This window comes from Paenibacillus sp. GYB006, from assembly GCF_036577645.1.
Classification (GTDB): Bacteria; Bacillota; Bacilli; order Paenibacillales; family Paenibacillaceae; genus Paenibacillus.
This window is the reverse complement of sequence record NZ_JARBDA010000024.1, coordinates 1-43,726: the sequence shown is the minus strand read 5'-3', so window position 1 is coordinate 43,726 and position 43,726 is coordinate 1. Positions and strand designations below refer to the sequence as shown.

41 protein-coding genes and 3 pseudogenes are annotated in these 43,726 nt (G+C 41.2%); 12 read left to right on the top strand and 32 right to left on the bottom strand.

Annotation, left to right across the window (positions count from 1 at the left end):
* Positions 1-456: 456 nt before the first annotated feature.
* From PV403_RS23665 to PV403_RS23610, 12 genes and pseudogenes are all read right to left on the bottom strand, one after another.
* Positions 457-1,143, bottom strand: a complete 687-nt coding sequence (locus tag PV403_RS23665; protein ID WP_332086166.1) for an MBL fold metallo-hydrolase — start codon at positions 1,141-1,143, stop codon at positions 457-459.
* Positions 1,140-1,781 (bottom strand): TetR/AcrR family transcriptional regulator, encoded by a 642-nt coding sequence (locus tag PV403_RS23660; RefSeq protein WP_332086165.1) that lies wholly within the window; start codon positions 1,779-1,781, stop codon positions 1,140-1,142. The genes PV403_RS23665 and PV403_RS23660 overlap by 4 nt, the downstream gene beginning before the upstream one ends.
* A 314-nt stretch (positions 1,782-2,095) precedes the next feature.
* On the bottom strand, positions 2,096-3,028 hold the full coding sequence (locus tag PV403_RS23655) for a hypothetical protein (protein WP_213535660.1): 933 nt from the start codon (positions 3,026-3,028) through the stop codon (positions 2,096-2,098).
* Positions 3,029-3,265: 237 nt separating this feature from the next.
* A pseudogene (locus tag PV403_RS23650) lies at positions 3,266-5,344 on the bottom strand (alpha-amylase family glycosyl hydrolase); the annotation flags it as partial.
* A gap of 211 nt (positions 5,345-5,555) precedes the next feature.
* A complete protein-coding gene (locus PV403_RS23645) occupies positions 5,556-5,912 on the bottom strand; it encodes a prenylated flavin chaperone LpdD (protein ID WP_332086164.1) in 357 nt (118 codons plus the stop codon).
* A 190-nt stretch (positions 5,913-6,102) separates the two neighbouring features.
* A complete protein-coding gene (locus tag PV403_RS23640; protein WP_332086163.1) occupies positions 6,103-6,759 on the bottom strand; it encodes a nitroreductase family protein in 657 nt (218 codons plus the stop codon).
* Between the two features lie 53 nt (positions 6,760-6,812).
* Complete coding sequence (locus PV403_RS23635) at positions 6,813-7,172, bottom strand: ferredoxin family protein (RefSeq protein WP_332086162.1); 360 nt, start codon at positions 7,170-7,172, stop codon at positions 6,813-6,815.
* A pseudogene (locus PV403_RS23630) lies at positions 7,169-8,706 on the bottom strand (FAD-binding protein). The gene PV403_RS23635 and the pseudogene PV403_RS23630 overlap by 4 nt, the downstream one beginning before the upstream one ends.
* Before the next feature lie 50 nt (positions 8,707-8,756).
* Positions 8,757-9,812, bottom strand: coding sequence for an ABC transporter substrate-binding protein (locus PV403_RS23625; RefSeq protein WP_332086161.1), 1,056 nt, complete (start codon positions 9,810-9,812; stop codon positions 8,757-8,759).
* A 99-nt stretch (positions 9,813-9,911) separates the two neighbouring features.
* Positions 9,912-10,796, bottom strand: coding sequence for an ABC transporter permease (locus tag PV403_RS23620; protein ID WP_332086160.1), 885 nt, complete (start codon positions 10,794-10,796; stop codon positions 9,912-9,914).
* Between the two features lie 23 nt (positions 10,797-10,819).
* Entirely contained in the window at positions 10,820-11,620 is an 801-nt protein-coding gene (locus PV403_RS23615; protein ID WP_332086159.1) for an ABC transporter permease, read from the bottom strand.
* Between the two features lie 302 nt (positions 11,621-11,922).
* Positions 11,923-12,513, bottom strand: a complete 591-nt coding sequence (locus tag PV403_RS23610; protein ID WP_332086158.1) for a DJ-1/PfpI family protein — start codon at positions 12,511-12,513, stop codon at positions 11,923-11,925.
* 182 nt (positions 12,514-12,695) lie between these two features.
* Between PV403_RS23610 and PV403_RS23605 the strand changes: the two are divergent.
* The 3 genes and pseudogenes from PV403_RS23605 to PV403_RS23595 all read left to right on the top strand — a co-directional run bounded on the left by PV403_RS23605 (position 12,696) and on the right by PV403_RS23595 (position 15,035).
* Positions 12,696-13,602: pseudogene (locus tag PV403_RS23605) on the top strand (NAD(P)-dependent oxidoreductase).
* Positions 13,603-13,771: 169 nt separating this feature from the next.
* Positions 13,772-14,398 carry a uridine kinase gene (gene udk, locus PV403_RS23600; protein ID WP_332086157.1) on the top strand — a complete coding sequence of 209 codons (627 nt, stop codon included), beginning with the start codon at positions 13,772-13,774 and terminating at the stop codon, positions 14,396-14,398.
* A gap of 172 nt (positions 14,399-14,570) precedes the next feature.
* Positions 14,571-15,035: a hypothetical protein gene (locus PV403_RS23595; RefSeq protein WP_332086156.1), complete on the top strand. Its 465-nt coding sequence runs from the start codon at positions 14,571-14,573 to the stop codon at positions 15,033-15,035.
* A 94-nt stretch (positions 15,036-15,129) separates the two neighbouring features.
* Here the strand turns inward: PV403_RS23595 and PV403_RS23590 are convergent, their stop codons facing one another.
* From PV403_RS23590 to PV403_RS23580, 3 genes are all read right to left on the bottom strand, one after another.
* On the bottom strand, positions 15,130-16,386 hold the full coding sequence (locus PV403_RS23590; RefSeq protein ID WP_332086155.1) for an L-lactate MFS transporter: 1,257 nt from the start codon (positions 16,384-16,386) through the stop codon (positions 15,130-15,132).
* Positions 16,387-16,516: 130 nt separating this feature from the next.
* Positions 16,517-17,245: a LytR/AlgR family response regulator transcription factor gene (locus tag PV403_RS23585; RefSeq protein WP_332086154.1), complete on the bottom strand. Its 729-nt coding sequence runs from the start codon at positions 17,243-17,245 to the stop codon at positions 16,517-16,519.
* The gene (locus PV403_RS23580) at positions 17,246-18,910 is read right to left on the bottom strand and encodes a sensor histidine kinase (RefSeq protein ID WP_332086153.1); all 1,665 of its coding nucleotides are present in this window, start codon (positions 18,908-18,910) and stop codon (positions 17,246-17,248) included.
* 214 nt (positions 18,911-19,124) lie between these two features.
* On the opposite strand from PV403_RS23580, the gene PV403_RS23575 reads away from it, so the two are divergent.
* Complete coding sequence (locus tag PV403_RS23575) at positions 19,125-19,376, top strand: GlsB/YeaQ/YmgE family stress response membrane protein (protein WP_191804307.1); 252 nt, start codon at positions 19,125-19,127, stop codon at positions 19,374-19,376.
* 179 nt (positions 19,377-19,555) lie between these two features.
* On the opposite strand, the gene PV403_RS23570 is transcribed toward PV403_RS23575, so the two are convergent.
* The 3 genes from PV403_RS23570 to PV403_RS23560 form a co-directional block, all read right to left on the bottom strand.
* Positions 19,556-20,281: an ABC transporter permease gene (locus PV403_RS23570; RefSeq protein ID WP_332086152.1), complete on the bottom strand. Its 726-nt coding sequence runs from the start codon at positions 20,279-20,281 to the stop codon at positions 19,556-19,558.
* On the bottom strand, positions 20,278-21,126 hold the full coding sequence (locus PV403_RS23565) for an ABC transporter ATP-binding protein (RefSeq protein WP_332086151.1): 849 nt from the start codon (positions 21,124-21,126) through the stop codon (positions 20,278-20,280). The genes PV403_RS23570 and PV403_RS23565 overlap by 4 nt, the downstream gene beginning before the upstream one ends.
* A 160-nt stretch (positions 21,127-21,286) precedes the next feature.
* On the bottom strand, positions 21,287-22,450 hold the full coding sequence (locus tag PV403_RS23560; protein WP_332086150.1) for a LytTR family transcriptional regulator DNA-binding domain-containing protein: 1,164 nt from the start codon (positions 22,448-22,450) through the stop codon (positions 21,287-21,289).
* A 207-nt stretch (positions 22,451-22,657) separates the two neighbouring features.
* On the opposite strand from PV403_RS23560, the gene PV403_RS23555 reads away from it, so the two are divergent.
* Positions 22,658-22,978: a thioredoxin family protein gene (locus PV403_RS23555; RefSeq protein ID WP_332086149.1), complete on the top strand. Its 321-nt coding sequence runs from the start codon at positions 22,658-22,660 to the stop codon at positions 22,976-22,978.
* Positions 22,979-23,141: 163 nt separating this feature from the next.
* Here the strand turns inward: PV403_RS23555 and PV403_RS23550 are convergent, their stop codons facing one another.
* Positions 23,142-23,462 carry a winged helix-turn-helix transcriptional regulator gene (locus tag PV403_RS23550; protein WP_332086148.1) on the bottom strand — a complete coding sequence of 107 codons (321 nt, stop codon included), beginning with the start codon at positions 23,460-23,462 and terminating at the stop codon, positions 23,142-23,144.
* A gap of 680 nt (positions 23,463-24,142) precedes the next feature.
* Here PV403_RS23550 and PV403_RS23545 point away from each other — a divergent pair.
* A complete protein-coding gene (locus PV403_RS23545) occupies positions 24,143-25,405 on the top strand; it encodes an MFS transporter (RefSeq protein WP_332086147.1) in 1,263 nt (420 codons plus the stop codon).
* 72 nt (positions 25,406-25,477) lie between these two features.
* Here the strand turns inward: PV403_RS23545 and PV403_RS23540 are convergent, their stop codons facing one another.
* From PV403_RS23540 to PV403_RS23500, 9 genes are all read right to left on the bottom strand, one after another.
* Positions 25,478-26,698: an amidohydrolase gene (locus tag PV403_RS23540; protein ID WP_332086168.1), complete on the bottom strand. Its 1,221-nt coding sequence runs from the start codon at positions 26,696-26,698 to the stop codon at positions 25,478-25,480.
* Positions 26,699-26,877: 179 nt separating this feature from the next.
* Positions 26,878-27,876, bottom strand: a complete 999-nt coding sequence (locus PV403_RS23535; protein WP_332086146.1) for an SPFH domain-containing protein — start codon at positions 27,874-27,876, stop codon at positions 26,878-26,880.
* A gap of 19 nt (positions 27,877-27,895) precedes the next feature.
* Positions 27,896-28,690, bottom strand: coding sequence for a TPM domain-containing protein (locus PV403_RS23530; protein WP_332086145.1), 795 nt, complete (start codon positions 28,688-28,690; stop codon positions 27,896-27,898).
* Positions 28,687-29,718: a TFIIB-type zinc ribbon-containing protein gene (locus tag PV403_RS23525; RefSeq protein ID WP_332086144.1), complete on the bottom strand. Its 1,032-nt coding sequence runs from the start codon at positions 29,716-29,718 to the stop codon at positions 28,687-28,689. The genes PV403_RS23530 and PV403_RS23525 overlap by 4 nt, the downstream gene beginning before the upstream one ends.
* A 28-nt stretch (positions 29,719-29,746) precedes the next feature.
* Positions 29,747-30,436 carry a PspA/IM30 family protein gene (locus tag PV403_RS23520; protein ID WP_332086167.1) on the bottom strand — a complete coding sequence of 230 codons (690 nt, stop codon included), beginning with the start codon at positions 30,434-30,436 and terminating at the stop codon, positions 29,747-29,749.
* A gap of 157 nt (positions 30,437-30,593) precedes the next feature.
* Entirely contained in the window at positions 30,594-30,818 is a 225-nt protein-coding gene (locus tag PV403_RS23515; protein ID WP_160036795.1) for a DNA-binding protein, read from the bottom strand.
* A gap of 105 nt (positions 30,819-30,923) precedes the next feature.
* Positions 30,924-31,136 carry a cold-shock protein gene (locus PV403_RS23510; protein ID WP_213535632.1) on the bottom strand — a complete coding sequence of 71 codons (213 nt, stop codon included), beginning with the start codon at positions 31,134-31,136 and terminating at the stop codon, positions 30,924-30,926.
* A gap of 81 nt (positions 31,137-31,217) precedes the next feature.
* Positions 31,218-31,418: a cold-shock protein gene (locus tag PV403_RS23505; RefSeq protein WP_285745519.1), complete on the bottom strand. Its 201-nt coding sequence runs from the start codon at positions 31,416-31,418 to the stop codon at positions 31,218-31,220.
* 308 nt (positions 31,419-31,726) lie between these two features.
* Positions 31,727-34,513: a glycoside hydrolase family 3 protein gene (locus tag PV403_RS23500; protein ID WP_332086143.1), complete on the bottom strand. Its 2,787-nt coding sequence runs from the start codon at positions 34,511-34,513 to the stop codon at positions 31,727-31,729.
* A gap of 609 nt (positions 34,514-35,122) precedes the next feature.
* On the opposite strand from PV403_RS23500, the gene PV403_RS23495 reads away from it, so the two are divergent.
* The 4 genes from PV403_RS23495 to PV403_RS23480 all read left to right on the top strand — a co-directional run bounded on the left by PV403_RS23495 (position 35,123) and on the right by PV403_RS23480 (position 39,708).
* A complete protein-coding gene (locus PV403_RS23495) occupies positions 35,123-36,298 on the top strand; it encodes a M20 metallopeptidase family protein (RefSeq protein ID WP_332086142.1) in 1,176 nt (391 codons plus the stop codon).
* Positions 36,299-36,331: 33 nt separating this feature from the next.
* Positions 36,332-37,570, top strand: coding sequence for an MFS transporter (locus PV403_RS23490; protein ID WP_213535630.1), 1,239 nt, complete (start codon positions 36,332-36,334; stop codon positions 37,568-37,570).
* A gap of 205 nt (positions 37,571-37,775) precedes the next feature.
* Complete coding sequence (locus PV403_RS23485) at positions 37,776-38,987, top strand: MFS transporter (RefSeq protein ID WP_332086141.1); 1,212 nt, start codon at positions 37,776-37,778, stop codon at positions 38,985-38,987.
* Positions 38,988-39,108: 121 nt separating this feature from the next.
* Complete coding sequence (locus PV403_RS23480; RefSeq protein ID WP_213535628.1) at positions 39,109-39,708, top strand: TetR/AcrR family transcriptional regulator; 600 nt, start codon at positions 39,109-39,111, stop codon at positions 39,706-39,708.
* 183 nt (positions 39,709-39,891) lie between these two features.
* Here the strand turns inward: PV403_RS23480 and PV403_RS23475 are convergent, their stop codons facing one another.
* The 3 genes from PV403_RS23475 to PV403_RS23465 form a co-directional block, all read right to left on the bottom strand.
* Entirely contained in the window at positions 39,892-40,092 is a 201-nt protein-coding gene (locus tag PV403_RS23475; protein WP_160036793.1) for a cold-shock protein, read from the bottom strand.
* A gap of 291 nt (positions 40,093-40,383) precedes the next feature.
* The gene (locus PV403_RS23470) at positions 40,384-41,058 is read right to left on the bottom strand and encodes a YdeI/OmpD-associated family protein (protein WP_332086140.1); all 675 of its coding nucleotides are present in this window, start codon (positions 41,056-41,058) and stop codon (positions 40,384-40,386) included.
* 240 nt (positions 41,059-41,298) lie between these two features.
* Positions 41,299-41,499, bottom strand: a complete 201-nt coding sequence (locus tag PV403_RS23465) for a cold-shock protein (protein WP_213535621.1) — start codon at positions 41,497-41,499, stop codon at positions 41,299-41,301.
* Between the two features lie 418 nt (positions 41,500-41,917).
* Between PV403_RS23465 and PV403_RS23460 the strand changes: the two genes are divergently transcribed.
* Complete coding sequence (locus PV403_RS23460; RefSeq protein WP_332086139.1) at positions 41,918-42,556, top strand: nitroreductase family protein; 639 nt, start codon at positions 41,918-41,920, stop codon at positions 42,554-42,556.
* A 279-nt stretch (positions 42,557-42,835) separates the two neighbouring features.
* Here PV403_RS23460 and PV403_RS23455 read toward each other — a convergent pair whose 3' ends face one another.
* Complete coding sequence (locus PV403_RS23455) at positions 42,836-43,036, bottom strand: cold-shock protein (protein ID WP_213535621.1); 201 nt, start codon at positions 43,034-43,036, stop codon at positions 42,836-42,838.
* A 313-nt stretch (positions 43,037-43,349) separates the two neighbouring features.
* Here PV403_RS23455 and PV403_RS23450 point away from each other — a divergent pair, with 313 nt between their 5' ends.
* The gene (locus tag PV403_RS23450) at positions 43,350-43,514 is read left to right on the top strand and encodes a hypothetical protein (RefSeq protein WP_213535620.1); all 165 of its coding nucleotides are present in this window, start codon (positions 43,350-43,352) and stop codon (positions 43,512-43,514) included.
* The last annotated feature ends 212 nt before the right edge of the window (positions 43,515-43,726 follow it).

The window sequence follows — 43,726 nt, the reverse complement described above, 5'->3', positions numbered from 1 at the left end:
CCAATAAAGTTATTGAAAAGAGCGATAAGCTCATTTAGAAAATGCTGACGAGAACTTAAAAGTTCTCTATTTCATTTGTTATGACCAACAAATGAAACTTGTATTAATTCACTCACGAGTTTTACTTACGTAAAACTCCTCGTTGTTCAGTTTTCAAAGATCAATCTCGCTAACAACTTTCGTCGTCAGCAACTTTTATATAATATCATGTCCGGTTCAGAGTGTCAAGCTTTTTTTTCAGAAGTTTTTAACTTCGTTAAGTTGCTTGGTTATTCAGTGTGTTGCTTACTGGCTAACTTCTTGGCCGGAATTAGAATATACCATGCTGATATTAATTATGCAAGTCTTTTTTAATAAAAAGTTAATACCCATTTTTTGACAATTGTTTGCAGTATACAAGGCATCTATTACATTCTATTTCTTCTATAGTAGATTCTTTATAAGAATCCGCTAGATTCAGTTTTTCTGAAGACTAGACCATTCCTCTATATAGGAAGCAATCTGTTTCGCAGGATCAAAGACGGGACCACTGTGACATACTTCTAATCTAACCGGCTTTAACTCTTCAACGATACGACTGCTTTGAACTGCTTCATGCATATCGCCCGTAAATATCTTCATTGGTCTTGTTAGTTTCCCCTTTTTGGATGTAAATAAATCACCTGCGAGTAGGACCTGGTCCTGTTCATGAAAATATACAACATGCCCTGGAGAATGACCCGGCGCTAAGTAAGTTTGCAGCGCTCCAAAAGAAGGAAGCTGACCATCTTCTTCTATATAAAAGGGACGGACTACATCTTTAGGCAAAGTCTGCTCTATCTTTTTTCTTCTTGGGTAGGGCAGATCGCCTTCCAGGTAAGGAATTTCTATTGGGTGACCATATACAGGTGCCTTCGTGTTCTCCACTATTTTCAAGACAGATCCAACATGATCCGAATGACCATGCGTTAAAAGAATTTGCTGTATAGGGCCTTTATCCAGTTTCTCTACAAAAGCTAGTATGTCTTTAGCCATCCTGTCTATACCCGCATCCACTAAAGTAACGCCATTCCCATCTTGATTTGCAACGATCCATACGCGAAACTCAAAGAACATCCAGCTCTTTAATGTCCAAATATGATCTGAGATTTGTTCTATCTTCATGATCCACTCTTCCCTTCTTTTATTTTCTCATCAAACCCGAGTAACAGCGTCTCAAACGCTAAGTTAAATGTCCTTTCTAGACGCTCATATAACTCTTCCATACTTTCTTTAGAGTAAACATAGGTCCCTACAATTCCATGGAGCATATAATAGTATATTCGGGTGAAGGTAAGGATTCTTTCGTCTCCATTGTTTAAAGAGAAGTTTTGCTGAATTGCCGTTTCGAGCATTCGGAAAAGATGATTGCGAAGTTCTGTGAGTGGGATCGCTGACTCAATAAGGTCCACCCTCTCTGCATTAGCACCAAAAAAGAGAGCGTGCATGTTCCGATGCTGTAAGCAAAAAGTGATAAATAAAGTGCTCAACTGAATGACTCGTTCCTTCGGCAGAATATCTTGATCATCGAGTACATCCTGCATCTTCTCGCTCAATACGGAAAGTGGTGGTATAGATAACGCATGGAGCAATGTTTCTTTGTCATTAAAATAGATATAGATCGTAGTGTGAGAACATCCTGCCGTTTTTGCGATTTCACGCATCGTTACAGAATCATATCCTCTTTCTGAAAACAAGGTAGCTGCTGCCGCTAAAATAGCCTGTTTTGTTTCCTCTGATCGTTGGGCTTGACTCCTTGCCATGAAGATGAATCCTCCTCTTTTTATAACCATAGGTTAGTAACCAGTGGTTATATTGTAATATATTGGATAGTTGGTTGTATATAGAAAAATAAAAAAAAACAAGCAAATCGAGTATTACACCCCCTGCTTGTTCTCGTAATTCACGATCTGTAATTCACTATCTGTAATTCACGATCGCCTTTTAGATAAGCTATTGCTTTCCAAGATGGACAGACCCGTAGAAGTGATCCGTTCATTTGGTTCGTTTGGTTCGTTTGAATCGTTTAGTTTGTTTGGTTCATTTGCATTAGCAACCATGCTTATTTAGGTAATATTTATTCCTCTTCAATGATGTGATCTCCCCCAACGATAACAAACGTTGTCAACTCTTCTTTCTCAATCGGCCTAAACGGCTCCATCTGATCTCTTAATCGCACAGCCTCATCATCAAACCCATGATTATCCAAAAAACGTTCTACAATGAGCAGTGACGGATGATCCGCTTGAGCTCCTACATCACGTGCAATCGCAAGGGCAGATGGAAGGCTGGCTTTCTCTAAAAATGCTTGAACAGAAGATTCATCTCTACTCTCGATCTGTTCTAACCATTGCTTCTCATCGTCTGACGCTGTACCGAACTTATCAGGCAAAACAACATGGAGGGATTCCCTAGTTAGAATACAAGCCTGTTTTCTCCGTTCTTCTTGTATAGCACGTATATATTCATAAGGGTGGTCAATAACAGGAAGTTCAAAGGTAGTACGCAGCATTTCTTTTACTTCTTCTGCATACTGTTTCTCTTCCGGTGTATCACCATAAGGACTCTCTTCTTCTTCACACTTCCATTCAGCAACTCGCTTCAGATAAGCAGCTTCAGTCTCGAAATCGTTATAAAATAATTCACTGTTATCCAAATGGATACTAAGAAAGTCACGAAAATTACGAGCGATGAGCTTATTCGTATGTCCAAAAGACATGGGGCTGATGCAAACAATGGGGGCCTCGTCCAAAGTGTCTACCGTACCGAAATCAGTGAGAAACCCGTAATGAATTCCATCACAGCCATTTGATCCAAACACAACCACATCACACGGAGTACAGTAGTAACGAAACCCTTCAACTTCTAGCATTAAACCAATTGTTGAATCTAAAACCTTCATATTCCCCTTTATTTCATGCCAATGATCCAGCTCCATTAGACGTTTTAGATCACTCGGAATCTCATATTTACCAAAGTTCATTCTAATCGCTTCATCTTGTTCCTTCATAATTATGGCACCCTCCATTAAGACTGTTGTATCTAACAATACGGGAAGAGTGCCATGTTATCCTGCATTACCCATAATCTCAAAAAGATGATATAACCTAATCAATGGCTATATAACTGAACCAATTTCATATAACCCTTAGTTGATTTTATTAAGAGTTATGGATCAAAATAGGCTTATTTTTTTCTATATAGTTACGTACGAATTTATCATTCTATTGAGTTATAAAATTATTCCCTACCTGCGCTCTCTAAGAACAATCGCGGTTAGAGGTTCAAGAATGATCCCTTTATCTATCCATTGCAAGTCTTTTGGATCCTTCAAATTATGAATGCCTGCTCTTGTCTGATCGACAATAACATCAAATTCGGAATAATCTTTCGTTAGTCTAAGCCTTCTTGGCTTATCATCCGCATTGACAAAAACATGATACAACTCACTAAGGTCGCTGGAAGCACAGGTGTATGCAATCACTACATCTTCCTTAGCAATATCAAGAGAAGTAATGAGGGTTACATTTTGATCAATAAGAGAATGATCTCCTAATCGAAATGCATCAGATGACTTACGCAGCTGAATAAGGCCCTTCATATGCTCACGGGTTATATGATTTACTGGGTAGCTTGTACGATCCGTCGCTTTTGCCCAGTCAAACCGGTTAATCGCATCAGATGAATCACAGGAATCATGAATAAAATAACCCACTACCTCGCCTTTGCTATCAGTAAGTTCGTTATACTTATCCTCTGGCTGACCTGCCGCTTCCCATTGCTTCGTCCGCCCATATTCCTGACCACCATGTATAAATACGGTCCCTTGTGAGGTCAACAGCAACACGTTTCCGATTCGAATACGCCGGTGAATTTCTGCATCGTGTTCAGCTATCTTTGGATCTTTATGAATGGAAATAGCAATAACATCATAAAGGGTTAGATTGTCATGAGCTTCGATATACTGCACGACATCTCCCGGGCTGTCAGCCGGAAAATTAGATGGCTGTGCCTTTATATTTTGGAAGATCAACTCTATATTCCTAGCTCCACCTGTCAAAAAATGCGGCTCTCCCTCAGATCCAAAACCTGACTTGAGTTCATTACGCATCTCATCGGAGAACACACCTACATTATCGGTTTTATCCATCCAGTCTTGATCTGCTGCCATTCCTTTTAGAGACACATCATGCTTGTCCCCTGCAAAAGTCCGCCACCCTTCACCAATAAACAGCGGGCTTGGATGGATACGAGCAGCTTCATTGTACGCCTTTTGTACGGCAGGATAAGTTGCATCCCCCATCATATCCCAGCGCATTCCATCAATTTTATACTCGCTAAACCAGTATTTGACCGAATCAACGAGCAGTTTCTCTGCCATAGCGCGGTCTGTAGCAAGATTGTTACCAAAAGCTCCAATAAATTCTCCATCTGCATCTTGCCAAGCATAATACCCCGGTACGATATTATTCAGGAAGTCCACAATGGCCATATGCGTATAAACCACATCTAAAATCACACCCATTCCTGCCTGATGAATCGCATGAATCAGTGATTTCAGCTCTTTGATGCGAAGAATCGGATCTGCTGGATTTTCGGAATAAGCTCCAGTGGGTGAAAAATAATGTTGAGGATCATAGCCCCAATTGTACTCATTGTTTATAGCAGAATGATGGAGTTCCCTCTCCCCCATTTTGGTCTCGTCACCATAATACCAAGCCATCACGGGCAGCAATTGTACATGTGTCACTCCAAGAGATCGAATATAATCAAGCTTATCTACGAAAGCTCTATATGTACCCCATCTTGCTGAAAGTTCACCTTCTATGGCTGGATCAGAGGTGAAATCTCGTACATGAATTTCCCATATTATCGCGTCTTCCCTTTTCTTATATCCTTCTATATGTGCAAAATCAAAGTGATCAGGAGCCGTATCTACGAGATTTACGATCGCTGCTTTTCCTATTTTGTCGCCATCACTTCCTGCATCTCCTGTAGTATTAACCCTTGATGGAGCCATAGATTTGGCATAAGGGTCCAGCACTTTTCGAGCAATCCCTTCATTTGTTACTTCGTACTGATAAAAATACCCGCATAGATCATCTGTACTGAGCTGGGAAGGCAATAGATGAATAGCCCACACCCCGCGATCTTCTCTAACTAGAGGAAACTGACCTACAAGCCGGGTATCATCATTTTTATCGTATAAGAAAACTGTAACTGCTTCTGCAAGCGGGGCCCATAGTTTTAACGTGACACTACCTGAATGGTAAGTCGCCCCTAAATCTTCCCCGCGATATGCGTACATCTGATCGAACACTTTCCACTCACTTGGTTTACGTACTACGTCTGCTTTCGCATCTTGATACAACAGATCTTTTTTCCCCATGTGTTTTAATTCCTCCGCTGGATAACTTGTGAACTAGCCCTATTTATTTAATTCATTATTCCCTAAAATCAACTTACTAGAATCGAAATTGATTCACTAAGAACTATTAAGTCAAAAGTGGAGAGTAAAAACATACGGAATTAGGAATTCATACTTTTTTATAGTGTGTACTTAGTTTCTGTATCAATTCATCTCCTAACTGAACCGCCAGTTCTGTTAAAAGCGGGATCTCTTCTTTTGTAATCTGGTCGAGATGGGCACCGCAGCAAATCGCAAAGTTACCACGAAACGATTTTCGCAGCCGTACAGCAACTTCTTCTGTAATATAAAATTCCTTATGCGTCTGTAGTTGAATCGTTTGAAGAGGTTCTAGACGAGCTCCCGCTGTAATGGTACCCAGGTGCGGACGATCTCCGCCCGTAATAAGTACGACTACATCCTCACCCATAAAAAGTGCCCGTAACTGTAAATGAATTCGTCCTGATTTTTTTTCGAGTACAATCATTAATAACTCACTCCTATATCTCTCATCTTATCTATCTAAAATGAGCCTACCTGGATCAAGATATGTATTCTGCTATAGAAATCACAAAAAAGCAGCACTCTAGGAAACAGAGCACTGCCTTACACCTGATATCTGATATCTAATCTCTAATACCTAATCACCTATTCAACTATCAAAAGAAATCTCTCTCCTATTGTTTTCTAATCTCCAGAATACTTTCATCTAGAGTGCGGCGGCCCGTTGGTTTCTCCTTATCGTGAAACTTTTCATCAAGCTGATCGATAGTCCCTTTATAACCCAGTGCAACAACTGCATGCGGTTCAATATATTCAGGGAGTCCAAGAACTTCACTTGCTTTTACACGATTAAATCCACCAATAGCTCTTGTAGAAAGGCCTAGGAGATTCGCTTGTATGGATAAATAACCCCAGGCTGTTCCTGCATCAAACTTATGGGCACTATTGATTTCTCCGCTTTCATCTCGCCTTTTATCCGACGCAATCAAGATAAGTACAGGTGCTTTATCCGTCCAAAGACGGTTCCCTGGCAGTATAAATTGCTGAAATAAGTTATGCTCTTCCTCCGTTTGTGCCAGAACAAAACGCCATGGCTGAAGATTACTGGATGAAGGCGCCCATCTAGCAGCCTCCAATACGGTGTATAGAGTCTCGCTTGATACGGGTTTATCTGCAAAAGATCGGGAAGACCAGCGTTCGATAAACAGAGGATCTACTGGGTGTTCTGCATTTCGATACACCGAGATGTCTTCCGAGACTCGTTTCGTAAGTACTTCCCTTTGTTCCTTATCCCCCTGATTTGTCTGCAGTCCCGTTTCCTTTGTGCTCACTATAACCAACTCCTTAGATTAGATAAGATGATATAAAATGATTTCTGTTATTATTATTGTTTTGTTCCGGGTAGGATGCGATATTTCTCCGTAAAAACTTCAAAAAAAGGAGTCGTGTCCCTTTCCGCCATTGTAGAAAGAGCACCTTTGTTCCAGCCAATCTCCGATCTCCAGCTGCCTAGGAGTCCTGAACTGCGAAGCTCCTCCTCATCTACTGCTACCGACATTTCCGCTTGAGCTGCCACATACAATGCATCTGCGGGACAGTAGGCTTCACATATAAAACAGGTTTGGCAATCTTCCTGTCTTGCAATAAAAGCAAGTGAATCATTCATTTCAAATACATTCGTCGGGCATACTTTAACGCACATTTTGCAGCCTATGCAGCGATCTGCACTCACAAGTTCTATCACGAGCTCTGCCCCTCCTTTGCGGGCAACATTTCATGAGCATGAGGAGCATGCTCCACACTTTGGCGGATATCGTCAATGCCAGATAGAATGATGCGGTGGGTTTGAAGCGGGTCGATTTCGGGATATTCTTTCAGCGCTTGGAGTCCTCTTGTTTCTTTGCGGACGAGCGCCGCAGTATACATCCATCTCGCAGCGGCTAGCATGCCAGCCGACTCTCTTGATTTCACTCTTTCTTGAACCGTGGAAGTCGTTAGACCGTTGAGTGAAGGGAAAAGAGAATGTAATCGAGCTAACGATTCCCTAATGACGGGTTCGCTTCGGAAGAAGTTAATTTCTAGCGGCAAAACTTCTTTTTGTATAGATGAGATCATTTGCTTTATGGACAGCTCACTCTTCTGCTCACTCTGTGTACTTGTTAGTCCGTATCTGCCAGCGGGAAGAAGGGAGCGGGTGTCTGCTTTTCTAGAATTCGCAAGGGCATACGCGGCCGCTCCTTCACCTGCCCAAGTTCCGCTGCATATGGCCCATGATGCGTTATATGATCCGCCTCCGGAAACAGCACCCATCACTTTTTCACGAGAAGCTGCATCTCCTACTGCATATAATCCAGGAACCGTTGTAACACAATTACCCGTTGTTATACGAATTCCTCCCGTGCCTCTCATGGTCCCTTCATAACGCAGTGTCAAAGGAAACTTATCGCGAAACGGATCAATGCCGGCTCGTTCCAAAGGCATGAAGAAAATGGGGTGTGCACTACGTAAGAACTGACGTTTCTCTTCTGTATCAGCTAGATCTAGCGAAGCATATACCGGACCTTCAATAAGCAGCTTTTGCATACTGCCAGGAGTTCGTTCACCCGATCGAATACGCTCACCATTCTTATCATACAGGCTAGACCAAGCGAGCATTCGCCCTCTCGTTACACTTCCGTCAGCAAAGCTTGGCGCATATTGTCTGCTAAATTCCATCCCAGATAGGTCAGCACCCGTCTCGGCTGCCATTAACAACCCTTCACCAGTCAGCACATTGCAGCCAAGTCCTTTACTAAGAAACGTACACCCACCTGTCGCAATAATGACAGCATTCGCTCGAACTTCGTAGTCAGCACCGGTTATTCGGTTAACCCCCCTTGCTCCTCCGACACCATGTTCATCGACGAGTAACTCTAGGGCAGGGGACTGATCCAGAATCGTAACCCCAGCTTTGCGGACCACTTTTCTCATGAGTTTCATATATTCAGGGCCATGCAGATGAGTTCGAAGTGTCGTTCCATCTAAATCTTTCGGGAAAGGGTACCCCCATTCCTCAGCCGAGTCTGTACTGCCTCTTCCCTAAGTTCAGATACTGCTGGTATAACAAGAAGCGTTGTTCCTCCTGGAGCCGTCGCCCCACTCGAACCGAGATAACCTTTATCAGCCAGAACGACCTTTGCTCCTTGAGAAGCCGCACTCCATGCAGCCCAGGCTCCCGCTGGACCTCCACCTAATACAAGTACATCTGCGGTCAACTTCACATCTTGGTGATTCGACATCTTCGTTCCCCTCCTTTCCTTTCGCTTATAGAGTGATTCTTTGTCTTTCCTTATCTGAGTACCCAATCGTTAATTTCAAAATTCTTTTTCGCCAGTTTCTCATCAACGAGGAAGTCTTTTGTTCCTTCCAGCAGTTTCAGCCCTTCCTCTGTAAACGGTTCTTCCTTAATCGCACTTATTGGATTCGTCTGCTTCACGATCTCCACGGATTGACCTTGCAACTGAGCTATGAACTCGTAGTACTCTTCTTCATGCTGCTTCAGGTCAGCCAGTGCCTTTTTACGGGCATCATTCCATACTTTTGGAAAATCAGAGAAAGAAGCAAGATACTCATCCGAGGCTACTGTAGTTCCGCTTCCTTTCAAATGTGGATGTTTTGTGGCATCATCGAGATGAGTAAATCCTGCCTCGATCTGTTCTAAAGCTCCCTGAGTAGTATTGTTCGTCATGGCATCTACATCGCCCCTTGCAAGTGCTGCCTTAGCGTCGGGAATCAGCATATGCACGAGTTTATAATCCGTTATACCGGCATCTTTCAGTAATCCAACCACATATCGATGCATAAAAGAGCCTTTTTGAATGGCAATCGTTTTCCCCTTCAGCTCCGAAAGAGTCTTTGGTCCATCCTTTTTTCCTAATAGATAGCCGATAGAATTAGTTGATCCCTGTGTAATAAGCCGGATTTTTGCTCCGGATGCATAGGCAATAATGGAAGGTGTATCTCCCATGCTCCCAAGATCAAGACGACCACTGATAAGAGACTCTGTTAAATCGGGTCCGTTAGGAAAACCCGTCCATTTCACTTCAGTAATACCGTGTTTCTTTAGCTCCTCCTGGATAATCCCCTTATGGAGCCCCCACCCTTCAGGTCCCCCAGGCAAATTAAGATCATTTGTCCCAATAAACCCGTAGTTCAGTACTGGTTTTACGTTCCCCTTGGCTTCTACAGCGTTAGCTTTCGTAGTTGTTGTCTGAGCACCTGTGCTTTCTCCTCCTGTATTACTGCAAGCTTGGAGTAATAATAAACTTAGGAACAATCCCGCTATAAATAACCTTCGGGATAGCAAATTGCTTCTTTTTTTCGATTTTTCCAGGTTAATTGACATGTCTAATAGCTCCTCTTCATTTCGTTTAGCGTAAGCTGTTAAATGAAACAATGATCACATTATCGATGCTTTTCTTCATTATTTTTTTGTATCTTCGTATCAGCCCTGATAACTATCCCGATAATGAAGCAGCTTTTTTTCTAAAATCCGCATCATAGTGTCAATCAGCTTACCTACTACAGCAAAAATGATAATGCCTACAAAAATAACCTCTGTGTCCGAATTCTGCTTGGCCTGATTAATAAGGAAGCCTACCCCTGACTGCGATCCAATCAGCTCGGCTACAACAAGTCCAATCCAGGAGACAGCCAGCGACAAACGGATCCCAAGTAAAATACTCGGTAAGGCTGCAGGAAGAATGAGTCTCATCAGTTTTCGCTTCAAGCTGAATTCAAGTACCTCTCCTACTTCATAAAGTTTGTTATCAACATTTCGGATCCCCGTATAGGTATGGATATAGAGTGGGAAAAAAGCTCCGCTTGTAATGATGACTACTTTGGATACCTCTCCAAATCCGAACCAAAGAATAATGAGCGGGGCAATGGCAAGATGCGGAACAAGCCGCAGGACTTGGATACTTGGATCCATAAGATATGATGCTATTCGCGAGAAACCTGTGAACGTGCCAAGCGCTAATCCTAGAAAAGACCCCGCAAGAAACCCAATAAACGCACGATACATACTGATACCTAAGTGATGAAAGAGTTCTCCTGTAGCGATAAGACGAAAAAATTGCTCTGCAATGGAGAGCGGAGTCGGTAAAAAAAGAGCAGAGATATAACCCTCACCCGCTGCATATTGCCATATCGCAATGATAAAGAGCGGAATAAGCATTGCAGCGGCTACATCAGCTCCTTTTTTCCTCTTCCGCTTCCGGATATTCCTCGGTCGATACTCCTTGTGATGGTTTGCTGTGACTGTGCCTTGAATCTTACTTGACCTATTCGCTTTATGCTGCAGTATCGGATCTGCTCGCTCGTTCATCTCAATCCTCCCTTTCTATTTTTTTAGCCGCCGTATGTATCTTTCCAGCGCAGCATACGAGCCTCAACCAGCCTTACGAGTCCATCTGTAGCCAAACCTGCACAAGCGAAAATAATGATGCCGACAAAAACAACCGGGGTGTCAGCAAATTGTCTAGCGTCAGACATCATATATCCAATCCCTGATGTAGAAGCAATCAGCTCGGCTACGACTAGTCCAAGCCAGGAAAGGCCAATCGATAACCTTATACCGAGCAAAATGTTTGGCAGGGCACCTGGAATCACAAGTCTTACGATTTGCTTCCATTTGTTGAAACCTAGAACCTTGGCTACCTCAAATAACTTATTATCTCCCCCGCGGATTCCCATAAAAGTATTGATGTAGAGGGGGAAAAATGCACTTTTTGCGATAAGTAATACCTTAGATTCTTCTCCGATTCCAAACCAGAGAATAAAAAGAGGTACCACAGCAAGGCTTGGGATCATTCTTATCATCTGAATTGACGGATCAAGAAACTTTTCTGATGTTTTAAAAAGACCTACCAAGAGTCCAAAAATAAAGCCCAAACTTCCGCCAAGCAGAAAACCAGCGAACGCTCGTATGATACTCACTTTAAAATGTCCCCATAAATCCCCAGACAAGGTTAGCTGGATCAGTGCTTTTCCAATGGCAATCGGGGTTGGAAATAATAATTCAGAGATCACACCGTAAAATCCAAGAAGCTGCCATACTAGAAGCACAGATACAGGAATAATAAGACCAAGTCCCAAGAGACTCCACCTTCCTGGACTCTGCTTTGAAGTCGTCACTGTAATACTGCTCAATTTGATTTCCCCTTTCCAACCTAAAATAGCGAAAATATCTTGCCACCTTATGCAGGCTAGCAGGATATCTCCGCAGGTACGGTCGATATGGTATGACATCTGTATAATGATACAAAAAAGAGGTATCGCAGCGCGGTTGTACGCGTGCAATACCTCTGTATGAACAGTCGGTTTATGCATTTCATATTAATCCAATGGGTATTAAGTAAATTAAAAATATCACCTTTCCCATTCATTGTCAATGAAAATCAGGTCAGTTATTTTACATCGCATCAGGCAACAATTTGGCTATACCTTTGCTGCTATGAAATAAAGCCCATCAGTCGTTTTACTTCCTTTGTATTCGCCTTAGAAGTTAACTTCTCGAGCAGAAGGAACGCTACATCAAAACCCAATGATGGACTTGATGAAGTGATTAGATTATCGTCAATAACAATCGGCTGGTCAGGAATGACCTTAGCACCCATCTCAGCAAGCTGGGCCTGTCTTTTCCCATTACTTAGATTGTATGTGGTGGCGTTTCTTCCTTCGAGAACCCCGCTTTTTCCAAGGATCAGCGCTGCTAAACAGATCGTCGCAATGATCTTTCCTTGACGATTAAATTCGCGCACCAGTTCAAGCACATCTTCCCTGAAAGCATCCTCAAAATAACCCGCTTCTTCAAATCCGCCGGGTATCGCTAATACATCGAAATCATTTGCACTAACATTGTTAATTAGCAGTTCCGGTGTCACCTTGAAATTCCATGTACACGCTAGTGTATCCCTCGTTCCTACGGTTATGAGCTCCGTAGTTCCATCACCCTCCAGCTTATTCCAACCCAGCACATCGGTAAATACACTGGCTTCTATTGCTTCAAATCCATTAGGCAACAACAAACAAATCCGCTTCATAAGTATCGTCTCCCTTTCTGCTTTCTCAATCAATCTGGCTAGTAGATAAAAAGTATTCGATATCTTAAAGATTATTGTCAGGTACTGTCAACCGCTTCATAGAACCTTAGTAAAAAAAGGGATATAATACGAAAAATAAAGGATAGATCAAATCAAAACCAATTCACCCAGGAGGTAAATAAATGATCGTATCACCAGAGCAAACAACTGTAGGATTTATCGGTACTGGCGTAATGGGCAAAAGTATGGCAGGGCATCTGCAAAAAGCCGGCTATGCTCTTCATGTCTACACAAGAACCGCCGCCAAAGCAGAAGAATTGATCAAGCAAGGTATTGATCAAGCAAGGTGCAACTTGGCATGAATCACCGGCAAGCCTTGCTGCAGCATGCAGTGTGATCATTACTATGGTAGGGTACCCCAAAGACGTAGAAGAAATTTATCTTGGAGAAAATGGAATCATAGCAAACGCTCCTTCCGGAGCTTATCTAATTGATATGACGACCTCTAGTCCACAGCTGGCTGCGCGGATCCACGAGAAAGCTTTGAAATCGGGATTACACGCTCTTGATGCGCCTGTATCTGGCGGAGATACAGGTGCAAAGAATGCCACACTATCCATCATGGTCGGCGGAAAGAAAGCGGATTATGAAGCAGTTAGACCCATCTTTGAACTGATGGGTAAAAATATTGTACACCAAGGACCTGCAGGAGCTGGTCAACATACAAAAATGTGCAACCAGATCGCGATTGCTTCCAATATGATGGGGGTCTGTGAAGCACTCGCTTATGCGAAAACTTCAGGGCTGGATCCTGAAAACGTATTGAAGAGCATTGAGACAGGCGCAGCAGGAAGCTGGTCGCTCAGTAACCTGGGTCCGCGAATGATTGCAGGTGATCATGAACCTGGATTTTTCGTCAAACATTTTATTAAAGATATGGGTATAGCTCTATCCTCGGCAGAAGAGATGGGGCTGCAGACACCTGGACTTGCTCTGGCCAAGTCTTTGTATGAAGAGTTATCAGAACTTGGATACGATGATAAAGGAACGCAAATCTTATATCAGTACTATATGAAATTCAGCAACTAAATCGATCTTTGAATGAGGGACATAATTCCGATATCATCGGGCAAAGATATAAGGGCATAAGAACTGCCTAATCTTCCCTTTATGCGCCTTGTAGATGAAAAAAAGGACCTTCTATGCTACAATACTGAAATTGCTCTGGCAATTATTCTAGGGAGGTTTATGGTATCGCATGCTGATTATTGGTATTGCCGGGGGAACCGGTTCAGGTAAAACAACAGTAGCTCGTTCCGTTATTGAACGTCTAGGTTCGAGTAAAGTGACTTTTATATCTCAGGACAACTACTATAAAGATCAGGCTCATCTTAGTCTGGCTGAGCGTGAGCTCACCAACTATGACCATCCGTTTGCGTTTGATAATGAGCTGTTAATTCAACATTTAAATGCTCTTAAAGATGGACAAACTGCCTTTGCTCCTGTTTATGATTTTACAATACATGCACGTTCTGCATCAGAGACAGTCCAGCTAAAACCAAACAATATCATCATTATCGAAGGATTACATGTTCTTTCAGATGAAAACTTGCGCGCGATGCTGGACATTAAGGTATTCGTAGACTCTGATCCCGATGTACGGATTCTGCGCCGTGTTGTGCGTGATATTGAGGAGCGTGGACGGACAATCCAGTCCATTCATCAGCAGTACCTCGCAACGGTAAAACCGATGCATGAAGCATTTATCGAGCCTTCTAAAAAGTATGCTGACATTATTATCCCTGAGGGTGGACATAACCAGGTTGGCATTCAGCTTCTGACTGTCCTTACAGAGAAATATCTGTCTGGCGAAAAAAATTGGTAACAGCCCCATTCATCAATGGGTTTGTGTAAAACAAATCAAAGGAGAGACTTCTTGCCTGAAAAAGGCTGAAGCCTCTCCTTTTTCATATCTAATGCAACTTCCTGCCCATTACTGTTGTTTATAAGTTAAGTGTAGAAGTAAATATAAGTGACTAATAAGGGTGGGAATTACGATGAAAATGAGTCCCTCAGAACGATGGGCTATGTATCCTATGCATCTCATGTTTATGTTTATGATCCATTTCTGCTTTGGAGGGATGAATATTCTCTGGTCCATTTCTTACGGGGAAAACAGTGCTGGAATCTATGTCTTTACAGCTCTCTTCTTGCTTACCTGGCTGCTCTATTCGATATCGATGAGAAATCGTCGGATCGATTTCATGATTATAACTTCCATCTACTGGCTTGGCGGACTGGCATTTTTTTTGTTGCTTTACACCTATAATCAAGACTCCACTACCACTTTTATTCTGTTATTCCCCTTCTATGGCACCATTGTTGGATTTAGCCGATTATTTATAAATACATCTTATGAAACCGCCGGAATGATCAGCTTTCATCTACTTTACTATGCAATCATTCTACTCTTCACCCTATTGGCAGAGAGGCGTTCGAAGCGAATGAACAAGACTATGTAACCCTTCTGTAACAGCACTAAAAATGGTGCGAAAACAAATAAACATCCCCCAGCGTTGTTACCATCGGGGGATGTTTATTTGTTATCATAGGTTTTTAAGCGGTACGTTTGTAAGCTTTGAATGCTGCCTCTTTCTCTGCTTTTTTGCTAAGTGGAGGATTCATCGTCATAGCAATCAGGACCGAGATTACACATAGTCCGCCAATAACGATAAAGGTTAACTTAAATCCGCCCATCATGGCAGCGATAAACGAACCGGACAGTGCACCAATACCGAAACCTTGATAGATAATGCCATAGTTTTTGGTTTGATTTTTCAGTCCAAAGAAGTCACTCACTATCGCTGGAAATACGGTAATATTACCTCCAAAACAGAATGCAATCGCTGCTACGCAAGCGAAGAACAGTCCAAAGTTTAATGGAACTACGCTAAGTACGACCGCGGATGCTGCCGTTACAGCCAGTGTGCAGCCCACAAGTTTTAAGCGGCTAACTTTATCAGACAACGCCCCGAGAATAAGTCGTCCTGCTGTATTAAAGATAGCAACAAGAGCTACAGCATTAGCCGCCGTCGCTGCATCAAGATGGGCTAGCTGAACACCGATATCTTTTACAATACCGATTAAATACAATCCGCTCATACATGCGGTGAAGAAGATAACAAACAACAGATATGCTTGTTTCGTGCGAAGCATCTCTCCTACCGTATAATTCACCTGCACAGGAACTGCTGCATTCGAGGTAGTTGTCTGCGTTTTAGAGCCAGCCTTAGCTTCTTCGGATTCTACCGATGCTTCTCTTACCAGCATCGAACCCACCAAGATCATAGCCATGACAATGAGTCCCCAATACAGGAATGCTTGAGAAACACCAACGGAATGAATCAAACCACCATTAACATATTTAAAGATAAGACTTCCTGTACCATATGCCCCAACGGAGATACCAGAGATAAGCCCTTTTCGATCAGGAAACCATTTCATAAGATTTGATAAAGAAGTTATATACGCCGTACCGTCGGCGAATCCAACAATAACACCAGCTAGAATATACAGAGAAGCCAGTGAACTTGCTTGCGAACTAAGGATTAACCCAATGCCAAGTAGAATACCAGCAGCAGCTGTCAATTTACGAAGGCCGATTTTCTCTTGTATTTTCCCTGCAAAAAGAGTTGAAAAGGCGAGCGCAAAGCTGGTTATTGAAAAGGTAATGGAGACTGAACTAAGCTCCCATCCAAATTTGTCAACAAGCGGTGAATTAAATAAACTCCATGTATAGATGGTTCCAAGACCCATCTGCATAATAACGGTACCAAGAACAATAAGAAGGCGATTTACAGGTTTTCCATTCATGTTGTTTTCCTTCTTTCTTTTGTCTAATGTAAGTGTACTTGAGCTCTTAACACACTCTCATTGTAGCGCTTACATTTAAGGAAAAAGCGAAAACAGGAATGAAATAACCTGAATTCGGAATGAAATGCCTCTATAATCGCATAAGTTGCCTGAACTCTTTAGCTTTACTGCGGCTGACGGGGATTTCAGCATCAATCTCACTTAACCGAAGTAAATATGTATTATTAAACCATGGGACAATCTCCTTAATTTTCTCTGTGTTCACAAGATAAGAACGATGACAGCGGAAAAAGACCTCTTTAGGAAGGCGCTCATAAAATTCGCTGATACTTAGCTGCATCGTGTATTTCTCGTTCTTCGTCACTACCTCTGTTGTCTTCTCCTGGGCAACGGCATAATAGATATCATCTGCATCAACCACGATTATTTTTTCATTCTTATATAAATTCACCTTTGTAATGGAAGGCAAATGTTGCTCCGGGATGGCTCTGCGCTGCCCTATATATGCCGTTTCCAATTTTGCCAGCATAGATGTAATGCGGGACTCACTGTAGGGTTTGAGAATATAGTCAAAGGCCTCTACTTCAAATGCCTCCACGGCGTGTTCCTTATATGCCGTGATAAACACAATGTAAGGTTTAACAGAAAATTTGCTGATATTATGGGCAAGTAATACCCCGTCAATAGAAGGAATATTGATATCTAAGAACAAGACGTCAACCTCTTGACTCTGCAAAAATTTCAGAGCATCCAGACCATCTTCAAACTCGGCCTCTACCTTGATCTTGCTATGTGTTTCTATTAAATAACGCAGCTCTTGCCTCGCTAACACTTCATCTTCCACGATGATCGCTCTCATCTACTGAACACCTCTTTTTGTCACATCAAAATCAATACTTGTCCCCTGCTCCAACTGGCGGATACGAAGACCTTCTCCATAGATCAGCTTCACGCGCTGATGAACATTATATAGTCCAATTTTGTTATCAGGCATATTATCACTATACACATTTCGGATAATCTCCGGTGCTATTCCCGCTCCTGTGTCCGTGATGCTAATCCTTACGTTTTCTCCGAGATCCTTGACCGAGATCGTCACTTTACCCGGCCCCTTAACCTTCAGAATACCATGGATGATTGCGTTCTCAACAAGCGGCTGAATAATAAGGCTCGGGATGCACACTTCTACTTCGTCAATATCATATTCCACTTCAAGCCGATTACCGAATCTAGCTTTCTCAATCTCTACGTAATGGTTAACTTGCTGGAGTTCTTTGCGGATATCAATCATTTCATCACTAAGCTCCAGGTTAAAACGCATATAACCAGACAGGTTTACAATCAATTCTCTCGCTTTATCAGGATCAGTCCGGATAGAAGAAGCGATGGCATTGAGCGCATTAAATAGAAAATGAGGATTAATCTTCGTCTGTAGAGCCTTCAGCTCTGCTTTATTTGCCATTGCTTTAATTCCCTCTACTCTCGACACTTCCATGAGTGTAGAAATCATCTGCGACAATCCTACTGCCAGCGCTTGTAGGGAATCCGTAATTTTATGTGCCTTCGCATAATAAATCTTGAGGGCTCCGGTTACTTCGCCCTTTTCTTTCAGCGGAATAATAATCAGGGATTTAATAAAAGGGTTCGTATGCTCTGCATCATTGTTACGAATCATGATTTCACCGCTTTTCAGCGTGTTTTTCGTCTCCTCGCTAATAATGGCATGCTGCTCCTTATAGTGCTCCTCACCCACGCCAATATAAGCCAGAATCTGCTTCGTATCAGTGATCGACACCGCATCTGCGCCAATCTCATCCTTAATAATATGGCAAATGGTATGAAGCGAATCCGGAGTGATGCTTCGAAAATAAGGCAGTGTTTTGTTCGCAATATCGAGAGACAATTTTGCCTGCTTGGCTGCGACTAGCTCCTTCTCCCCTTCAACACTCTGTACGAGCATGACAATAAGACCCACGCTCACTTGGCTGATAATCATGGGAAGGCCAATTCGAGAAACGATAACCACACCAAGCGAAGTAGGCTCAGCCAATACGATAATTAAAATCATCGTTAACGCTTCACATGCCATACCGGCGATGATCCCCATCTTCCATCTGCGTTCCCGGGATGTAATTCGGTATATTTGTCCCGACACGAATCCGGCTGTAATACTCGTAATCAGGCAAGGCAAGGAAGTAACGCCCCCGATATCAATCAAAAAACGATGAATTCCGGAGATAATCCCTGTTGCAAGACCGACCCAAGGTCCAAATAGGATCCCGCCCGATAAGATGGCAATAATTCGCACATTCACAAGCGAACCTTCTACATTAATACCACTATAGGTACCAAATAAGGCAAACCCGCTGAAAATGATGGTTGCTAGAATAAGTTCATATCCTGTTTTTTCCCTTTGCTCAAAGAAAGCTTTAAATCCTGGTATTCGTGTCAGCACAAATAAACACATCAGCAAAAGGGCTGCGCGTTCTAACAGCTGAAGCAACATTAACAAAGACTCCTGCATGACGTTCCATCACTCTCCAAATACAATATAGCAATCCGTTCCATACCCTCACAGTTTGTTATTGTACCACAGAAAAACGATCATTTAATGCCATTGAACCCTTACTAAGACACCGCCCAAAATTTAAAATATTTCTCTGTTTATGATTAGAACTTCGATTATGCGGTTATAAAATCAACAGCAAACGAAAAACAATGGAAAGGTGATGTTAAATATGGGTTGGTTATGGGCATTAATTATTGGTGGTATTATTGGTTGGTTAGCAGGTCTAATCGTCGGCAAGGATATTCCATTCGGTATTGTTGGTAATATTATCGCTGGTTTCGTAGGGGCTTGGCTTGGTGGTCTTCTACTCGGAGAATGGGGACCTGAAACAGGTGGATTTTATATCTTCCCTGCACTGATTGGTGCGATCGTTCTTGTTGCTATTCTTAGTCTTATTCTTCGTAAGACAAGAAGAGCATAACGAGAAACATCGTAAGATCTTTATTCATTAGAATACGGATATTATAATGAACGATAATACCAGAGAGAGTTCAGACTCTCTAAATAAACCCGAAGTCTCTAAGAGACCTCGGGTTTGTTTTTTTGGTAACGAATATAATGCTTCCTTGTTTTAAGAAGATGCTGTATGGCTCCCCAGATCTAGTTATCGAAACGTCTGCGTCTATAAATGGCCGCGGCGGCGACAATAGAAGCAATCATCCAAAGGATCGAAATTATCAGGTCTCCCCCTATTCCTTGAAAGCCTTGGCCCGTCGCCACACTGTTCATCATATCCATAAACTTTTGTGTAGGGAGTATACTTACTACTTGTATTAATAGCTCATTATTTAACATGGGAGCAAACATTGGTGCCATGACAAAGATAAGCAGCACGGGTAAACCAATAATAGAAGATTCTTGTACCGTGCGAGAAAGCAGGCCGATCATGAGGCCGATGGCCATAAACATAATAAGATTAATGAGTATAAACAGGGCTAGGATACCTGCAGGCACACCTGGGACTTCACTCGCCATAATCGAGAACAAAATGGCAACCACCGTAAGCACCGCTGTCAAAAGGCTTTTTCCAAGCAATATTTCGAGTGTACTGGCCGGAGACAACATGAGCGCCCGCAAGGTATGCTTTTCTTTTTCCTCAGCAATCATCATCGCAAGTACGAAAGAACCCGTCATAGATAATGCCATAAGGATCGGGAAACTTACCATGAGGATATCTTCACTAACCGTACGGTCTGTGCCCATGCGTGCAAATAAGAAGGCAAATATGATCGGAAAAGCGGTCATCGTTAGCACCTGCGGATTTCGAATGCTATCTTTCCATTCCTTTTGAACAATCGCTTGAAATCTCTTCATCGAGAATGTCATTGTAGTTCCCTCCCAGTCATTTGTACGAAAATATCACCTAACGTCGGTTCATTGGAATGAATCGACAATAGTTTACCCGCTTGCATCCAACCTGCGATCCGTCCTGCAGACTCTTCATTCTGCTGAAGTACCATTCGGCCCTCTTCTTTAACAGTTACGGTTAAGGAATCATCTGAATGTTGCAGGCGCAGCTCTTGGGGTGTACCCATGGCCTTAATGACACCTTCGTGAATAAATGCGACCCGACTACACAAACTCTCTGCTTCGGACATGTTATGTGTCGTAAGGAAGATTGTCGTTCCCTCCCTGTTCAGCTTGCGTAATCCTTCATGGATATGAAGGGTGTTCACCGGATCAAGTGCGGATGTCGGCTCATCCAGAAATAGCAGGTCGGGTTTATGTAACATGGCTCTTGCAAGCATAACGCGCTGCTTCATTCCTTTAGATAATTTTTTTACTAATGTCTTACGTTCACTCGCAAGATTTACTTCCTCCAGTACCTCAGCAATTCGTTTCTTCTCTACATCATATAAGCTGCAGAACATTTCCAAGTTATCCTGAATCGTAAGCCTCTCATATAGAGCACTATTATCAGTCAAAATCCCAATTCGGCGTTTATGATCGGCATCATTCGTCTTTCTAATTTCCTGCCCGAACACATTCACTGTTCCCCCAGTTGCCAGCAGCTGAGAGGTGAGTATTTTCACGGTTGTTGTTTTGCCTGAGCCGCTCGGTCCGAGAAACCCAAAGATTTCGCCTTTATTAATGGTAAAGTTAATATCGCTTAGCGCTCGTTTATTCCCGAATGCTTTGACCAGTCCGTTCACTTCAATGATCGTTTTCACTTGTCATCCATCCCTTTCGTTTGGCATGTCGCTTTTGATATCCTCATGTTACGAAAAACCACGCCACACCGCATTATATAAGGGATGAAAGGAGGATAAACGGGGCTAAAACCTGCATGTAAGGACCTGAATGGAGTATCATTTTGAGCGAAGAATTGTCTTAGATGCCTAAAATCTGCTTTAACTCATCGTATTTCCCTTTAGATAATGGAATTGAACTTTTCTCTGCATCCTCCAAAATAAGACTATAGCTGTTCCTGGTCCAAGTAATGACTTCTCTTACCTTCTGCAAATTAACGAGATAAGAACGATGACAGCGAAAAAAACCATATGGTTTAAGTTTCTCTTCAAGAACAGTAAGAGAAAACGAGCACGAGTATGTTCCTTGCAAAACATGGAGGTTTGCTACTCCCTCCTGGCTTTCAATATAATCCACTTCTGTCGGATCAAATAAAATGAGCTTGTCTCCTACCTTGGCCGGGATTTTCTCCAAGCGAACGGGTTGAACAAAAATCTCAGACTTGTCTTCATCCCTTGCCGCATTTATCTCTTCCACATAATTATCAACTGGCCACTCTCGGTTCGTTTGGTCTATCGGCATATTATCTGTCCGAGCAGCATCGCTGTCTACTATTGAGGTAACATCCAGTCCGTCTTCAGGCGTGTCTATCTCTGGAACTTCTGAAGAAGTGTCTAACTTTTTGAATCCAGAATGACTGTATAGATATACCTCACTTGTTACCGATATCGCCTGTTCGAGCACCATCGTTGTAATAAGTACAGACTTCCCTTCTTCAACCAATAGGGGGATTAAATTACGTAAGATATAACTGGTTTCTAGGTCCACATTTTGTTCCGGATCTTCTAGAAGCAACAACTTCGGTTCATGGACTAGTGCCTTGGCTATTAAAAGTCTTCTTTTCTCTGACAGTGATAACTTGCTGATCAACGTATTTTCCTTTTCAGAGAGCCCTAATCTCCTGAGCAGCGGATGAAGATCTGCCTTCACTTCATGAAGCATCGCATAAAAACGTAGAAACTCCCCTACTTTAAGCCGCTCATATACGCCTTCGTTCAGAAGCTGAACTCCTACGCTTTTTCTTACTATCTCTTGCGAGGCCATGTTCACATGTATTCCATCAAGAAAGATTTCACCATCAGATATAGATATTCGCCCAACAATTGTCTCCAAAAGCTGGTTCCCGAGCTCATGATTACACTGAATAGCGACACACTGTCCTTGCTTAACCTCGAAATTAATATAGGGAATAAGCACATTACTGCCCGCATTTTTTCGAACTTGCTTAACCTGTAGTAAACTCACAATGTATCTCCCCCTGCAATCTATATAAAAGAATAATCGTTCTACACTTTTAGAGTTATTCTACTATAATTTGTAATTATTGTTATGGTTTTCAGCTATTTCCCGAGAAATAATGACAAGTTCTGAGATTTAGATGATAATTATGAACTTCTTGATTTAGATCGTGTTAAGAAGCTTAATTAAAGATACAGAGGGAGGTATAGAACGATGATAAGAATGAGGAGTCTAGATGAAATTGAGCAAGTAATTGAAAGTAATCAGCTGGTGCTATTTATTATAAAGACAAATCATTGTGGGGTATGTGAGGCTGTCTCAGCTAAGGTATCAAGTATGTTAGAATCCAAGCCATCCGTTAAGGGCATTAATGTGTACATGGAAGACGTCCCAGAGATTGCTTCTAGGTACCTTGCCTTCTCTGCACCAACTTTACTACTCTTCTATGCTGGAAAAGAAGTTTACCGTTCTGCCCGGTTTATCCGTTTTGATGAACTCAGTCATGTTCTGTCGCAATACGAGAGTGTTATATGAATCCTGAGAAGACGACTAGATATTGAACTCATTGAGATACGGCATGCTGATAAAATAGAACAATCCACAACCTCAAGCGGTTGTGGATTGTTAGGATAACGCAAGTCACATGTATTCTCCATTACAACGACCCGCTCACAAAAATCCCCTGGGATCATACAGTTTACATCCATTTCTCAGCCCATTTCTCGAACACTCGAAGTGTAACACCGAGCTCGTTTCCCTTTCGGGTTAGTGAATATTCTGTTCTTACAGGGCGATCTGTTATCACGTTTCGAATCACAATACCATAATCCTCTAATTCTTTCATACGCTCATTCAACATTCGCTTACTCAGATCAGGAATAGCTCCTAAAATTTCACTAAATCTCTTTGGTTCTTTAGATAAGGTATGAATAATAATTCCGATCCACTTCTTACCTAGAAAATTATACCCCTCTTCGACTTTATTACATACCTCCTGTGTATCGTTCTGCTCAGTCACAACCTACACCTCCGAATTGTTCATCATTACTTTTATTCCCTTATGTGCAAATATATAACTTAGTAACATTAAATAACCTATTTATATTATTCTACCACAATAATTTCAACACTAAAATCTTGACAAATCTTGCGTTTTATTTAGATTCACAAGATTGACACAATTATATGGAAGAGTTAATATGGTTATGTAAAGTAACTCGTATATAAAAAGTTACCTAAAATTCATTATGAGTAAGGAGTGTAGCTATAGAATAATACGGGGTTGTCTCATTAGAAATTACAAGGTTTCATACCGATGGAAAACAAATTGAATTTTAATTTGTTTTAAAATCGCTTACAACACCTATTAGACGAAGGGGATTGTATCAAGTGAAACAACCAGAAGGAAAAGTGACGAATACCTCTGATAAAGTGGCATGAATGACAGAGAACTAAAGAAGTTATTTTTGTAAAAAGCACTTTATAGTAATTAATCGAGCATTATAACCCCTCAATGATTTTTATGCCGATCTCACACTATACAAAACTTTCGTAAATTGTGAAAAAAGTCGCTGAGAAATTTATATGTGTACCTATTTTAACAACTACTGTTTTCGTATCTAGTAATGCATCTTTTCACAAAACTACATAAAAAAATTCAGATTTATACATACCCTAAAAGGTAATTAAGGAGACATCATGAATCAGAATAAGAATAAAATCCACTTTGCTTGGTGGATACTCATAGGCGTATCAATAATGGTCGGTTTGACAAGAGGTGGTCTTAATAGTTCTGGCGGACTGTTCCTAACTCCAGTTACTCAGGATTTAGGCATTCGTATGGGGGACTTAAACATCTACTTTAGTATTGCTTCTATTGTTACTATGATTTTCCTACCCATCGCGGGTAAGATGATGGCTAAGTACAATATCCGCGGTTTACTCATGGTTGCGGCTGTACTGCAAGCCGGTTCATTTGCTATGTTTGGGTTCATGAGCTCGGTATGGGGCTGGTATTTGTTCTCTATTCCTATGGCTGTCGGAGCAGTTTTTCTTACCCAAATGGCAGGCCCGGTACTGATCAACAATTGGTTTAAAAAGAATAAAGGTCTGATGATCGGTATTATGATGGCTGTATCCGGTGGTTTGGGTGCAGTGCTTCAGCCGATTGTTGGTACCTTGATTGCTAATGAAGGCTGGAGAAACGCCTATATTATCGTTGGTGTGGCGGTTATCATCATCGTCATTCCTGTAGTATTTTTCACTCTTAGAATGTCTCCAAAAGAAAAAGGTCTGCAGCCTTATGGCGCAGATGAAGTTACGGAAGAAGATGAAACAGAAACACCTGTACTTGAAAAAGGGGTTACACTTGGAGTAGCCAAGAAATCCTCTGCACTCTATGCATTAATTGCCTTCTTCTTCTTTATTACAGCAATCGGATGTTTTGCGCAGCACGTTCCAACATTTGCGGTTGGACTTGGTTATGATGGTATATTTGCAAGTAACGCAATGGCTGGATGGATGGTCGGTGCATTACTTGGTGCTTTGGCTTTCGGATTCTTAACTGATAAGATTGGTGCGAGAAACACAGCGATTTTTGCTATGGTATTAGGTCTGGTTCCTGTAACCATTCTATTAACCTCTGCGGATAACTCGGTGATGTTCTCTATTGCGATGGTAATCTTCGGATTTGTTGTTGCATCGATCGGAACACTTGGACCTCTGCTGACATCCGCTTTATTCGGTAATAAAGAATACAGTCAGATTTATGCAATCGTAGCTCTAGGCCTCGCTGTAGCAGGAATTGTTGCCTTGCCTGGATATGGATATATTTACGACGCAACCGGTTCTTACACTCCTGTGTTGATTGGAATTGCGTGTATGATGGTTATTAATATCCTACTGATCATCCTCGCGTTTAATGGGAAGAAAAAGCTTGAAAAAGCAGGTGCATTTAACTAATCCTTCATTCGCATCAAGTAAAAGAGGTTTCCTATTAGGAAACCTCTTTTTGTTATCCACTGACTGCAATTATCATATGCTCCCGCTCACAAGACATCCTTTGTACCATACGGCTGCTCGTTCCGATCTTCGGGCAACTGCTTCAGCCGCGCAACGGGCATGCACCAACACAAAACTTGCCGTGTCCCCTGCTTTAGGCCACACTTGTTCACCCTTGGAACTAAGCGGTGTTATTCCGCCTGTGATAAAACCAAGAGACTGAGATAAAGAGAACTCGTCATTACATCCATATAATTCTGCATAGCGCCCTACCTTTTCTAGCTGATCCCCATTACCAAAAGGAGACCAGTGATCTGTTAGACTGTCCGTTGACAGTTTAACGTTCACGCCCATCTTATGTAACATTGGAAGAGGCATTGTTGATCTTCCGATCGGTACGGTCGATGTGATTGACATGCCGAGTGAAGCCATTCGGGCTGCTAACTCTTCAGCTTCCTGCGCTTCAGCGCTGGCAAACCAGAAGGCATGACTCACGGTAACCTTCCCTTGCAATCCTGCTTCTTCCGTCAGATCAGCAAGTCTCGTTAATGTTTGCTTACCCGCTTCGTCTCTATCATGCAGATGAATGTCGATTCCCGCTTTACCCGCTACAGCTATCTCTACCATTGTCTGCAGTGATTTCTCGATATCTCCATCAACCGTATATGGATCTACCCCGCCTACATGAGTTGCGCCCTCAGCTATTGACTGCTTTACCAACTGTACAGAATCAGATCTAAGCAATCCATGCTGCGGAAAAGCTACAATCTCAGAGGTGATTTTTCCCGAAAATGTATCTAAAGCTTGTTTTGTTGCTTCTAACCTATGTAGTCCACTCACCGGTTCAATATTACAATGACTTCGAACATATGTAGAACCATATCCCTGTATAAGTTCCAAAATACGCTCTGCTTGTTGTCTTGCCGTCGGCAGGAGCTTCGGTAATAAACGCTTCTCTTCTTCAATCCTTTCGAAGATACTGGTTACCTTTCGCACCGCTTGCCAAGGACCACCATAATACGTTTTATCCAAATGAATATGCGCTTCCTCAAAGGAAGGAAGCATTAATAATTGTTTGCCATCGTATTTGGGAAGAGGACTCACGATCTCTGTACCTGCCTCCACAACTTCAGCAATTACACTGTCTTCGATTCGAACGTGACAGATCTCTGTCTTCGTACCCACTACTTGTCTATCTTCCATGATATAGCCCTGTTCTAATCTTACATTGGTTAACCAATAAGAAGTATTCATCATATCATCACCCTCTTTTCCTCACATATGGTATCATAGCTGCTAATAAACGAAAAATATAAATAAAGTTCCCTTGCTACACTTTATTCATATATGAAGAGGCATATCTATATGAAAACTATACAAAAAAAGACACCATTCAGGTGTCTTTTGGTAACTTCACATTAATACGTTATCTATTAACTCAATTTTTGACCACAGTTTGGACAAAAGTTAGCACCTTCCGTCTTCGTACCACAGTTCGGACAGAAATTCGGTTTTTTCTGGCCTTCTTCCGCAGAGGAAGATGCCGCAGGTTTAACGTTTGAATTTTCAGAAGCAGCGGATTTCTCGTTAGATTCTATATTTTTCATCATCTGATTTGCTGCATTCATTCCCATTTGTATTCCAATCATATCTGCAGCTGTACTGCCGCCTTTGAGGTTGCCGGACGCAATCGCATCAGTGATACTAACCTGCTGATACTTTTGCAGATTACCGATCATTTCATGAGAGGCCGTCTTCGTAATCATGTCCTGAATCTCTTTAGGATAATTAAAACTCATCACCTGAAACCCGGTAATCGTCATCCCATTATTCATCACTTGCATATCCAAATCTTCCTGGATTCCTCTTGCAATTTCAGAGGCATTGGCCTGCAAGTTAAACATATCCTTACCTTCGCGGCTAATCCATTTCATTAGAAGCTGATCCAGCACAGAAGTAATTCGAATCTTAACGTCCTCTACTAGATAACTGTTCTTCACCCCTGCGATTTTATCAATAAGTGTCACATAATCATTTACTTTGAAATTGAACGTACCGTTCGCACGGATCGGCATTCCGCCCGGTAACTGCGAGGTTGGAATTAGAATAGGATTCTGTGTCCCCCATCTGACAGTGAACTCTTTTGTATTGACGAAGAGCACTTCCACTCTCATTCCACTGTTAAAGCCAAACTTAAACCCTTTCAGTGTAGACAGGAATGGAACAATGTCGGATTCAATGCTATACTCGCCTTCTTCTTCAAAAATCCCTTCAATTTTTCCGTTATGAATAAAGATCGCATCTTGCCCGGATCGGATAAGGAGCTTACTTCCTTTTTTAATCTCTCTATTGCTCCACTTCCAGAAAATCATATCATCTCTGAACTCTTCCCACTCGACTACGTTTGCAAACTGGTTTTTGAAAAAAGACATTTACTCTCATTCCTTCCGTTTAGAACGATCCTCTGCTTCCGCTATGCGAGTGGCCGCCCTTGCTGATTCCTCCGCCACCGCCGCCAGGACCGCCGTTATTATTATTCCGTTCAATCTTGCGTTTGGTCACTGTTGTTCTCAGATACCGATCTTGACGATCCAGTATGCCTGATGTACTTGCATCTTCATATGTCTGCCGGTTCACGGTGATACGTCCGCCAGAGCGATAAGCCATCACCCCGACGACTAGAGCGCCGATCCCCAGAGAAACGGCCAGTTGAAACCAAATATTAAATAAAACTCCTGGGCGGTGTTCCATAAACTCATAGACGGTTAGTATATAATTCTCAAATGCAAGTTCATAATTTCCATAGCTTAGATCAGGACTGATCTTGGTTCGTATTTGGTCTAGTCTGCTGTCATTAAGATAATCCAGCCCTTTATAAAATCCAGCGATATATACTTCTGTATTGTTCATATCCAGTGTCAAAATAACGGCATTCCCATGCGGCCGATCATATCCGGGAGCATGCTCATCATAGAAGTCTTCCGTCAAAATCATAGCATCTATACCCTCTTCATTTAATGTCGTATAGATGATAATATCCGTGTTTCGCTCGGCCCCATACTCATTGGCCATGGTATTGAGTCTGTCTGCTTGCGCCTGAGTTAACAACCCTGCTTCATCGTAGATTAACTGTTTATCCGCAGCTATAGAACTTGATTCGGCTGCTCCCGCCAGGTCAAGAGGAACAATCACAAGAATAAAAGCAAAGAGCAGTAAAGTAGTCAGGATGGCTTTCTTCTTTTTCACCAAAATCCTCCTCCCATCATCCAGGAAATCAATTTCAGCGATAGAAATGAAATGCCAGAGACTCCTGCAAACCAAGCACTTACTTTCCCTTTGCTAATCGGAGGTTTGCCCACCACTTTACCTGTCTGTCCGTTCATCGCAAATGTATGCTCGGCTTTTTTATAATCATATTGCACCATCCATACCGGAAGCAGGACATAATCGGCACGTGCTAAGGTGGTATCGATCTGCTTATCCGTGAAACTTACCGTGGCATAACCAGAAGCTGATGACTGAATGTAAGAATCGATATACTGACGAATCTTTTCCTTTGCCCGCGGCAGCAGCTCTGATTCATCATAGCTATATTTTTCGGCAACAAACCCGGCAAGATAAGGGGATTTAAAGCTTTTTAGCTGACCATATGGGAAAGGTTCGAGTTTATCCATCAGTTCATCATTCATTTTCTCAGCCGCGTCAATCGGTACATTATCATAATTGAGCCGGATCTTACGGTAAACCTCAAAATGCATCGTTTCCGTATAATGATAATCGCCTCTTGTGTAACTCCTCACTTTTGTACCCAGACCACGGACTTCAATGTGATTATGTAATCCATATAACCAGAAAGGCACGTAGATTCCGGTAATTCCTTTAATTCGGTCCGCTGTCATAAAGCTACTTGGCGTAAGAAGTCCATTCCGGCACCATTTTCGAAAAGCTTGTATCGCTTCTTCTTTGCTGATGGAAAATGGAATAATCTTTGCCGGGGCTAGTTCTCCAGTAAGCCGGTCGCCGAGCACAACAGAGGAACCACAGAAACTGCATACCGTAGCTGCTGTTTCCGCCTCTGTCATGAGGACTGCGCCGCAACTGGTGCAGTGGTATTCATTCACTTCATTTTCGGTAAACACATTTCTGGTTAAAGGATCCGGGATTTCCTCAATATTATCGTCACGGCCACAACTCGGGCAATGCAGCATCCCTGACTCACTGTCAAACACCATGCTGCTTCCGCAGTTCGGACATTTATATTCGATGACTGGCATATGTTCACCTCACTACCCACCCAAGAATTTATAACTTCTTGTTGTTGAGTTTTTCTTTAATTGCGGCAAGCTCCTCTTCTGCATTCCTATCCGAACTCTTATTGTTCTCCCTCTCCAACTGAGCAATAAGATCATCGAGATCGTCCTTCGGTTGCTCTCTGAGTTCAGCAATAGCCATGGCTTCATCATATGCTTTATTAACCTTTTCTTCGATTACATCGAACACAGAACCGCTAACATCCGCATTTGAGCCCATCGCATTTATTTTCTGCTGGGCAGCCGTAGCAGCTATCTTTCCGTTTAATTCTGCGCGTCGTTTCTCTAGAATGTTAAGATCAGAAATCAGTTTATCCTGGATCTGCTTCATATTTTTCTTGTTAGAGGAAGCACGTTCGTACCTAGCTTCCAGTTCACCTAATTTCTCTGCTTGTGCTACCTTACGGTCCAGAAACTGCAATGCTTGCTCCTCATTTCCGGACTCCACTGCTTTCTCAGCATATCGCTGCAGTTTATTTACTTCTGCCTTAGCATCATCCAGCGCTCTCTTCGCTCTTTTCTCTTCCGCTGCTACCGACGCCGTTTCTGATTTCACTTTGCCTATGTCAATGTTCAGTTGCTTCATATAGTTATTCATCATTTTCTCTGGATCTTCTGCTTTGGTAACCAAGTCATGCATATTCGCTTTCATAATGTCTCTGAATCTAGAAAGAATACTGATGGATATCTCCTCCTTTAAAAAAGAATCTTTACTCTATAATACATAAAAAAGGATACGAAGGTTTCAATCTAACGAGTCGCTTAAGACACCCTTCTTATTTTTTTACTGTCATCTTCATATTTTACCCAATAAAAAAACACCATATCGTTGGTGTTCATTACGTTTTAACTATTTTATCAATTTCTTCTTTTAGTAAAAGATATCGATGCACACTTCTATTAATCGGAACCTTGGTTAATTTATTTTTATCTACATACAATTTCATTTGATCTTTGGATAAACCCAGTAGATTTCCCGCCTCTGATACTGTAAGTACCTCTTCGGTGTTCGTTGCATTGAATGTCTTTTTCACTTTTAAATTATAATCCTGAAACAAATGCATACATTTCATCCCTTTCTATCCATCTGACGCCGCATAAAAAAAAGAACACCGAAGCAATTGAATCGGTGCCTTTATATAGGAATAAAGAGTAAAACTCTCCTCCCCTTATTTTTTATTCTGGTTAGGACTCGTGTTCGTCACAGCTGCAAGCATTTTCTCATCTTTTATCATGCTAGACTGACACTGAGGGCATACGGGAACCTCGGAGAATACGAAGTTATCTCTCATCCATCCTTTGCATTCGTCGTTTGAACAAGACCATATTGCCGTTAACTCCATCGGTACATCTTCCATTGGTTTTCTTCGAGAATTGTACATTCGCATCCCTCTTTCTGTATCTGAATAGGTTATATAAATAAAAATGCCCCAAACGATACGTTTGAGGCATAAGACTCTTAATTAGAGTTTTACAACATTTTCAGCTTGTGGACCGCGTTGGCCTTGTACGATGTTGAATTCAACACGTTGACCTTCGTCCAAAGATTTAAATCCTTCTCCAGTGATTGCGCTGAAGTGTACGAATACGTCGCTTCCGCCTTCAACCTCGATGAAGCCAAATCCTTTTTCTGCGTTAAACCATTTTACTGTTCCTGTTTCCATTGTTATTACCACCTAATTTTAAATTTACATGAAATTCTTACCTTAAAATAAAAATACACATAGGGTACAAGGTTATTATTAAAGAATAACCCTCTACGCTATGTGGATTCGTTAGGTCAATGCTTCAATAAACTTAGTATAGCATATCTCCGAACATTTAGCCACATATATTATAAATGTATAAAATGGAAATGAGGCAGCCCATCCCCTTTCTTCATCTATATAGAAAAAGTCTGTAGAGATCCTCTTTGTTCAAGAAGGAACATATCTACAGACTTTTTAGCCAAAAAATAAGTGTTTATCGCTGATTATACCTGCTTAAATTCAATCCAGTCGATATGCATACCAGGCTTAATATGCTCAAACTTCATCTCGTAAAGTCCTGCTTCCAGCTCAACCTTAGCTTGTTTCAGCTTTATCCATTTACCTTCTGTACCATTGGTCTGAATGGTCGTTACCACTTGGTCATTCAGAATAAGATTGCACGCACTTTGTGACAACTCTCCATCTGGAGACATCAGGCCGGCAAACATACGATATACGCCTGGCTCATTCACTTTCATGATGGTTGAGCCGGATGGAATCACTTTTATCTGCTCATCTTGCCCTACGATTTGCGCTTCATCTGCTTGCAGAGTAGCATCTGCCTTACACGTCTCGATTTTCTCCTGTATAACTTGATCTCTAGAAAATACAAGTGCTTGCATTAAAAATCCACAGATATTCATTGCATTACGCTGTAACTCACCGCGGGTAAGGCTACCATTTTCAAGTGACTCTATCGTGTTGTCGCCCCAGACATTCGTTTCAGCTCCGTAATTACTAACGACCATATATAGATCATTTTGAGCGCGAGCCATGTAATTCGTATATTTACGATCAGCCGGTCCCCCGTTTATGACATCGTTCATCACAGCCCACCAGTCGGTCATTACGATCCCTTTGAAACCCCACTCACCGCGAAGAATCGTCGTATTCAGATCATAATTAGATGCTGCCCAATGTCCATTGACCGGATTATACGAAGTCATAATAGAATTCGCTCCGCCTTCTTTTACTGCAATTTCGAATCCTTTTAGGTAGATTTCTCGCAAAGCACGCTCAGATACAACCGCATCCACTTTAGTACGGTATTTCTCCTGGTTGTTGCAGGCAAAGTGTTTCAGCGTCGCCTGCGAACCACCCTTGCGAATCCCGCGGGTACAAGCTGCTGCAAACAATCCGGAGACCAGCGGATCTTCTGAGAAATATTCAAAGTTACGTCCATTTAGCGGACTACGACGAATATTAAGACCTGGTCCGAGCAAAGTATCAATATTGTTACGCACCAGCTCTTGGCCTTCCAATACATATAATTCTTCTACTAGTTCCGTGTCCCATGTTGCGGCAAGCAATGTTCCAATCGCAACCTGAGTTGCCTGCTGACCACTGTCCATTCGGATCCCCGAAGGGCCGTCAGATGTACAGCCGACTGGAATACCATAGCTAAGAAGACTGTCGCTGACACCGCCAAAAGCAGATGCTGTTCCCGGTGTAACCAGCGGGCTGCTCATGCCTTCACCTCTAATAATAGCCGCTAAATCTTGATCACTGAGCTGAGCAATAAAAGCTTCCATGCTGACTTTCTGCTCATGTACATCACTCAGCTTGTAACCTTGATCTCCTGTTTGATCCAATGTTTTCGGTAAATTTGCTTTAATTCGATCTGCTAAAGAAATTTGGCGGGTAGGCACTTCAGCTTCTGCCAATTCATAAACCCCGTCTTCTTTACGAACACCCGGTATCATTCTTTTGAATTTTTCTGTTGGCGCCATCGCTTCTTGCAGCTGTTCAACTACGGTAAGTTCCTCAATATGGTAGCCATTCTGTCCATTCACCGATACTTTTTCTACCTGTTTTACACTTGTGCCAACATAAAATAAATAACTTCCTTCTTCTAAAACATAAGCAGATGGGAATCCCGTTACCCCGCTGTCATCATACGAAGCCATTGAATTCACAGGAAATTGCAGGATCAAACGCTCGGTTTCACCCGGTTGAACAATTTTTGTTTTTGCAAAAGCGGCAAGCGCTTTGGCCGGCTGCCCGAGCTTTCCTTGAGGCGCTTCATAGTAGACTTGTACCGTCTCTTTGCCTGCATAAGTATCACCGGTATTTGTGACAGTTACCTCAATCTCAATATACTTCGATCCATCTTTTGTGATCTGCTTAGCTTCTTCAGGCTTTACCTGGAAAGTGGTATAAGACAGTCCATAACCAAATTCAAATTGAACCTTATTTGGACAGAAAGTCTCAAAGTAGCGGTAACCTACATAAATATCTTCTTCATAGAGATTCTTAAACTCATTGCCGTAATTCTGTGTGGATGGGTAATCTTCAATAGAGTAAGCAATCGTATCCGTTAACTTCCCGCTTGGCGTCACATCACCGACCAGCACGTCGGCAATTGCATTTCCGCCTTCCATTCCGCCCTGCCAAGCGTAAATTACACTTGATACCGGATGCACAAAAGTCTTCTCACTCAGCCAGCTCATATCAATAATATTGGATACGTTCAGTACCACAATCGTCTGTTTGAAATGTGTTGTAACGATCTTTAACATTGCTTTTTCATCATCCGTCAGCTGATAGCTTCCTTGCTCGTCAGCATTATCTTGATCTTCCCCTGCGGTACGACCAATAACAATAATCGCTTTCGCTGATTTCTGTCTTGCAGCAGCGACGAGGTCATCCGTTAAAGGCATTTCTTGTTGATGCCAAGGCTCTGCAGCCCAGCCGCCTCCACCATTATCGAATGGGTTCTCTTCAATCCATTTCTCGTATACGGATGCCAGTTCTTCATTAACGCTAATTTGCGCCTTCGCCCGGAGTCCATCCAGCAGATTTGTTGTGTATACGACGTTTACGCTTCCGCCCGATCCTGTACCGCTGCGATAGTAATTTACCTGGGTGCGACCAAAAACTGAAACGTTTTCGGAAACCTGTATAGGAAGAACCTTTCCTTCATTTTTTAAGAGAACTGCACCTTCTGCTGCGACTTTTCTACTGAATTCTGCAAACCCTTCTAATGGAACGCCAATAAGATCTGAACTCAAATGATTCCCTCCTGGTCTACCTATTCTAGTAATAGGTATATGTAATGTTGTTGATTCGGCTAAAATTTAAAATCTATCATTCTCGGTATATGTGCTTGCACATCCCTTTGAATGCGCTTATTTATTTTTATAGTAACAGATTTCCCAAAAATTAAAAACTTCTATTTTTTACAGTTTGTTCTATAGGTCTCTTTTGAATCGTGACAACGAATTACAGAAATTTCGATGTCCATCAGTGATAAAGTTTACAATAACAAATAAAATTAATATTTTTAAATGCTCATTTTTGCGACTTAACTTACATGAAAATATAGATCTCGAAGTCAATATAACAACGGTTTGTCGTCCTTATCAGAACCTCAAATCTGCAAATGCTCTACAAAACCTACCCGAAATGACGTTCACAAATTTAACACTAGGAAACTCTAGAAAGTTTTTTAGTTTCGTGATATTCTAGATTCATAAACAAGAACAGTCCTTTGTTGCTGGTACCCAAGAAAGAACGTTCCTATCTATTATCTCTTAGAATCAGCTTTTCTATTTTATATTTAATTAAATCTGTGAATTGTTTCACAATACTATTTCTATAACGAGAAGGGAGTTTTTACGATGATGGACTGGTTTGATCAAATACCTGTAGAGAAGATTTCAGAATGGAGACAGCATCTACATAAACATCCTGAACTCTCATTTAAGGAATTTAAAACTTCACAATATATTTACGATACATTATCTACTTTTCCTAATCTTGAGTTAACACGCCCTACTCCAACCAGTGTAGTCGCTACCCTAGTCGGTGCTGCTGGCGAGGGAAAAACAATTGCACTTCGAGCAGATATGGATGCTTTGCCAATTCAAGAGGAATCTAACGTAGATTTCAAATCCGTGAATGACGGTGTAATGCACGCTTGCGGACATGACACTCATGTTGCAATGTTGCTTGGAGCAGCAAGTGTACTATCGGGTATGAAAGACAAACTAGCTGGAACCGTTAAATTTATTTTTCAACATGCGGAAGAACAAGTGCCTGGCGGTGCTCAAGAACTCGTGGATGCAGGTGTACTTAAGGACGTAGATCAAATCTACGGTATTCACATTATCCCAAGATTAAAAACAGGCTCTCTTGGCATTGTGAAAACAGGTTATACAACTACTGCAGCTGATGGATTCTTCCTCAAAATTCAAGGCAAAGGATCTCACGCTTCTACACCAGAATTGTCGATTGACCCTATTGTAGTCGGCAGTCATATGGTTATGGCACTTCAAAGTATTGTATCTCGTAATGTTCCAGCAAGCGAAATGGCGATCTTAAGCATTGGTGAATTCCACAGCGGCCAAGCTCCTAATATTATTGCGGATACAGCTACATTAAGTTGTTCCATTCGTACGACAAATGAAGAAATCCGCAATCTGATGGAAAAACGCGTTAGAGAAATCATTGATTATGTTGCTGCTGCTTACGGCGCTACGGTTGAACTTGATTATGTCCGTGGTTATTCGGCTGTATACAGCACACCTGAACTTGCTGAATTTGCTTATGAGTCGGCTACAAAAGTGCTTGGTGAAGATTTAGTCTATGAATCTCCTATGCTAATGGCAAGTGAAGATTTCTCTGCTTATACCAAAGTCGTTCCAGGCTGCTTCATGTTATTAGGCGCCGGCTTAGAAGAAGAAGGATGCGGTTATATGAACCACCATCCTAAATTCAGAGTCATGGAAGAAGCATTGGTTAACGGTACAAAAGTAGAAGTTCAATTAATCTTGGATTTATTGGGACAAGAATAGATTATTCATATCAAACTCGGGAAGGTGCAACTCATGGCTAAAAACAACAAAATGTTCTATGGCTGGTGGATCGTAATCACAGCCTTTATGTCAATGACATTCCTTTTCACACCCATTGTTAACTTGATTTCGTTTTTTACAGACCCTGTATCACAGGAGCTCGGTATTGAAAGATCTCAGTTCAGTCTATACTTTACCATCGTTACATTAGTTGGTTTAGTAGTAGCCCCAATCGCAGGTAAAATACTTAAAAAAGTAAATATTCGAGTTTATATGACGGTATGTACTCTTCTAGGTGCACTATCATTTGTCGGATTTTCTTTTGCAAGTAATATCTATGTTTTCTATGCACTATCTGTTCTTCAAGGTATTTCACTCATTGCAGGATCAATTGTTCCCTCTTCGGTGCTCATTACGAACTGGTTTAATGAGAAACGCGGATTGGCACTCGGTATTGCCTTATCAGGTAGCGGCTTAGGCGGTATTATCCTGAGTCCCATCGTAAGTTCCTTGATTAGTTCCGTGGGTTGGAGAACAACCTACCTGATCATAGGTATTATGATTGCCGTTACCATCGTTCCGCTGACTGCATTTGTTGTCAGATTCCACCCATCCGATATGGGTTTGACACCACTTGGTCAAGCACCTACTAAAGATAAAAATCAAGTGTTATCCGGTATGAACCAAAAAGATGTATTAAGAACACCATCATTTTGGATCTTGTGCGCGGCTATTATCGTAACAGGTATCGTTGCGAATACCATGATTATCAACCTTGCTCCATTCTTGACAGATATCGGTGCTACTTCGTCAAGAGCTGCATTCCTATTATCCTTGGGATCGGCAATGGTTATTGTCGGCAAGCTGCTCGTTGGCAGAATGTTTGATAAAATGGGACTCACTCTCATGATCATCTTCTTAGGAATTTGTAACGTACTCAGCTTTGTATTCTTAAGACATGCAGATGGACAAATCGCAGGTATCCTTTATGCAACATTCACAGGATTTGGTGCAACTGCACTTACGATCGCTCCATCCTACATTACGGCTTACCTGTTTGGTGAAAAAGATTTCAGTTCCATCTTCGGTACAGTTTCCATGTTCTCTTCCTTAGGAACTGCACTCAGTGCCGTATTTGGTGGAGTTGTATATGGTATCAATAATTCTTATGGTCTCGTTTTAACTGTGCTCATTGTACTTTCTTGTGTAAGTGCCGCTTTGTACTTCCTTGCAGCTAAAACAAAACCTAAATATGAATCTGCGTCTTTGTAACAACCAGATTAAGTTGTCGGAAATAACGCTTAATCAAGACTATATCTCGCAAAACTAACCTACTTCCTCCCTTTTCAGATAATTGATAAATATAAAAGCTAACTACAACGATTTCACCAATATTCATTGGTTGTAGTTAGCTTTTTTAATAGGGCTGATCTTATTAAAATGATCGATAAAGTTTACAGCATATGAGGTGCACACCGTGATACTGACAAAAGAACAATGGAAAATTGCGATAACTGTTTTAATTATGGGCAGTTTTATCTCTATGGATAAGAATATGATTTCGATGACTGTTTTGGCCTTGGGTGATCAATTCCACTGGTTACCGAATCAAACGGGGATGATTCTAAGTGTCTACTATATCGGTTTTACATTAATTACGATTCCAGGAGGATGGCTGGTCGACCGATTCGGTTATCGTAAATTTATTTTATCCTCATTGTTTGTCCTCATTCTCTTTACGATCTTCTTTAGTTTCTCCAGCTCATTACTTGCACTGGCTATGATGCGGATGGGCGTTGGACTGGGGCATGCAAGTTACACAACAGGTTCACCTAAGATCATAAGTACAAATTTTGACGGGGAGCAACATGCTTCCATTCAGTCTAAAGTACTTGCTACAGCTGGAGTCGGCGGTGTATTTGCTTTTACCATTGGAACTCAATTAATTAATATTAATTGGCGAGTTGCTTACTGGTTAATCACTGTTTTTTATATTGCCTTATGGTTGATGATGTTTATATTTGTGAAAGAGAAAGAGCAATCCCTAAAAAGAACAAAATCCAAGAAGTCTGTATCTCTTTTTGATGCATGGAAAGAAAAAAATGTGCTCTATATCGCACTCGGTATGTTATTTACGAACTTAGTAGCTACGGGTGTCATCTCCTGGCTGCCGTCCGTTTTAAAAGCTAATTTTCATATGATGGACAATACAAAAATCGGATATCTACTAACGAGTAATTCGATACTTATGGCAGTTGCCACGATGGCGGCTGGCATTTTGATCAACAAATATTTTAAACAGAAGGAGAAAACATTCATCACTCTCTCTTCTCTGGCTGCTGCAGCTTGCCTAATCGGTTTTATCTATTCGACTCATTTTGTCATTACCGTTCTATTGCTGTATGCTATATCCGTCTTACTTATGTTTGCCTTCACGGCTTACATGGTGTTGCCATATCGCTTAGTATCCAATCAGATCATCGGTTCCTCTTTTTCTGTTATTAATATTGGTGCCTTTATGGGCGGCATCATTGCGCCTATCATCATTGGTAATCTTGTCACTGAATCAGGAGGTTCCTTTGTTACTGCGTATATTGCAATGAGCATTTGCTTGGTCGCTGCAAGTATCGTGCCGTTTTGTATAAACTTGAAACAAACTGTTAATTCTTTAGCAGAGTCATATAAATAAGCAGATTCTAAAATTTGTTCGTTTTTTTACCATTTTTACCGGAGACTTTAATCTGTATAATAAGGTATCTCGGTATTTATATTTTCCATGAATATATAAACTTCACAGAGGAGGTGCTGATATGAATATAGAACAACGAATTATTGAAGAAGGAAAAAAGTTAATCGACGAGTATGGATTCCGTAAATTCACGATGCATGAACTGGCAGATAATTTGCGAATCAGTAAGAAAACAATCTATCTCCATTTTAAAGACAAAGATCATCTAATCAGCTCGATCTGTGATTCGTTTATCGCTAATGACCGAGAGGAACTGAACCGAATCATTCATGAGAAACATGATTATGTCGAAAAACTGCGTGCTGTTTTTTATCTATACAACATTCAAACGCTTCGCAAAAGACATCTGAATGAACTGAAAAAGTATTTTCCGGAAGATTGGGAGAAATTTAGAGCATTTAGTGAGAATCGAAGAGAATGTGTTCGAGACATCTATCGAGAGGGAGTAGAAAAAGGGGTTTTCATTCCTCAATGTCCCACTATTCCAAATACACCTACACCAGTGGGTAAAGATCAAACCGTAGAACTATTAATCTTTATTCTGTCCTCGGTTATAAATCATGCCTTTGAATCGGAAATGACAGATTATGATTTTGATGTGAATACGATGCTAATTTATTCTTACGAAATGCTAATTCAGTTATTCCTCGTTAAGAAATAACAGACGATAACATACATGGAATTTTTGACGTTTCAAAGAAAGTGTATTTTTCCTTTGAGAACGTATAAACAACAATAGAGCCAAGCCATTAAATAATATGGCTTGGCTCTATTTGTGTCCGAATAAAAGAGAAAAAATAAAAAAAAGCCCCAAACCTAACGTTTGGGACTTTCGAAAACTTAATTACAGTTTTACAACATTCTCAGCTTGTGGACCGCGTTGGCCTTGTGTGATGTTGAATTCAACACGTTGACCTTCGTCCAAAGATTTGAATCCGTCTCCAGTGATTGCGCTGAAGTGTACGAATACGTCGCTTCCGCCTTCAACCTCGATAAAGCCAAATCCTTTTTCTGCGTTAAACCATTTTACTGTTCCTGTTTCCATTGTTATTACCACCTAATTTTTAAATTTACATGAAATTCTTACCTTAAATAAAAATACACATAGGGGACAAGGTTATTATTTAAAGAATAACCCTCTACGCTATGCGGATTTCTCTAGGTCAATTACTTCAATAAACTTATTATAGCATATTTCAGAGTAATTAGCTACTTAAATGTTTAGGTATAATGTGGAAATGACTTAGATGGGAACTATTTCTCATTAGTTATTCGCCTGAATAAGCGGTGCCACTCATTTAGATGAGTGTACCTTCGCTTATTTTTAAACGACTTTCTATGGTTGATCCCGGCGATATAGTTCACGACTTTTATAACCTTTGCGAAGGATCATTTTCATCTCTTCACGCCGTTTTGCTCTCGTTTCCTCTTGTTTTGCACTGTAGACATAACGTGCCCAGTCTTTGCGATAGCCAGGGGTTAATGATTGGTAGAAGGCGAGTAAATCCGGCGTATCATAGAGATCCTTTTCGACACTTGGTATAAATGAAATATAATCATCTACATACCCGCTTGGTTTAGAAGAAGCTTTCTGCTTGTTCTTCGCGTCTTCTTTTAGTCCAACTACGGTAAAGATGGAATCCAATCCCACCATTCGCGCAAATTTAATATGACTTGTCCCGACATAACCATTCTCGTCACTGCCAAGCCCTTCTAACAATTCGTCACGGTGAATAAATGTGGGATAGACTTTGTTTCCCTTTTTCGGATACGCTGCAAAGAGATATCCACCTGTCTGAAGATGCTGATTCGTAATCACACGATCTACCAATGCTTTTAATGAATCCATATTCAGTACAAAAGCAAATATGAGATCATATGCATGATGATCTCTAAGCTCTGTATCATAACCTGTTAATTCAGCTAAGTAATTCGAGCCTTCTGGGGCATCCAAAACAGCGACTTCATTGTATTTATGTAAATTCAATTTTTCTACGATGGATTTAGCCATTTTTATTCGAAGCTCCTCCGTTTATCATTATGCCTTTATTTAAACACAGACCACTTTTGTTAACAAATACCCTCTCAAAAGTTTTCACATATGTTATAACGTCTATTCATGTACTAACAAAAATCGATAGGATTAGACCAACGTTTCGCTGATCCACCTCAACTATCTAGACTGAAGTAAACTTAAATCGCAAATAAAAAAAGCCCCAAACCTAAGGTTTGGAGCTTTTTAAAGCTAAAATTATAGTTTTACAACATTTTCAGCTTGTGCGCCACGTTGGCCTTGAACGATGTTGAATTCAACACGTTGACCTTCGTCCAAAGATTTGAAACCTTCGCCAGTGATTGCGCTGAAATGTACGAATACATCGTCTCCGCCTTCAACTTCGATAAAGCCAAATCCTTTTTCTGCGTTAAACCATTTTACTGTTCCTGTTTCCATTGTTATTACCACCTAATTTTTAAATTTACATGAAATTCTTACCTTAAATAAAAATACACATAGGGGACAAGGTTATTATTTTTAAAGAATAACCCTCTACGCTATGTGAATTCGCTAGGTCAATACTTCAATAAACTTATTATAGCACAGCTCCATCTAAAAAGCTACTCTTTAATATAATCATTTGAATTTTGTCGCTAAAAAAGTGTGACATTTCGTGAAGTTGATCTAATGCTCATTTTCCTTATTGAGGAGTACCCTTTATTTTTAGGGCCTTTTTTCGTGATGTAATTTTATGTATTTGCAAAAACAGTTCGAGTGTACTATATTGTTGATACATCAAACATTGATGGGTCAAATATTGATGGATCAACAAATAGAATAAACATATTAGACATAATGAAAGAAGGAATATACGATGCATAACGTTCAGAAAACAAACGATTTTAATGAAATTACTTTGGGACGCCGTTCCATTAAAACATATGATCCTACTGTGAAAATCAGTCGTGAGGAAATGTCAGAAATAATAGCGAAGGCTACACGTGCTCCCTCATCCGTCAATTTGCAACCTTGGCGTTTTGTAGTCATCGATAGCGAAGAAGGAAAAGAAACACTTAGCCATCTTGCCAGATTCAACAAAGATAAAGTCATGAGCTCATCAGCGGTAATCGCTGTTTTTGCCGATATGGATAACTTTGATTATGCGGAAGAAATTTATGAAAAAGCCGTTGAGCTGGGATATATGCCTAGCGAAGTGAAAGAGCAGCAGATGAACGCCATTGGACAATTTTATAAAGTCATGCCGGAAACAACACTAAGAGAAACCAACATACTAGATGCTGGTCTGGTATCCATGCAGCTTATGCTTGTTGCACGTGCACACGGTTATGACACCAATGCGATTGGTGGTTATGAGAAGGATCAAATCGCTGAAGTGTTCGGCCTTGATAAAGATCGTTATGTACCGATTATGCTCATTACGATTGGAAAAGCAGCCAGCGAAGGATTCGAATCCTATCGCCTGCCTGTGGAGACGGTAACCACTTGGAGATAAGATAACCTCGATCTATCCGTTGGTGACAGTAATAGCCGATAACAATAAACCCAGACTTTACTGGCTCATCTAGTTGAATCTTCGTAAACGGAGTAGTGAGCTGGTAAAAAACTGTTCTTTATATAAAACCTCGTTCCCTGTTTCATTAGGAAGCGGGGTTTTTGTGAAGAAATCTAAATTACATAGATCCCACCCACAATCTTCCACTGGAGAGTCGTATATGTAATGTAAAATAAAAAAAGCCCCAAACCTAAGGTTTGGAGCTTTCTAAAGCTAAAATTATAGTTTTACAACATTTTCAGCTTGTGCGCCACGTTGGCCTTGAACGATGTTGAATTCAACACGTTGACCTTCGTCCAAAGATTTGAAACCTTCGCCAGTGATTGCGCTGAAATGTACGAATACATCGTCTCCGCCTTCAACTTCGATAAAGCCAAATCCTTTTTCTGCGTTAAACCATTTTACTGTTCCTGTTTCCATTGTTATTACCACCTAATTTTTAAATTTACATGAAATTCTTACCTTAAATAAAAATACACATAGGGGACAAGGTTATTATTTAGAAGAATAACCCTCTACGCTATGCGGATTTTTTCAGGTCAACAATTCAATAAACTTAGTATAGCACAATTCCATCTAAAAAGCTACTCTTAATAAAAAAATATGATATTCCAACATCTAAAAATTATATTACATGCTAATAAAGCGTTAAACCCAGATATTGAATAGTTATACCTTACCCAGCACATAATACATTTCACATACTATTGCAATAATTAAGGAGGACCACTCATTGAGCCCAAACCAACCTGACAAAAATCTGGTCAACGAAGTAAATGATTTGGAATCAACACCTGTAAACAGCCTGGATGCTCAGCAACAACAGCAGGCCCGTAATGATCGCCGAAAACAATCGAAACATGATGACAACGGTAAGTATAAGGAAAGTTATCACTAATCCAGAACACATGTACGTATACAAATCAGGACCACCCGTAAAACGGGTGGTTTGTACTTGGGGTATAACCCCTTGTTGCCAAACCGCGCCTAAAGACGCTAGCCTGACAGTAAATCTGTTCAGGCTCATTGTTATTTGTCACTTTCACTTACCAGTTAAACTGGTTTATTTCTTTTTGCTCCTGTTGCTGATGAATGGATCTTCATACTCTT

What these genes read in the sequence shown, in the direction of transcription:
- PV403_RS23665 (WP_332086166.1), bottom strand. Translation starts at nt 1,143, where the DNA reads ATGAAGATAGAACAAATCTCAGATCATATTTGGACATTAAAGAGCTGG.
- PV403_RS23660 (WP_332086165.1), bottom strand. Translation starts at nt 1,781, where the DNA reads ATGGCAAGGAGTCAAGCCCAACGATCAGAGGAAACAAAACAGGCTATT.
- PV403_RS23655 (WP_213535660.1), bottom strand. Translation starts at nt 3,028, where the DNA reads ATGAAGGAACAAGATGAAGCGATTAGAATGAACTTTGGTAAATATGAG.
- PV403_RS23645 (WP_332086164.1), bottom strand. Translation starts at nt 5,912, where the DNA reads ATGATTGTACTCGAAAAAAAATCAGGACGAATTCATTTACAGTTACGG.
- PV403_RS23625 (WP_332086161.1), bottom strand. Translation starts at nt 9,812, where the DNA reads ATGTCAATTAACCTGGAAAAATCGAAAAAAAGAAGCAATTTGCTATCC.
- PV403_RS23620 (WP_332086160.1), bottom strand. Translation starts at nt 10,796, where the DNA reads ATGAACGAGCGAGCAGATCCGATACTGCAGCATAAAGCGAATAGGTCA.
- PV403_RS23610 (WP_332086158.1), bottom strand. Translation starts at nt 12,513, where the DNA reads ATGAAGCGGATTTGTTTGTTGTTGCCTAATGGATTTGAAGCAATAGAA.
- udk (WP_332086157.1), top strand. Translation starts at nt 13,772, where the DNA reads ATGCTGATTATTGGTATTGCCGGGGGAACCGGTTCAGGTAAAACAACA.
- PV403_RS23595 (WP_332086156.1), top strand. Translation starts at nt 14,571, where the DNA reads ATGAAAATGAGTCCCTCAGAACGATGGGCTATGTATCCTATGCATCTC.
- PV403_RS23590 (WP_332086155.1), bottom strand. Translation starts at nt 16,386, where the DNA reads ATGAATGGAAAACCTGTAAATCGCCTTCTTATTGTTCTTGGTACCGTT.
- PV403_RS23585 (WP_332086154.1), bottom strand. Translation starts at nt 17,245, where the DNA reads ATGAGAGCGATCATCGTGGAAGATGAAGTGTTAGCGAGGCAAGAGCTG.
- PV403_RS23580 (WP_332086153.1), bottom strand. Translation starts at nt 18,910, where the DNA reads ATGCAGGAGTCTTTGTTAATGTTGCTTCAGCTGTTAGAACGCGCAGCC.
- PV403_RS23575 (WP_191804307.1), top strand. Translation starts at nt 19,125, where the DNA reads ATGGGTTGGTTATGGGCATTAATTATTGGTGGTATTATTGGTTGGTTA.
- PV403_RS23570 (WP_332086152.1), bottom strand. Translation starts at nt 20,281, where the DNA reads ATGACATTCTCGATGAAGAGATTTCAAGCGATTGTTCAAAAGGAATGG.
- PV403_RS23555 (WP_332086149.1), top strand. Translation starts at nt 22,658, where the DNA reads ATGATAAGAATGAGGAGTCTAGATGAAATTGAGCAAGTAATTGAAAGT.
- PV403_RS23545 (WP_332086147.1), top strand. Translation starts at nt 24,143, where the DNA reads ATGAATCAGAATAAGAATAAAATCCACTTTGCTTGGTGGATACTCATA.
- PV403_RS23540 (WP_332086168.1), bottom strand. Translation starts at nt 26,698, where the DNA reads ATGAATACTTCTTATTGGTTAACCAATGTAAGATTAGAACAGGGCTAT.
- PV403_RS23535 (WP_332086146.1), bottom strand. Translation starts at nt 27,876, where the DNA reads ATGTCTTTTTTCAAAAACCAGTTTGCAAACGTAGTCGAGTGGGAAGAG.
- PV403_RS23525 (WP_332086144.1), bottom strand. Translation starts at nt 29,718, where the DNA reads ATGCCAGTCATCGAATATAAATGTCCGAACTGCGGAAGCAGCATGGTG.
- PV403_RS23515 (WP_160036795.1), bottom strand. Translation starts at nt 30,818, where the DNA reads ATGCATTTGTTTCAGGATTATAATTTAAAAGTGAAAAAGACATTCAAT.
- PV403_RS23510 (WP_213535632.1), bottom strand. Translation starts at nt 31,136, where the DNA reads ATGTACAATTCTCGAAGAAAACCAATGGAAGATGTACCGATGGAGTTA.
- PV403_RS23505 (WP_285745519.1), bottom strand. Translation starts at nt 31,418, where the DNA reads ATGGAAACAGGAACAGTAAAATGGTTTAACGCAGAAAAAGGATTTGGC.
- PV403_RS23495 (WP_332086142.1), top strand. Translation starts at nt 35,123, where the DNA reads ATGATGGACTGGTTTGATCAAATACCTGTAGAGAAGATTTCAGAATGG.
- PV403_RS23490 (WP_213535630.1), top strand. Translation starts at nt 36,332, where the DNA reads ATGGCTAAAAACAACAAAATGTTCTATGGCTGGTGGATCGTAATCACA.
- PV403_RS23480 (WP_213535628.1), top strand. Translation starts at nt 39,109, where the DNA reads ATGAATATAGAACAACGAATTATTGAAGAAGGAAAAAAGTTAATCGAC.
- PV403_RS23475 (WP_160036793.1), bottom strand. Translation starts at nt 40,092, where the DNA reads ATGGAAACAGGAACAGTAAAATGGTTTAACGCAGAAAAAGGATTTGGC.
- PV403_RS23470 (WP_332086140.1), bottom strand. Translation starts at nt 41,058, where the DNA reads ATGGCTAAATCCATCGTAGAAAAATTGAATTTACATAAATACAATGAA.
- PV403_RS23465 (WP_213535621.1), bottom strand. Translation starts at nt 41,499, where the DNA reads ATGGAAACAGGAACAGTAAAATGGTTTAACGCAGAAAAAGGATTTGGC.
- PV403_RS23460 (WP_332086139.1), top strand. Translation starts at nt 41,918, where the DNA reads ATGCATAACGTTCAGAAAACAAACGATTTTAATGAAATTACTTTGGGA.
- PV403_RS23455 (WP_213535621.1), bottom strand. Translation starts at nt 43,036, where the DNA reads ATGGAAACAGGAACAGTAAAATGGTTTAACGCAGAAAAAGGATTTGGC.